Genomic DNA, 57,671 nt, shown 5'->3' with positions numbered 1-57,671 from the left:
GTGGCACCGGTGAAGGAGTAGATGGTCTGGCTGGCGTCGCCGACCACGCACAGGCTGTCCCGGCCGCCGAGCCACAGGTCCAGCAGTCGCTGCTGGAGCGGGCTGACGTCCTGGTACTCGTCGACCACGAAGTGCTGGTACTGGCGGCGTACATGGTCGGCAATGTCGTGGCGGTCCTGGAGGATGCCCACGGCGAGCAGCAGCACGTCCTCGAAGTCGATCGACGAGCGGTCGCGCTTGAGTTGCTCGTACATCGCAAAGATCTGGCTGATTTCCGCCGGATCGCGCGGGGCGTCCCGCAGGGACTTGGCGACCGCGGCCGGGTAGTCGGCGGGCACGGTCTGGGTGACCTTCGCCCATTCGATCTCGCTGGTCACATCCCGCAGCTCGTTCCGGTCCAGGCGGACGCGGCAGCGGGCGGCGGCCTCCGCGACCAGCTGGATCTTGCGCTCGAGGAGCCGGGGCAGATCGCCGCCGACGGCTTTCGGCCAGAAGTACTGCAGCTGACGCAGGGCGGCGGAGTGGAAGGTGCGGGCCTGGACGCCGCCGGCGCCGAGCTGGCGCAGCCGGCCTCGCATCTCACCGGCAGCCCGGTTGGTGAACGTGACGGCGAGCACACTGGCTGGCTGCAATATCCCCGCCCGGACGCCGTACGCGATGCGGTGGGTGATCGCGCGCGTCTTGCCCGTGCCGGCGCCCGCCAGCACGCACACCGGGCCGTGCAGGGCGGTCGCCACCTCGCGCTGCTCGGGGTCGAGCCCATCGAGCACCGCGTCGGCCGACTCGGGGACCTGCGGGAAGAGAGAGGAGTGCGTTGCTGCTGTCACCCTGCCATGCTGCCAGGTCCCAGGAGACGGGTGCGGCGGTTGTCCACAGGCGCCCGGTATCGGTCGTACGAATGCGGGTTCGGGAATCGCCGGGCGGGTCCCATACGTTCTAGGCCGAGGTGAACACGCACCCCGCGAGCTGAGGAGCAGAAGAGACGATGCAGGGCACTGTGACGATGTACAGCACCACCTGGTGCGGATACTGCCGCCGGCTGAAGAGCCAGATGGACCGCGAGGGCATCACGTACACCGAGGTCAACATCGAGCTGGACCCGGAGTCGGCGGCCTTCGTCGAGAAGGCCAACGGGGGCAACCAGACCGTGCCCACGGTTGTTGTTTTTGCCTCCGGTGAGGATACCCCCAAGGCAGTCATGACGAACCCCTCTCTTGCCCAGGTCAAGCAGGCTCTTGCCTCTGCCTGATCAGAGCCCCACAGACAGCCTGAGAGCCCCTAGGACGCGTTCCTAGGGGCTCTCGTGTGCCGTCGGCCAGCACGGGCCCTGCGTGCCCTCTGTGCGTCCACCAGGACGACGTGACACCCTGCATGACGAGAGCCCCCGCAACTACCCTGCGGGGGCTCTCACTGTGTCTCAGCCGGTACGGCTACCGACTACTCCGGCTTGGGGTCCTGGGGGTGCTTCTCGACGTACGCGGCTTCCCACGCACCCTTGAGAACTCCACGGTCCGGAACCTTCTCGCCGTGCGTCACGGACGCCGGAGCCTCGTTCGTGAGCCACGTGCGAACCCGACGACGCCACTCGGTCAGCTCGGGGTTCGGGCCGGTTGTCGACTTCTTCGCAGCGACGGTACGAGGGGCCGGAGCCTGGATTTCACGCGATGCGGTCAGGTACTTGTCGAGCGACTTCAGGAACGCGTCCCGGTTCTTCTTACCCAGGTCGATTTCCCGGTTCGAAACTTTCCAGTACCCCTCTTCCGCCTCGATGCCCTTTTCCTCGTCGGCTGCCACCGGCTCGACCCACACGGGGACCGAGAACCGAAGGGTCTGGACGTCGTCCGTCACAGCCTCCGTGACGTCGTCCACCTTCTCGACCTTGATGTACACCGACACGTTCCCGACACCCTCGACGTACGTCTGAGTCTCGGTCACGCCCGGCTGTCCGGCCTGGTCAGGAGCGACGGGGGTTGCCTTGATGCTCATCTTCGGAACCTCTCTGGTCGGGTTCGGCAGCCTCACTGACTACCGATACCCGGAGAGTAGGGGTATCGATACCCCGAGCACAAGCAGTATCAAGGAAGATATGCCTTCTCGGATACAAAACCGCAGGTCAGGATGCCGACTATGGGACGACTACCTAGCGGTATCCTGGTAGTACCGCAGGACGGAACGGCACCCGAGGGGCCCGGAACCGCCCGGTAGGAAGATCAGAAGGCAGATCTCACCGCAGGTCTGACCACACTCAACCCGCTACGGGTGGTATCCCCCTCAGTCGGTATTCTCGATAGTTCACATCTATCGCGTTGAGGTTTCTAATCACTCCGCCATAGATAGGGCTAGAACCCCTAACTCTTCCTGAGCCTTGCTCAGGGACTCTTTTTATCTGCACTCGGTACACCGGGTCTTACCCAAGGAGATACAGCCATGCCCATGGTTCCCAAGACTTTCAAGCTCCCCGACTACAAGGCACGCGCCCTGCACGACTATGCGCTTCAGGCTGGCAAGAACGACGGGGAGTTACTGCGAGAGCTAGTCGACCGGTACCTAGCTGAGAAGGGTTACGACCCTTTCAACTACGTCGCCCCGCTAACCCCGCCTACCCGCAACGCGCGATAACCCCTAAAGGACCGAGGACCCGTAGACGGGTCAGAACAGGAGAAGACCGATGCTATATCCAGAAGCGCAGACCTTATACATTCAGGCAGGCTGGACCGACAACTTCAACATCCTGCCCGTGAAGGGCAAGAGTCAGGACTTACCGCCCGGCTTCACCGGATACACAACCAATATCGCTACATCGCAGAACTACGAGTTATGGGCCCGAACCAAGCCTGAGTACAACATCACCCTTGCCCTACTCGCCGACAGTGAGTTTGTTCTCTTCGACGTCGACACCGACGCAGAGAAGGGTAAGCAGGGTTATGCCCAGTGGTTCGAGTTCTGGGATTCCCTCGGTATCGACTGCACCGAGATTGACGCACAGTGCTGGATCTCTTCATCTCGGGAGAACCCTTCGGCCCGAGGACAGCGTTTAGTACGCGTCCCCAAGGGCCTGGAATGGCCGAGCAAGCTAGACGCCGATATCGAGATCATTCGATACGGTCACAGGCACGCCGTTGTGTACCCGTCCATTCACCCTGACACCGGGGCACAGTACGAGTGGTACGCCCCCGGAGATACGGCAACCCCTTCCGCTCGTATCCCTACTCCGGCAGATATCACGTTCCAGCTTCCAGACGAAGCGGTACGGAAGATTACCGGCGGACTGAAGCGCAAGGAACGTCCAGCCCGTAAGGATATGGCCTGGACTGAGGTATCCGAATGGCTTCTCACTTGCCCGGATTCCGAGGGTTCCCTATGTGCCGACATGGCCGACCAGCTAGACCGGTCTAAGGACTTCATCCTTAACCGCCACAGTTATGGGCTAGACGTCCACCATGCCGCATTGAAGGGTACAGACGCTCTTATCCACCTCGGCCACGAGGGGCATAGCGGGGTCGTTACCGCCTTACAGGAACTGTTCGAGGTATTCCGTTCCGTCTCGTATTCCAGGGATTCAGACCCCACTCTTCACGCCGACGAGTGGAAGCGTCTTATTGAAGGGTCGGTAGCAAAGAAGCCAGGAACCCCAGATACGAAGTGCTGGTGTGGAATGAGCCTGAAGAAGAAGGAGAGCGGGGAGGAACCCGCTAGGGCTGAGAACTCCACCGATTCCCAGGAAGACGAATACCTGCGATTGGTAGAACGTCGGGCACTAGAGCTGAGCATTGACCGCGATGCACGGGCTTTAGTCGCAAGGCAGGCTATCGAGGGATTCGAGGACCAGAGCGTATCCGATGCGCTTGACGAAATCCTCGCCGGGGACGACGACCTAACGCCGACTATTGGCGAGTTAGTCGATAGTGACCGAGCCCTGTTCTACGAAGGACAGATTAACGGTATCTATGGCGACGGCGGTACGGGTAAGTCCCTATACGTGGCCTCACTCCAGGCCAAGGAACTCAACGCAGGTGGATTCGTCGTTCACTGGGAGTTCGACAACAACCCGACTAAGCGAATCGTTCGGCGTCTCGTTCAGGCCGGAGCCGACATTGACGCCATTCGATACCGCTTCAAGGTTCTGCGTTCCGTGGCTGACATGGAACGAGAGCTAACCGCCGACATTATCCGCACGGTAGCTCTCGTAACCCTGGACGCACTCACTCCCGCTATCGGTTCTCTCGGCGGGGACGTGAACTCTCCGACGGGTACGGACACGGTCTTTTCTACGTACCTGTCTCCGTTCACCATTCACGGAGCTTGCGGTATCTACATCGACCACGTAGGGCACGAGAACAAGGAACGGCAGTCGGGTTCTATCCGCAAGTTCCAGGCGACACAGGGAGCCCTTTACGAAATCAAGTCGAAGAAGAAGCCAGAGGTAGGCCGAGTAGGTCTAGCTGAGCTGATTCTTCGAAAGGATAACCAGGGTGGGGCTGGGTCTCTCGACCAGCGGGCAGCCTTCATTTCCTACGTATCCACCATGAACGGAACCCTCACGGTCGGGGCCTACCAGGCACAGCCGGGCCTTACCGAAGAACTCGGTATCGACCTGAAGGCAGCCTCCAATACTGCTGCACAGAAGGCCGAGTACAACGATAAGGCAGTTCTTTGGGCTATCAAGGATATGGGCCACTCGTCCAATGTGGCGGGTATCCATCAGCACCTTCAGTCCACGGGTATTGATGAACTCCGCCTCACCGAGAAGGCAGTAAGGACAGCGGTAACCCGGCTCGAAAGCAGGGGCCGACTGTCCGAGGACAAGCACATTGCCGATATTCAGCCAAAGGGCGGCCGACCATCGGTCTTCTACAAGGTGACGAGTCCTTCTTACGAGTAAGAAACTGATGGGCCAGCCATACGGGCTGGCCCCTTCTGAAGGAGATATACACAGTGAAGGCTAAATGCCGATTCCCGGACTGCGGCCGAGAACTCCGCTCACGGGGGTATTGCAACGGCCACTACGTCCAGTGGACAAGGGGCCAGACCCTCAAACCACTACGTCCCAAGAGGGCCAAACACACGGGGTGTGCTGAAACGGGTTGCCCCCGAGACCACTACGCCAAGGGGTATTGCCATCAGCACTATGCCCGCAGTCGCCATGTCAGCCAGGGAATTACTCCCCCACCAGTGGAGGAGAATGCCCGCGAGATCTCCGGTTTCCCTGGCTATTGGGTCACCGACACAGGCAAGGTTTGGTCAGGACGTCAGGGCGGGCGATGGATGAAGCCGGGGCTAACAGGTGGTGACCGCCAATACGCCTCCGTCACTATTCGGGATGAAACCGGGCTCGTATGCTGTCGCCGCATTTCGCGTTTAGTGCTGACTGCATTCGTAGGGCCCTGCCCAGGACCCGAGTACCTAGCCCTTCACGGACCAAACGGCGCTTCTGACAATAGCCTCGCCAATCTCTCTTGGGGCACACAGGTGCAGAATATGGCGGATCGAAAGCGAGACGGCACACATATCGAAGGTGAAGCAGCCTATAACGCCAAGCTCACCGAGGACGACGTAAGGGCTATTCGCCGAGAGTACGGAGACCCGAGCCGCTACAACCGAGGTCTAGTGCCCTTATCCCATCTAGCCGAGAAGTACGGAATCAACAAGATGACTGTGCGCCGAATAGTAAACCGGGAGGCATGGAAGCACGTCAACTGAGGTTTACGAGTTCCGGAAAGCGGCGCGAAGTATCTGTGCCAAACTATACGTATAGCAACAAGGAATAGCGGGGAAGACGCGATGAATACCAGAGAGGACACACACCCCATGGAGAATCGCAATGCCTTACAACGGCGTACTACTGAAGCAGGAACACGACCCAATCCGAACCCAGGCACGTGAAGAACTCTGGGCCCGAGTCCAGTTCGACAACTTCGACCCTGACGAACTGGCCTCGGTACCTCTAGAGGATCTGATGTTCCTTTGCGCGAGGACTGAAGCCCATCACTACAACGATGTATGGGCCCGTACTCAGAACAACGACGATAGCGACAAGGGTACAGCAAATGATGAGTAATGCGGCATCGCCCCTATTCCTCGCGCATGTGAAGCGGGCAACCGATAGCTTCGAGGACTTCCAGCTAGTATCGGCCTTATTCAAGATGCTCGACCTAACAGGCACTTTCGCGGTAATCGACGGTATTCGATGCTGGGTTGAGGGACGAACCCATGACGGACCTAACCGCATCATCGTTCCTTGTGAAGTGCCGTCCGACGTCGAGGGGTTCAAAGACTACTTACGAACCCTCGCCGATACCCCCGAGGACGCCACAGACGCGTTTCTAGGGCTGGTTGGAAACGTCGGCAACATCCTGGAAGCCATCTTCTCCGAGAAGGGCTGGAAGGCCGTACGTACGGCTTCCTGGCCGGGATTCTTTGAAGCCTACTTCCAGTACGAGCCGGTATACGCGGGCCCCGGAGGCTACCTCTACGAAATGTGGAGGGCGTAACCGTGTACAGCTTCAACCTTACCTATGACCCATGGGAGTTCGAATATGACGAACTCTCCGAGGACGACACACGAGAGACCTATTCCAGTGATGAACGTTTCGGGCCTGAACGACAGGCTGACAGGGAGTTGACCCGAGAAATGACCAAGTATGCCGCTGCCCCCCATGCCAGCGTTGATTGGAGTCGCGCCGCATGTGAGGAGATCCGCCTAAAGGAACTCGGTATCCACCCCGACCAGTGGCATTCTCCGTGGGATTCCAAGCCTTCTGCCGAGGCCGCCGGTACCTGCTTTGAGTGCCCAATCAGGCTTCAGTGCCTGAAGTACGCCTGCACTAACAAGGAAGAGGGCGGTATCTGGGGAGGCTTACCGGCTCGTATCCGTACCGGGTTCACTCGTGAACATCGGGCACACGATTACGAAGTTCTGTCGGCACTGGATAACCCATACGACACCGACAACGGCTCTTACGCCAGTTTCAACCTTCTCGACTGGACACCGGGCATCAACTACGAGGGCGACAAGGTCGAGATGCCCGAAGGTACCCCGATTCCCGGACATGCCGAGTACATGGCCACGGCCAACGGTCAGATCTGGCACATGCACCGTAAGGCGCGAATCCTGTACACCGTTGACAAACGAGGTCACCTAATAGTCCGCCTACGCAGGGAGGGCACCAACGACTATTCCAGGGTTCGCGTCGACCACATCATTTCGACTACTTACCTGGATTACCCGGCAGACTCCGGCTATGTGGTCCACCACATCAACGGCGACGCTACCGATAACAGGGTTGAGAACCTGACTTGGGAGCCTTTACCCGAAAACCCTGATAGGACACGCCGGCTCGCAGGTCCCATTAGCCACAGGGAAAACAAGAAGCTGACCGCCGAGCAGAAAGACGAGATTCGACGGGAGCACTTAGAGAAGGGCACTTCACACCTAGCTCTAGCAGAGGCATACGGTGTGGCCCGAACCACTATCGGCAACATTCTTCGCGATTCCGCAGAGGAGAACCAGTGAACACAGCAGACCTACTAGAAGCACTTGCGGCCGGAGCTATCGGGTTCGTCCTCGTAGCCGGTATCGCAACTCGAATCGCCATCAAGCGACTACGTCGATTACTGAACCCATTACCCGAGAGCCAGTCATGATTAGCTGCACCTTCGACTGCCCACGGAAGGCGTCGGGTACTTGCTATTCCGTTCACGGATGCCGTTGTGAAGTCTGCCGGGCAGCTAATGCAGCTCGGGTACGCAGGCGCACGCGTGAACGCGACCCGTCGACCCTACCGCCGGAAAAGCACGGCAAGGCGTCCACCTATAAAAACTGGAACTGTCGATGTGCCCCTTGCAAGAAGGCTTGGGCAGATGCCTCACGCGACTACTACCACCGAAGCAAGGTGAAGAAGTCCGAGGAAGCATAGAGACAAGGAAACCCCCTCCCATATCGGGAGGGGGTTTTCTATGCCCTGCTTACCTGTGAGCCTTATCGTCTCGGCGGATCTCTTCCTTGATCTCCTTGGCGAGAGCCTTAGCGATAGCGCGACGATCGGCAGAGCTACTGAGGTTCATACCCGTACCGTCCACGTGTACAGCGATGCTGTACGAACGCTTATCGATGTACGTAGAAGTCCCTGAACGGCTCTGTGTCGGCACAGACGGAGCCTGTACGGCCACAGAGGCAGCCGCACCGGCCGGAGCCCCTACAAGGGTCCTCATAGCCGTTCCGACGTCGCCGGTACGCGCACCGAGCTGGTTCACGAGACCATCGGCCGTGAAGTCAGCAACGCGCATCATGACGCGAGAAGGTGACTTGATGCCGAGAGCCTGCTTAATAGCCTTTTCCATTGCCTGAGCAATCTTCAGCATCTGGGCTTCAATAGCCTTCTGCTGATCCTCAAGACCCTTGACTAGACCCTGAGCGGCATTTACGCCTGCGCCGTACATACCCTGAGCCGCCGCAGTTCCGGCCTTGTTAGCCGCAGTGGTGAGCTGACCCTGAAGGGAATTGAGCTGGGCAAGCTGTTCCGGAGTCATGTTCAGAACGGTCTGGGCTGTCGCCATTCCACCGCCCGTGATTCCGGCCTCGGCAATCTGGCCGATCAGATCTCCGCTAACTCCCTTTGCCTTGAGCTGTTCAAGCATCTTGGCAAAGTCCTGAGACCTAGTGACATCCTTCTGAAGCTGGTTCAGAAGGGTTGTGCCACTGGTTCCATAGGAACCAATCTTGGTGATCTTTCCGAAGTCGAGTACGGCTCCGGATACCGAATCCTTCAGACTGTCGAACTTCTGCTTTACGTCGTCCAGAGCCTTCTGAGCATCCACCAGCTTGGCGCTAACTCCGTCCAGGTTCTTCTGGAGTGGAGTCATAGCCTTAATCACCGTATTGAGGCGACTCAGCATCGCAGTTTCGGCACTGCCCTTGAAGGCCGCGCGAATCTGGTTGGCCAGCTCGTAGAAGTTCTGCATCAGATCCGAAATGCTGTCGGCACCTGTAAGGGAACCGATGATTTCGGGGCGGTAGTTCGTGGCACCCGTAGCGTTCGACGCCTTAGAAGCCTCGCTGATAGTAACGATGCCCTTTAGAGCGTTGATACCGTCGGCACTCTGAATACCGCTCTTGCCGACCTTGGACATACCCGGCAGAGAGAATCCACCAGAGCCAGAGCCACCGCTAGAACCGCTACCGCCGGTTGCCTTCTTGATTACGAGGGTCATACCCGCGTAAATCTTGTTGGCATCCTTGATGGACTTATTCAGCTCCATCAGGGCCTTGACGGTAGTACCGAACCTAACGGCGATCTCGGAGAGGGTATCCCCGTACTTCACCTTGTAGGTAGTACCCACAGAACCGCCGGTAGCGAATCCTGGGATACGACCGGAGTTGAGGGCACTCAGGTAACCGGTACCGAGCTTCTTAACGGCAGCGGCACGGATTACGTACTCACCGTTAGAGAGCATCGCGGCCACTCGGTCCGAAGTAGGACCACCAGGGCCAGAGATGTAACCACCCTTGGCCTTACCGCCGACGAACCCATACCAAGAGGTGAACATTCCATCGTTGTATCCACGCGCGCTACTACCGACACGAACACCCGCACTACCACCAGCGGACTCGACGTTAGTACGGCCGATAGTTCCCGCAGTATGGCCGACACCAGCGTGAGTAATACCCACCTTGAACGGTGCGTTAGCCCCAGCCTTCCAACCCGGCGGGGTTCCGCCGTTGAATGCGTGAGTACTCCACCTGCGGTGAGGCTTCTCGCCACGGATAACCGACTCGATAGCGGACATGAATCCAGAGCAATCCCAGCTCGGATTACCATTTCCGCCCCACTGATACGGCTTACCGTGCTGAGTCTTAGCCCAACGCAAACCGGCAGAAGCAGAACCGGCCCCGCCGAAGTTGTCCTTAACGAACTTCTCGACGTTGCTGCGAATGTGCCGCATACCCTGACGCTGAACATCCTTCATCGCAGATCCGCCAGAGCCGCTATCGATAAGCGGCATGACGTAGTTGTCGAAGATGAAGTTGGTCATGCGCTTAACGTCCGCGTCGGAACCCTCGCCCATGATCTTGTTCAGAGCATCGGCGGACGGAACTCCGACTACACCACCAGTAGCGAACCTCGGCATATTGATACTGATACCGCCGCCGACATGTCCACCCTTGGCGAATCCAGTGAAACCGGCTCCATCATGCGGCATACGACCCTGGTTAACCGCGCTCATGAAGTTCACGCCGAACTTATCCACGGCCTTGGCCTGCATAACGAACTCGCCGTTAGAAAGCCTTGCCGGGATACTGTCCGAAGTCTTGGTACCCGATCCGTATACCGGACCACCGCTAGCGAATCCTGCGACGGAGATACCGCCTACCTTGGAACCTCCGCCTAGCTTGCCCATGATGGCATTCATGGCACCTACGACACCCCGGTTAATAACGGTGTGTACGAGGTAGCTAACCGGCGGCTTGAACTTCGGGCTCAATCCTCCCCAAGCAGAACCCATACCGTCACGGGCTCGCCCGATAGTCGATACAGACTGCTTCTGGAAGCTATTGGTAGCCGTATTGATGGCGGAGTAGGTAGCACGAGTGCGGGAAGTCATGCCGGACTTCCAGCCGTCCCAGACACGCTGTGTCTGAGAGCTGGTCGCGGTCGTCCTGGTCGTCTGTGTCCGGCTGAAGGTGTTGGTCAGAGAGCCAACAGCCTTGTAGGTCGCGTCAGTTCGACCACGCATACCGGATGCCCAGGCATCCCAAGCCTTACGGCTGCCTGTGCTGGCCCCTGAGAGCCCCGTAGAGAGCTTCTGGCCGAACCCTGTGGTGTCGGCCCCCATCGAGTCGTACGCACGGCTTACGCCGGACTCCAGAGCCTTGAAGTTCTCCAGGGCAGAAGCCACAGGCTTACCTGTGGCGTCCTGGACCGTGAAGGTTCCGGTCTTGGTAGCGGCGGACACTCCGGCACTGCCAGAGCCCCCACCAGAGCCCACAGAGCCACCCTTGGCGAACCTCGGGAACTGCCCGGTGTTGATGAGCCGCATAAGGCCAGTGCCGTACTTGGAGACGGCAGCAGCACGCATGACGAACTCGCCGTTCGACAGCAGCGCCGGAACTCGGTCGGCAGTCGGGCCACCAGGACCAGAGACGAACCCCGGTACCGGTCCACCAGAGGCACGACGGATGACCCCGCCGTATCGCTTGCCGGAGAAGCGATCTGCCTGCTTCTGGATAGCGTCGGCCGCAGCACTGGCACTCTGCTCAGAGAATCCAGCGATGATCGAAACAGTGACGGTCTTAGGCAGCTTCTTATCAAGAGAACTCTTGGCGTTATCGATACCGCCGCTGGTCTTATCCAGAGCTTCTAGAGATACCTTGCGCTTCTGCTTCAGGTCATCGAGGGCCTTCTGTGCCTTATCGATTTCGTCCTGGAGCTTCTTCTTATCAGCCCCTACCGCTGTCTTCTTCTTCTGCTTGAGAGAATCGACCTTCTCCTGAGCAGTCTTGATCTTGTCGGTAATCTCGACAATGCTCATCAATACTTCGACGCGCTTGTCAGTCAGCTTGTAGTTCTGGAGATCTCCAAGCTGAGTCTTAGCCCCTGCTGTCTTAGCGATGACGGAGAAACTACCGTCGGGAAGCTGAGTTACCTTGAATCCGAGATCCTGAAGGGCGGCGATAGCCGGACCGCTCAGGGTATCTACCTTGATTTCCTTCTTATCCGGGGCAGCCTTGAACGCTTCGGCAACAGTACGGAGCTGACCGCTTGCCTGATCCTTGACGAGAAGTAGAAGTTCCTTCTTGGAAGGGATCTTCAGGTAGTCGTTAGCCAACTGGGTAGCCGCAGTGCGGTTAAGCCCCATGGCAACGGCGTTATCGATGAATGTCTTCCGGCCGTCCTGGAAGATCTTGTTAGCGTTCGCCCAACTACCAGTTGCCTGATAGCTAGCTAGTCCAGCCTTCTCAGTATTGGTTGCGAGAGTACGCAGGCCATTAGCCGCTTCACGCTGAAGGTCGGTGTTCTCAGACAGAACACCGTTCTCGTAGGTGAGGTTAATACCGCGCTTCTTGGCGATAGCTGCGACGTCGTCGGCTGCACGCTCGTAATCACCCAATGCCGCACCGGCATCACGGTTGGCGTTGTTCAGCGCAAACAGAGACTTAACGAGACCGTCAGTATCAGCCTTGAGTTCTTCCAGTCGCCTACTGGTGGACATGGCGGCATTACCGAATGTCCCCATGGTTTCGGCTGCCCACTGGTTTGCAAGTCGCTGATCCTCTAGCGCCTGCTTGTAATCCTTGAGCTTTTCCTCAACCTTGCCGGTATCTTCGCCCTGCTTCTTGAGGCTCTTCAGGATTCCTTCCAGAGCCGCCTGAGCATACTTGGCGTTTCCACCCTGGACCATGTCGGCAAGGGCATCGTCGAGGGCGTTTACCTTGTCCTCGAATTCCTCGGTAGCTTCGCCACCTTCGAGGAGTCCGCCGGACCACTTCTTACCCCAGTTGTTGATGCTCTCGGCAACGCTTGGGTTGGTAACGGCGTGAAGGCTATCCCCGAGCTTCTGGAACTTCTGACCGAACTTATCGGCCAGTTCTCCGGTTACCTTGCCGGTCTTACCGAAAGTATCCAGAGCCTTAGTCAGCTTGTCGACGTCGGGGGCCTTCTCCTTGCCCATGGTCGCGAGCTTGTTGATTACGAGGACGACGGCAGAGAGAACGGCTAATACGACGGTTGCCTTCTGGAGAACCGACATAGCCGCAGCCACACCACGAATAGCGGTAGCTACACCCGTCATACGGGCAGCGGTCACGAACCTAGTCAGACTCGCTACAGCGGCAGAACCAGTAATAGCAGCCCAACCGGCACCGGCCAGAGACATAACCTTCATGGCTCCGGCTACACCGAGGATTGTTGCAATGATCTCGTCAGGGATAGCGAGAACCAGGCGGGCGAATCCGTCGGCAATCTTCAGAACCAGTGCGAACAGTGGTCCCGCATTGTTCATCAGCTTGAGGGCGGCCTCACCAAGTCGACCCAATACCTCGGCCAACTCCGGACCTGTGGAACTGACCTGGTCGGCAAACCTCTGCCATTCGGGGTTGTTACCAATCTTGCGGAAGAACCCGACGATTGCGTCTGCCGAACGATTGATATTCCCCTGTAGCTCGCCAGAGGCGAACATACGGTCAACCTTGGCGTTAAGGCTATCGACGCCCCTACCCGCCGCAGTGGTCATACGCAGGAATAGCGGACCAGCGGCAATAGTGGTCTTGGTCCACATGCTCAGGAACTGAGCAGGCATAGAAACGATAGGTTCGAAGGCAAGCTGAAGTCCGCCGAAAGCCTTCTTCAAGGTATCGGTACGAGAGAGGCTCTCAACCATGGCCATTGAACTCTTAGCCATACGGTTGAGCTGAATAGCAGTACCACCGAGACCGCCCTGAAGGTCAGGAATAGTCTGCTTAGCCATAGACCGGAAAGAATCGTCCAGGTCGGAGAACATAACCTCCTGGACGGCGCTCTGCATCTCCTTGAAAGCGCCCTTACTGGATACGACCGCTTCAACGAAGTTCCGGGCCTGTGGGGTGAGCTTGTCTAGAGCTTCCTCGAAGTCCTCCGCGCTTTCTGCGGACATGGCAATAGCGTGGGCGACGCCATTACCGGCAACGGCCACTGTGCCCAAAGTCAGGGCAAGGCTAGAAACCATAGGCACCGATACCAGGGCGGCCGGGCCTACGGCCTGAAGCATATTGATGACGGTTCCGATAGCCGGAGCTACAGCACCGAGGCTAGCGACAATGACGCCTGCCCACATACGCATACGTCGGCTCATACCGCTCGCTGCGTTGTTCACCTGGGTAATAGTGCGTAGAAGCGCCGGGTTACCGTCGACACGTACCGGGATAACGAAGTTCTGTCCGGCCTGAGCCGCAAGAATTGCGGCCCGGAGCTGCTGACGCAGGCCGGTTGTATCGAGGTCGACACCGACCTTTACCTTGACGCCCTCGGCTGCCTTAGCGAGCTTCTCACGCAGTTCTGCACGTAGGCCGACAGCATCGATCTTCAGACCGACCTTTCCCTTAGCTCCCTTGGAAGCTCGGGTAATGGCCTTCTCGATATCGGTACGTAGGCGTGTCGAATCGACCCCTAAGCGGAACTGCCCACGGCTTCCCTTAGTGGCTTCCTTGACTGCCTTAGTTACCTCGCTACGGAGTCGGCCAGAGTTCACACTCAGGCTGAACTTTCCGGCCTGCCCCCTGGTAGCAGCAGAAACCGCCCGCTGTACTTCGCTGCGGAGCCCCTTGGTATCGGCCTTAATCTTGACCTGACCCTGAAGCCCGCGAAGTTCACGGACGATTCCAGCCTTAGCGTCCCGCCTTAGCCCCTTGGTATCAGCACTGATTTCTACCCAGGCACTTGCGATACGGAATCCGGTCGCCATACCTATTCAGCCTCCAATGCTGTACCTCGCGCTACGCGGTTTCGTATTCGAATAGACTCCCTAAGCCTTGCTGCGTACTTTCTCGGTTGAGATTCTGCATAGCTGAGACGTCCGGACTAGAACCCCGAGATCGGGATAGCGCTTCGGACATCGATAGGGATTCACCGGGGGTGAACCCGCCGGTATCGTCGGAGTAGTCGGCTTCATACTCCGGATAAGAAGATGTATCCGCTTCCTGCTCGGCCAGCATGGTTGCTCGTACAGCCGAGTTCGGATACTTGGGAAGGCGGCTAGCGTACTTGAGGTACTTGGCGCACGTATCGAACCATTCGAGTTCCTTGCCATAGATAGCCAGGAAGTCACATTCGATATCGTCGCGGTAGTTAACAACCCACAAGTAAGGCGCTAGCCGTTCCGCTACTTTCCCGCCGAGCTATCTTCGCCGGTAAGCTCGGCAATGACCATATCCAGAACCTGCGAAAGAACCTCGTCGGTAAGGTCTTCCCAAGCTAGAAGGCTCTCTAGCTTGCCCTTGCCTAGAGTCTCCTCTAACAGAACGAGCGCACCCGCATACTCGCCGTACTTACGGATAGCGTCGTTGTATCGAACGAGGATGATGCCGTCTACCTTCTCAGGTACGGAGTATTCCTCGTCATCGATAGTGAACAGTGGCTTACGAGGTACTTCTACCCGCTCAGCCTTGGTCTTGCTCCTGAAAGCGACAACAGTAGGACCGTTGTTAACGGCCTCGTCGGTCTCGACCTCAACCGGCTTAGTTGCTGCTGTCTTGCGTGCTGTTGCCATTTCCTGAGTCTCCTCACTCATTCGATGTATCTCCCTTGCTACTCAAGGAAGCGGTATTGGTTACGAAGCCTGATTAGGCTTCGTCGACCACCTTGAAAGGTGCGATAGAGCTAGATACGTAGTGAACGCTCCAAGTTACAGAGAAGACGGTCTGGTCTTCCTTCTTGTAAGCGAACTCGACGTTGTCGCTAGAAAGCACCTTGCGCAGGTGAACCATGCGACGCTTGCTCTGGTTGTTGGAACCAGAACCCGGAGCCCAACCGTGAAGCAGAAGCGCACGGTAAGTAGGCTGGGTAGCAGAGTCGGTAAAGGCAGGCTCGTAGTAACCAGAGAACCCGGCACCAGAGGCACCCAGAGAACCGCCGTTTACGTCGTTGAGGGCGTAAAGCAGGTTCTGAAGGGTTGGCTCTGCAAGGTTGGTCTTAACGCTCATATCGCGCTTGACCAGACGACGACCAGGGATATCTACAACCTGGTCTACTTCCAGTTCCTTGTACTCCTGGTTGATGCTTAACTCGACACCATCGGTAGTTCCACCAATGTCAGTCCAGGCAGAGGCGGCCGGAGTGGCGTTTACGGCAGCGTTAGCAGGCTCACGAGCAGTAGTACCGTCGAAGGTACCGATGTACACGGTCGCTGGACCCTGTACGAGATTCGCAACGGTAGCAGGCATTTGCTATCGTCCCTTCTAATACGTATAGCCCAGATAGGGGCTAGTACTTGTGTGATTCCTGCATTGCAGAGGGCATACGGAGTGCAGGGCCCCGAAGTAGATAGAGCGCCGATTAGCGGCGGAACTGGCCCCAGTTGTCGGCCAGAGGGAACTTAACGTTCGTCATATCCGGGTGATTGCGGATATCCATCGTCAGATCCTCGCCGTAGTAGCGAGGTAGCGGAATAATCCGCTCGTTCGGGAACAGATACTCAAGCTCAGACTTGTTGTCGTGAACGAGTGCGTATCCCTGATAGGTAAGAATCTCGCCGGATACTCGGCCAACTAGGCAGTACTTCATGTGAGTTCCACCCATGCAATCTGGAAGTCGACCACGTACCGCGCTACGGGGTTACCGTCCTGGACGGGGCTCCGGCGGGGCTCGCTGAGCACCCATGCCTGTAGCACCTGGGCACCAGGGGCCGCCGCAGGCGACAGGGTGACCCCACGGCCGTTCTCGGCCTCACAGCCCCTCACGATGGCTTCTGCAAGGTCGTTGGCCTTGCCCCATGGGGCCTTGCCCGGCTGCATGTTGGGGGCCGGACTGTTCTTGCTGGCCGGGTTCACTGCCCAACACGTAGCCGTGATGACTGGCCGACGCAGGCTGTTCTCTGTGGTCGGGCTTCCGCCGGTCACGGCGATCTGCACGAACCCGGTTTCAGACCAAGAAGACTTGTCCTGGGGAAGGGTCGTATTCACCTTGCCCGCAGGGATACCGGGGAGACCGAGAAGCCAAGCACGGGCCACAATCTCAGAGTTCGCATACTGGATACCCATACTTAGTTCCTCCTCTCGCGGTATAGCGCTTCACGCATGAAATGGGTTGCTGCGGTACCTGGGTGATGTACTCGCTTCACAGGGTGAGCCGCCCCCGCCCAATACAGGGCGTCTTTCTCGTCCGGCTCGATTACGTGGGGTGCGGTTCCCTCTTCTACGAAGATGGCGTGTTCGACGCTGCGAGCCCCAATACGTGCGTGAAGCCCCGAGACCTCACAATCCAAATCCGCAAGCAGGGAACCTGTATCGACCGGGCACGTCTCTCGCATATTGCGGAGAACGTCATGGGCCAAGTCCGATAGGAACTCGTGGGCAGCACGGTCTACGTGCTTCTCCCATCCTGGTTCCATACGGACACGCATAACGAGGTACCCCAGCTCTGTACGAGATTGGTGTGAAGGTCTCAGGGCTCCGTTTACGGGAGACGTATTCCTGATCGACCAGTAACGTCAGTATTGAGTATATGGACTATGACTCATTCCACCCGTAGGAGATTGAGCCTGATATCGAGCCGCTTACCGGGATGCTGGGGCTTCTCGACGCTGACAACCTGCCAGCTATCTCCGGTCTTCTCGTCTAGGACGATGTCATTAGAGTTGAAGTCGCGGTTCGAGCGAACTCGACATACCGCTGTAGTCATTTGCTGCGGCAGAGTAGAGGACTCGGTACTAGCCTTCACCGTCTTGATACGGATATTGGCCGGTACTCCGGAGGCATGTACCGAGTAGTTATCGGTTTCGTCGCCCCAGTCGTCAGTACTGGTACCGCGATACACGGTGATTCGGGTTGTGGGTAGGACGTTCATTAGAGCGCCTCCCAGTTACCGCAACCCTCGTAGTCGTCTCGGTCACGTGACTGAGCTTCGATACGCCTACGGGCTTCTCCGTCGCGAGGACGTACGCGGATACTGCGTACTGCCTTCCAGGAGAGCTGACTAATGCACATCTTGGCCAGGGGTGCGAGATACAGCCCGTACGCAGTTAGCGAGATCTGCATACCGCTACCGCTACCTTCAGCCATCTCGGTCATATCCATAGAGGTGAAGAGGTCCGGGTGTTCCTGCATGAACACTGCCTGATAGGCAACAGCCTTCTTGAGAAGGCGGAGATTCTTGGTAGAGATCCGTCCGGCATCCGATGCAAGCTCGGTCGTACCGGCGAATAGCTCGATGATGGACTGAGCCATTTCTAACTCGGCCTGAGTTACGGTGGCCCCAGTCCAAGTAAGGGTTTCTGCTGGAGATGCCCAGGACATACCGGCCACCTTTCTTGGCTGTGGCTTACCCAGGGGTGGCTAGTGAGGAGTCCTTGAGAACAAGGGAGACCACCCCTGGGTAAGGAGTTCAGCTATCAGTTGATTACGCGGTCTTCTCCAGAACGGCGAAGGCGTTTACGTGGCCGACGGCGAAAGCCTTACGGGCACGGAACTTGATAGCGGCCTCGTCGGTAGTTCCGTGTACCTCAGAAGGTGCGTAACGGAACTCAGGGTTGAGACGGTCACCACGGAGAAGCTGGTTACGGTCACCACAGAAGACGAGCAGAGGGTTACCCTCCGGCTTGTCACTGGCCTTGTTGGCAGTACGTGCACCACGAGACCAAACAATCTCGATACCAAACAGAGAATCCGGCTGGCCGGAGTCTCCGCCCTGTCCCTGTACGAATACGGGGGTACCGTTGTTGTCCTTTACACCACGGAGAACCGCACGGAATGCAGGGTCAGCGATGATCAGGGCATCTGGCTCGTTGAAGTACGCGCCGACCTCGACTACACGCAGAGCCTCAGACAGCTTGTCGTAAGCAGCGGAAGCGGCACCGTTCCAGTTGATGTAGTTAGCGTCAGCGGAGTATCCGGACTCTGGGGTATCGGCAGTTCCGTTGGTACGAACAGCCTTGTAGACAGAGGTGAACGGGCGCTCGTCGGCGTCAGTGCTGCTCTTGGCAGCAGTAACACCGATGCAAGAGTTATCGAACTTCACCGCGTAGGTGGTAGCCCAGTCCTTCTGCTTAACGGCAATAGCGTCAAGAGTGGTCTCGATGTCGCTTAAATCGTCCTCGTCGAAGAAGCCGAGACCGTTGAACTTACGAGACTCCAGAACCACGGTATCGTTGTCGGTCTCGTCGGCAGTGTAAGTCTTACCAATCTTGGCAGACATACCACCAGAACGAGGTACACGCTTCTCGTTAGAAGCCATTGGGCGACCACTACCGAGCGTTTCGATAGCGGACTGCTGAATAGCGCGCTGGAGTGCGACAGTGTCCCACTCGATCGGACGCCATTCGGTTGCAGGCATAGTAGCCATGAGGTATCAGCCCTTCTGACTGAAGTAATGGGTGTGATTACAGACGGGCATGTGCCCAAACTCTTAGATTCGCCCCGCGTTATAGAGGTCGCGGAACTCGTCACGCCAACCCCTATTCGGGTTCGGTGGAGTCTCCTTGTGCCCGCCGCCTACTGCGTCGGCCGAAGGAATATTTCGGCTTCGCTTGAAGAACTCGGGAACATCCCGCTTGAGTTCTTCAACCTGCTCAGCAAGACCCGTAATCTCTCCGTCGTCGTCGATACCTACTGCATCGAGATCGAGGAACTTGTTAAGGATTCGACCGAGGTTCTTACCGTTCCAACCGGCGGTGTCTAATGTCGCCAGTACCTCGACAGCTAGGCGACGTTCACGAGACTTCGCCTGGTTAATGGCTGTGTCGAGATCAGCCCTGGAGACCTTGTCTCCATCGTCATTGGTGGACTCGCCCTTGCCGACCGCCTTACCGGTAGCCATATCGATTCCGTTGTCCCGAAGCATGTGCTTACGCTTCTCGGATTCCTTGACTACGCGGTTCTTCTCGGCCTTCAGTGCCTCGTACTCTTCACGAGTGGGCGGTACCCATTCATTCGCGTTTTCCGAGGTAGTTTCGTCCGCACCCTCATTGTAGGTGTCCTCTTCTAAACCATCCGTAGTAGATACGGTGTTGTCGGTAGCCATACTGGCACCCCTTCTCACTTACTGTGATTTATGGATGGCCCGATACCGGCCCTATCGGGCCGGTCGGGAGTTCAAACGGTTTCCGGCCCAGTACTGGAGCCGGTTTCCGGAATAGATGGGTTGACTGCGGTATCCCGGCCGGAATCGTCGTCGGCCATACCTAGCCACTTCTCGACCTCGGCCCTGGGGTATCCGGCCTCTACGAGAAGCACGTCATTCGGTACACCGAGTTCGCGCTTCAGCTTCAGTGCATCTAGGCCGGATTCATTGGCTACAGAGCCGATAGGACGCCATACGACGTCCACGCGCTCGACGTCCAACCCGAGGAATTCGAGAGCATCGGTCCAGAGCTGGCCCCAGGTGAATCCGATGGAGTCCTGACGGGCCTGGACCTTGTCGTAGAACAATTCGTTAGCTCGTACTCGGGATTCGCCGCTAGTGGCATTACCCGTGCTCTCGAAGAAGTGGAACGGGGTACCGGTTGCCTGAGCCATAGCCTTCAGGTACCGGTCGAATGGCTTCAGGAAGACATCGGCATTAGCGGCCTCGAACTGACCTACTGCCTTGGTGTTCTCGAATGCCCAGACGGTTCCTGGATCGGCTTCTAACTGGCTCGCAGTATCCAGAGACTCAGGGTCGGAATCGGCATCGTCCGGAGAGAACGGGTCGATTTCTCCCTGCTGATAGTTGGGCCCGAAGGTACCCGGCTCGGCCAGCGAATAGCGCTGCGGGAAACTCTGGTAATCGATAGTCGCTACGTGACTGGCTACCAGCTTGTTAATGGTGAGCTGAGGACCATAGGCATTGATGTGCTCGGGCTCGCCGTAAGGCCGGTCAGTGCGGAAGTGATAGAACGGGACGAAACCCAGAGGGTTCGGTAATACGGAATCCTGTCCGTCCGCGCTGTACGGCTCCCACTTGTCATTGCCCTTAGCCGACTTGGGAACACGCCCCACGTGGAACCAGCGTTCTACACGGTCCGGGTAGTAGAGGAACGCGTAAGTGATTGCGTCGGAGCCGTCGCCCTCGGTCCATGACTTGATGGCATAGGACTTCCTACGCTGGTTGACCTGGTTGTAGAAGACGCGAACGGTTAGCGGGTCCTCGTTAATCAGGTCCAGGCCGGAGACTTCTCCGTCCTCGTCGGTAGCAGGCCAGACCATTACGTAGGCATCGCCGTACTTGCAGACATTCCGATGGAGAATCGGAGCCTCTAGCCCTAGCTCGTTCTCGTCCCAGACATCCTCAATCACAGAATCGGCGAAGTCGTCGCCGGTCGTGAGAGCGTTGATATAGAGCTGGTTGGCTACCGCGTCGACAGGTACCCGGCTGAAGTTGAAACCGTCCAGGTCGTTTAGCCCGGCCTTCGCTAAAAGCCGCTTGGCCTTCGGGCTCGCGTGGAACTCATCAACGGTGTTCTTGTAGAAGGCTTCTGCTCGCGCGTATGCGGGCCTAGCCGCTGTCAGGGCTGCGTAAGCCCGTAAAAGATCTGGGGTACCCGGCATAACCGTTCTCCTCTGGAATACTTCCGATAACTGGGGTGGGTTGGCTTACTGCCATGCCGAGTCCTTTACTGGTTGCTCGGTACTGAGGTCCGTGAAGTCGGATACCGCTAGCGCGGGTTCCTCTTTCGAGCGCCGGACTTACGCTTACGGGCTGGACGCATGAACGTCAGAACGGCATTCACGACGGCATCGACCATGTCGTCATTCGGTCCGCCGGGAAAAGCGCACATCTGCTCTTCCAGGGCCGGAATCTTCCCCACGTGGAATACGTGGCCCGGAGGCAACTGGTAGAAGTTCAGAACCCGTTCTGCGCGGGTCTCCTTCTTCTCCGAGTTGTGCACCGTCTTGATTGGTACGGGCAGGTTGTGAAGTACCTCGGTCCAGAGGTCTCCGCCCTGGTTCGACTCGACCAGGACCCCGGAAATCTCGGGGTGCATCTGGAGTAGGTCCAGCACCTTCTGACGGAGTTCAGCACCCTTCAGCTTTACGGCTACTGAGTTCTTCACGACACAAAAGCCCAGGTCCGAGCCGGCGACCGGCCGGGAATAGCCGACTACTGCCATTCCGGTGTAGTCCGAACGGCGGTTAGTGGTGACCGCTCCATCGATAGACAGAATCGTCTTTGTGCACGGCGGAGAGCCGTACCGGAACAGCTCGGGAGTCCAGTACTCGGAATCGACCGCCATAGGGTCGTTCAGGTAGTTCTTTTTGAAGCTCCGGGTATGGCGACGCGTCAGCATCCATTCCAGGTCGAACTTTGGGTTCGACTGCCAGAAGCTACGTTCCGTACCGTCCTCGTTCGCCAAGATCGGCAACGCGTGATGTACCTGGATTCGCTCTAGGCCGACCCACTGAAGCTCTGTCGGCACGTCGGCCTGGTCGGCGGGGATGCCCTGGGCTTCTGCCTGCCGGATCAGGTTGTTGTGCTTGATGAGCTGGTGAGTGATGGACCCCGGCATAGTGACCGTGCCGGAGAGGCACACACGGGCCTCTGTGTTCAGCTCGAACACGTCGTCAAGCAGGGTCGTAAGCCGCTGCTTCATCTGGTAGTCGCTGTAGCTCGACTCTCCGGGCTCGATGTCGTCCAGGAGCAACGTGTCTGGGCGGTCGTCTCCAGCCTTCAGACCGAGTACCTGGGTGTCCATGCCCTGAGCGGTGAAGGTGAAGCCGCTACGGGCCACGTAGAGCCCTTCACGGCTCTGCTGGGCGGCCAGCTCGGGGAAGTCCTGGCGGAGAGCCTTGTTCGCGGGGTTCTGTAGAGCCCGCTTGAAGTTGTCCAGGTGGGTCTGTGCCTGCTCTGCCTTGCTGGCAAAGGCAGCAATGAACTTGGTGTAGCCGTACGCGGCCCACCACATAGGCAGGATCAAAAACCACCACGTGCTTTTGCCGGTACCTCGGGGAGCCAGGAATGCGTGACGGTTCTCCGCAGTACGGGTAACCGGGTACGTCCATTCCTTCGCGATGTCGGCCCAATCAAGATGGCATTCCGCGAACGAGGTACGGCCGGATGTGTCCTTGATGGAGTTGGGGAGGTAGATAAGAGCAAACAGAAGCGGGTCGAACTCGCAGAGAGCCTTACGGCCTTCACTGCTGTCGAGTAGTCGCGCGTCGATTCCGTCAATGAGCTTGGCTACAACCGGGTCTAACTCATACTCCGGATCGTTTCCGAATACGTCGGTCACTTCTCCACTCCTCCTCCCCTACTGGGGCAACTGTGCCGCTTACTGCGGCGGATTACTCGACAGGTGGTAAGTCCTGGCACGCGTGATAGCGCTCGTGTACGGGCTGCATGTCGTCGCTGACAGGCATTCCGCATAGCTGGCATTCCCGGAACTCGTATCCGAGCTGAACCATGCCGCCGGATTCGTCAACGGCGATGCCCTGGAGATAGAAAGGGTTGCCCCACATCGTTAGTCACGTCCCCGCTCGATATGAGCGTCAGGGTCTTTGATGTGTTCGGCCACCATTCGCCTCAGGTCGGTTACCTGATCCTTCATCGAGCCCCCGCTATTGGGTGAAAGCTCGTGCATAACGTGAGCCTTGAACTCCGGGAACTCGGTCAGGTTGTCGTGCATCTGCTCTACACGCTGTCCGAATCGGTACAGCCAACGGATACCCATACCGATCACACCGAGACTGGTAATAGATCCGGCCGTGTATCCCAGAATCTCTAACGCTTCAAACATTCGGGTCCTCCCCTATTCGGGGCTGGGCCCCTTCTGTTCTGCATTCGTGGTGGTGCTGAGGTCTACTGCCCGCCCTTGATAATCCGGCTGATAGTCGCGCGAGATAGCTCGTACTTCTCGCCCAATGCTTTCTGGCTTATGTCTCCGGTCGCGTATTCCTGCCGGATACTCGCCTGTACGTCCTCGGGTATGGATACCTGCACTTGCTTGGGTTCAGGGTTCCTGCCGTAGGGATCGCAAGGGTGGGTAGCCAGCCCTTTAAGCGTCCTGAACGGGATACGGCAACTCTGGCAGGGATACGGATTCATCATGGCTGACAGATCTCCGGCCGGTACATTCGTGCCGGAGTATCCGGGGTGTCGCCTACTCGGCATTGCCTAACTCCCTTACCTGTAACCAGAGTTCGAGCCGCTCGACTGAATCAGGGTCGGCAAGCCTTTGCAGATCTAGCCAGCCTGGTTCATCGTCGCCGGTATCCGGCTCTGTCCAGATATCCATCACGCGATACCGCCTGCCCTGATCCTCTGGCACTTCCGACACTGCCGCTTGTTGCTATTGGGTACGCGGTATGTGTTGGCCTCTGTGTATTCGTGGTCACGTAGGCAATGAGTACGGCTAGCCCCGTAGTGTGTGCCATGCCTTACCGAGTCGGCTGCATTCTCGGCCCTGGTTCCCCAAGCCAAGTTCTCCGCCCGGTTATCCGTAGGGTCACCGTTCAGGTGCCGTACCTCGTGCTTAGAAGTAGGCGGATCACCCAGGAATGCGAGAGCGACTAGCCGGTGTACCGCTGCCTGCACCTTCCGAGTACCGAGGGATAGCGTTACCTGTAGGTGACCGCGCTTGTTTCCAGGTGTAGCGGATAGCCACTTGCCCCGGCGTCCCTGGATACGTCCGTCAGCACTGATCACGTATCCGGGGTACTCACTCAGTACCGCGCACTTGATAGCCATATCCCTAACAATCCCTCTCGGGTAACTCGTACTCGAACAGTTCTGGATATATCAACGCCGCTTGTGCGGCTGATAGTCCCGAGTAGTCGATAAGGTCCGGGTGATTGTCTAGGAAGTAATCCGCAGCGTCCGGCAGTACCGGAGCGACTACCTGTACCGGCTCAGACAGGGCGGCCTTTACGCGGTCGACCTGCGCCTTTGCCTCCAAGAGGGCGGCATACTCACCCCACGTGATCGTCACTGTGTGCGTACGGTCGTCACTCTCTGTTCGTGGTCCACTCTGCTTGTTGATCATGGTCGGCACCCGCTCTCCTCACTTAGCGACATGGCCTCTGACCTGCGGTTATGTGGCTCTGAATAGATCTCTTCAGGGGGTCCCGAGGGGCCAGAGTCCAAACCGTTCGCACGGTTCTGTTTCTTGCCTCCGGGCCCCTCGTGCATGGTTATGCAGAGCCGTTCTCGCCTGCCTTGAACCGCTCCCTTTCCAGGGCGGTACGTGCCTTCTGCTGGGCAATCAGATCTGCAATAGCGAGATCGGTACTATCCACCTGATGAACCGTTAGTTCTGTCTGGCTTGGAGCATAGGCACCGAGTAGCTTGGCTCGAATCTCCAACTGACGAGAGATACGGTCCTCAATCTTCAGGTAGTACTCCCTATCCAATAGGGGGTTACCGTCCGGCCCGCGCACAATGTCACCCCTAGGTGACGTGATGTACTGCGGGGTTTCCATGTAGCCGTATAGCCTCACTAGCTGGTCGTCTACCTCGGCCAGCATCTGACGTCGGTATGAATCGACCGCCGGAATCAAGTACTCATCCAGACACTTCTGAATGTCGTTGGATACGGTCGTATAGGAAACGCCGAGTTCCTTAGCGATAGAGCGGAGAGACCGCCCCTGCTTGCGTAACTCGAAAGCCTTTAGTCGACGCTGAAGCAATACGGTGTCGTTACCGTGTGCGCGAGGATTAACCCGCTTGCCCTTCTTTCCAGGCATTCTCTATTCCCCTCCTATCGATACTCGGGGTAGATCTGACGTGACGTTAGGTATAGATAGCGGGGGAATACACGCAACAACTTCTATACGCGAGACTATTGTCAATCCGCAAATGATCATGGACGGGTTTTGAACCCGTTCAATCCCTCGCGCCTTACTCGACCTGCGCCTATTCCCGTATCGGGGTGTCAACCCCGGAAGTAGTCAGCTCCGGCTACCGCTGCACCCGCCCGGTGCCATTCGTTATGGGTTACTGCTCGGAGCTGTAGTGCTCTGCCTGGATTCGAACCAGGTACGCGGAGCCGGTAGGTCGAAGCACGGTAACCCCCGGCTCACACCGGGATTGGTGGAGACAACGCGTATACCTACCAGAGCTTTGAATACCTCCGGCTACCCGGCACAGTCCCTCTGTCGAGGACGCCGTATCAGATAGAGAAGAGGTTTTTTCCCGAGGGGTGTATACCTACACCCCCCATCGGGGGAAATAACTAGTTTCTGCCGGGGGAAATAACCCCTCTGACCTGCGCTTATAGTTTTTTCCCGGCCGCTTGACGGCCCGGAGGTTTCTTCCCAGGGAAATAACCCCTCTGACCTGCGACGATGGGTTTCTTCCGGGGTTATTTCCCAGGGAAGAAACCCAGGGGTTATTTACCGGGGGTTATTTCCCGCAGTACGGCCCCTGTCAGACCCTTGCCGACCGCCACCAGGACGACGACCAGGGCCAGCAACCGGAGTCCGGAGCCAGCCACCGAGGACGATCACCATTCCTCGGACTGCACCCCATCTGACCTGCGCCTTAGCCCCGAGCCGGCGATTCCCTACAGGCAAGATCAACAAGCCTGATCCGGAACCTGTCTCCGGCCGTTGTCGGCAGCCTTGCCGACAAGCCTTCAGAGGGCTCTCAGAGCCCCGGCAGGCGACGGTACGGAACCAGTGGGAGTGAGCCCCTGATTCACCGCTGTTGAGGGCGTACAGCGGCCGGAGAGACGTACCGGAGCCTGCCGGGTAGCGAACGGGACCGAGGTCACTCAAAGCCCCGTCCGGGTATTTCCGGAGAACCACACACTCAAGATTCTATTGCCTCGGTTCCAAACCGACCGTAGCCGTTGACCTGCGGTACGGGGTATCGATACTTGTTACGTGTCTCCGCAGTAGATTCCCTGAGTATCCCGCTTGACTATCCCGTATCGAGTAGCAAGTATCGATACCCAAGAGGTCCGAACCAGCAAGTATCGGAGTAGGCCATGAGGTACGAGGTAGGCCAGTTGGTTTGGTACCGCGACGGCGGTATTACGGATACCGGCATTATCGTTTTCATCGACGAGAAGGCAGCCGACGGGTACAGCATCACAGTTCTGTTCGGGCAGGACATGAGCGAGGACGAATACCAGCCTTGCCAGCTCGGTACGTTCGTCGCGCCGGATCACGCCTAGGTACCGGCAGGCTGCCGGTAGGCGGACGCTCAAGATCACGGAGGCTCACCCGTTCGGGGTGGGCCTCGTGACGTTTGTGCAGGTCAGAGCCCTGAAGTATCGATACCGAGTATCGGCCGAGTATTGAATACTTGCGTACCCGAGTATCCGGCAGTACTGTCACCCCAACGTTCCGATACCGAGTGATACGAACCTCGGTACAGAGAAGGGGTTGGGGATCATGACACAGCTTCCGGCAGACCAGTTCCACGCAGGGGCCCGACGTACCGCGCACACCGTGCTGAGTGAGCGGTTCGAGAACGGCGGTATCCGGATCGTCTCTACGTACTGCGGAGGTACCGGTTACCGGTACGCGCGTCCGATCTTCCAGAGCACCGACCCCGGACACCGCAGGTTCGTGAATCTGTACTGCTCTGACTGTGACTCGGCATACCGCCGGGCCAACAACGGCGACGTAGCTACCTCCGCCGACGACGTTCTCTGATCTCCGCTTGTGTGCCCGGTATCCCGCCGGTACCGGGCACGCACTGAGGCTGATCAGCCGGACGTCACTCGGAAAGGAAAGATCATGTCGGTTTCCCTGGTTCGTATCTGCAAGATCCGTAACTGTTCCCGTCCGGCCAATCGAGTAGTCGTGAGCCGTTGCGACTTCCGGAACCAGTGGCAGAACCGAGGTACTTCCCTCTGCCGGACGCACGCACGGCAGGAAGCGCAGTACCCCGGATACGTGACCGAGGTATCCGGCCGTACCGATTGGCAGAATGAGCACATCACGCACGTTCGGCCGGAGCCGGTTACCGAAAAGCCCCGTTGCACTAAGTGCGGTAGGGCTCTCCGGTCCGCTCAGAGCATCCGGCGGGGTATGGGCAAGGAATGCGCCCGTAAGGTGCGTATCGCGCTCACAGAGGCGGAGTACTCCGCATCTCAGGTAGCCAGCGCAGAGGAACTGATCTCTGACGGGGCTATCGTCCAGATCTCGGCAAAGGTGTTCCGGTCGGTATCGAGCGACGGAACGGCTTTCTACCTGACCGCCGTATCCGGCCAGTGCAACTGTCCGGCGGGATTGCGCGGTATCCGTTGCTACCACTCGCTTGCGGCTCGAATCCTGGCCGGTATTCCGGCCCCGGTATCCGGTCCGGCTATCGCTATCGCTCCGGTCCGTATTGCTCCGGCATATCTGGCAACTGTTTGCCAGTACGGGGACACCGACCCGGTTACCCACACGGTTAAGAACGTCCGGGGTATCCAGGGTCTGTGTGCCTCTCACGCGGCCGGATACGGATACCCGGAGTACCTGACTTCCCTCTCAGTCGCGTAAGCGGCCCTATACCGGCCCCCGCTAGAAGTGATGACCCCGTAGGGGAACAGCGGAGAGACTACGGCCCGTTCAAGTCGGGCCGGGGGCACTATGCCGGACGTTCATCCGGCAGAATCCAAGCAAGGAACACCGGAGGGGTAAACGATCATGTGGCAGGTAACCGCTAAGGGCAACGAGGGACGCACGTACGTCTATGAGGTCGACGCACCCGACTACGCGCCGGAGGGTGAGGTATTCGCGTCGGCCTGCCGACAGCACGGGCAGGAACGGCGAACCCGGAACATCACTGAAACGCTCGACATTCGGACGGGTGCCTACTCGGTCCGGATGCTGTACCCCCAGGGCCAGCGTGACCAGCTCGACAAGATCATTGCGAAGGTGACCGAGGCCGGTCTGACCCTGACCGCTGAAGATCTTGACTGGGTGGACGGAGAGCCCCGGATTCAGGGCATGGACCCTGCCGAATGGCTGTCCGGCATGACTGCCGACTGAGAGCCCCTGTACGGCTCTGAGAGCCCCGATCCTCCCCAGGGTCGGGGCTCTCGTCATGTCCGGCCCCCAGAGGCTCTGTACGGCCCCCTGGGGACGCAAGAGGGCCGCAACCTACTACCCAGGTTGCGGCCCTCGGTCTGGGCCCCCGCAGGGGCTCTCAGGCTCATTGCGTGACCCTGACGCGACTGTGGTCACCCTACGGACCCGTATCGGGGGTCAGACGGCCCTGTTTGGACTCAGCCGGTAGTTCTCTCCGGCTGCCTGGTGGTACTGCGTGAGTTGTACCGGTGACAGGTGCACCCGCACCGACGTACTAAGAGAATGCCGCCCCCGTGGATAAGGGGTACGTCTTCTGTTTGGCGACATTTCTTGTGGAGTTCTCGGTAGTCCCGGTGTTGTCCTACCGCGCACTCCGCCGATAGCGGCCCCGGTTCTGTGGGTCGGGGAATCATCGCTATTGCCTTCCCTTCCTCTTGCAGATTGTGCAGGGGAAGGAACACGGCGGAACCTCGGAACCCTGCGGGATGAATACCACTCCGGATGCGGTATCCAGTGCCCCGCCGTGTTCGGTCCACCAGCCTTCAGGGGAAGCCTCGTAGGTCGTTCCCTTGAAGGGGTTTGCGGACTCAGGTTCCGCCGTGGGCTCAGGCATGGCTAACCCCGTTGCAGCCAACCGGGGTTTCCTGCTTTAGGTAGATCTCGGCGAATACGGTTTTGCCGACTACCTGAGTGATTACCCCCCACTCGTCGGCGAGAATGCCGACGAGGATTAGACCCCGCCCATTGAGATCTTCAGCGGTCGGGTTCTGTTCCTTGGGGAGTCCGTCCCCTGCGTCCCGAACTTCAATTCGGACGCGGTCGGGGGTTTGCGTGAGGGTCACGCCGATTTCACGACCCTGCACGCGTCCGTGCGTGATCGCGTTCGTGACCAGCTCGGAGGCGAGCAAGGTGAGATCAGAGACCAGGGCCTCTGTCAAGCCCCACTCTCTGGCGACCCGCTGGACACGATCACGTGCGGGCTTCACGTAGGCACTGCGAGTGGGGTACCGCGTTCGATCCGTTCGGAAATCCTCCATGATCACCTCTCTGATCCCGCTTGCCGCTACTGCCACTTGACGATCTGTCAAGCCCCTCTCTGCGTTCCGGAACAATCCCTACGATGGGCCCTCGGCACCCCACGGTGCAAGTCCCCACTTTGGGGGTTACTCAACGTGGTTGCCCAGGGGTGAGGCCAGCAGCGAGACTGAACCGAGACGACGACCAGGAGGCGCACGACAGTGCCCGTGAACAGGAACCCAACCGTTCGGCAACGGCGACTCGGCCGGATGCTGAGGGAGGCTCGCGGGGCTGCTGGCAAGACGATTGCCCAAGCAGCCGCAGAGCTTGACTGTGCCGAATCAAAGATCAGCCGTATCGAGGCTGCACAATCCGGCATCCGCTCTCTTGACTTGCGCGCACTTCTCGACTTCTACGGCGTGACCGACCAGACCCGACGCGCACGGTTTCAGGACCTTGCCCGCAACGGACGCGAGCGGGGTTGGTGGTCGCAATACGAGGGTTCGTTGAACTCCGAGTACAGCGATTTGATCGCCCTGGAATGGGACGCGTCAGACTTGTATGTCGTCGAAACTGCCCTGATTCCGGGGCTACTTCAGACTCCGGCCTATACCGAAGCTGTGGTTCGGACGCAGAACCCCGCCAAGTCGGACGAGGACGTAGCCGCACAGGTAAAGGTTCGGGGTCAGCGTCGGCAAACGTTCGCCCGTTCAACTCCCCTGCGCCTATGGGCCGTTATAACGGAAGCAGCCCTAAAGGCAGACCTGGGCAAGGATGTGATGCGGGATCAGCTCGAATCGCTCGTATCCCTTGCCAGGGAGACCAACATTCAGATTCAGGTACTCCCGTCCAGTGCGGCTATCAACGTCGCTCTATACGGGCCGTTCGGAATCCTGGCCTTCCCGGAACCAGTGGAGACGGACATTGTGTACCGGGATGACCTGATGTCTATCGTGTACTACGAGGACCCGAAGCAGGTCGAGTTCTATACGGCACTGTTCCGACGGCTGAACTCTGAAGCTCTGCCGGTCGAACAGTCGCTATCCATCATCAAAGAGCACATCAAGGGAACGGACTAACCATGTCGCCTATCCACAACGCTTCCGCCGCCGGTTACGACTGGTTCAAGTCCAGCTATTCGAGCGGCGATAACAACTGTGTCGAGTCGGCCAAGGTTCCTGGCATCGTGCCGGTACGAGACAGCAAGAACCCCGAGGGTCCGGCCCTGAGCTTCCAGCCGGAGGCATGGGGCGCGTTCCTGAACCTGGTGAAGGGTTCGGACGTCACGCCCCTGTAAGCGGCTCTGAGGGCCGTTCAGGGCCCGATACGACGGAAGCCCCGTACCAACCCGGTACGGGGCTTCCTGCGTCCGTGTGGCTAGTCCCTGGGGGCGGTACCTACCAGCTCGGTCCGGTAGTCGTTCGAGAGCTTCACGTTCTTGGCTCGCTGGACGCTGTACAGCATCCCTTCTTTCAACGCGCTGGTGTCCAGGGTCATGCCGTCCCCGCCGCGCACTGCCTTGACTCCCCAGGTGACCAGCTTCTCTCGCCGTTCCGGGGTGTCGACGGCATCCCACCACTTGCCGTAGGTCTTACCGGTGTCGACCCATTCGACGCGACTACCGCCCGAAGGGGTTTCCGCAACCTTCTGGCGTTCCTGTGCCGTTTCGGCAGTGAGCCGGGCGAATTCGGTTGCATCGAGTCGGCCCGCCTTCAGTTCGTCCATGTATTGCTGAAGCTGGCTTTCGAGTACTGCCATCTTGACGAGTGCTGTGTCATCCGTCGATACCCGCTTTTCGAGAATCGGCAGACTGTGGAGTTCAGCGAGGAAGACCGACCGGAGTTCTTGCAGGATCTCACTTGCCGGGAACGACTGTCCGGGGCAAGCGGGGATGTTCTGCGAGTTGTTCCCGACGCACTTGAACCGAGCAACCTTGTTGCCGTTTTCCTTGGTGTAGTACAACGGCTTTCCGCAGATGCAGTACAGCACCCCGAGAAGCGGGGAAGTGCTACCCGTCCCCTTGGTGTATTTCACGGTCCGGATGACTGCCTGAAGTTCCTCGAACTTCTCGGGGCTCAGTACCGGGACGGAACGCAGGATAGGAGTACCGTCCGCGTTTCGCTCTACGGAGCCGTCTGCCCGAACGTACTCCCCAATAAGGCTCCGGCTAGTCAGGATGTTCTGAACCGAGGTAGCCGCCCACTGCTTACCGCGCGGCTTTGCCTTCTTGCCGGAGAGCCGCGTATTTGTGCTGCTGGCCTTAGCAGCGCGGATACGGGCAATGTCTTGTGCGGTCGGTACCTTGTTGTCGTTCAGCCACCGAGCGACAGCCGCGAAGTTCTTCACTTCTAGGAACTTCTCAATCATGCGGAGAAGCCACGGGCCGTACTTGGGGCAGAGTTCGAGGGTGTATCCATCCCCGTTCTCGACCGGAACAGAGATACGACCGAACGGAACCAGTCCGCCGGGCCAACGACCCTTGGCTTTCGACGTGTCACGGGAAGCCCGAGCACGTTCCTTCATAACCTCTAGTTCCGCCTCTGCCAGAACGGCCAGAATCTTGGCGATAGTCCGACCCCAGGACGTACCCAGGTCGAACCCTTCCTCTACCGATACGAGGGTCTTCCCGTGCTTCTCGCACCAATCGAGAAGGTTCGACAAGTCACGGACCGACCGAACGATACGGTCCAGCTTGTAGACATACAGAACGTCGAATTCGTTGATTCGGTCGTTCAGCCACTTACCGAGTTCCGGCCGGGCCCACGGGGAGTAAGAGGCCGATACGTCGATATCGACTGCCCACTCATCCAACAGGTTCACTTCATCTGCGATGCAGCGGTTAGTGATCCTCCGACGCTGCGTGTCTTCACCGGTCTGGTTGAGTCCGCCGACAGAGAGCCTGATCACTCCGAGTGCGCGACGCGTCGCTGTAGCCGTTGCCGACATGGGGAACCCCCTGCGAACAGGTGGGCAACCCGAGGTTCCTACGCCTCCGTCATCTGGCCACTCTGTCGAGAGCTAGAACACGCAGGTCAGGGACGATGTTCCGTCCCTGAACCCGCAGGTCAGACCGGAGGCAAAACCCAGGACCGTGCCGACCGTCCTCTTCCCGGACGGTTCCACGCTGACCAACCCCTCGCTGGCCCAGGTCAAGCAGAAGATCGGCGCCTAGCACCGTCTCACGCCGGGCCTCCGGCGGCACAGGGGCCTCTGTCGACGGCAGGGCCTACCGCTTCGGCGGAGCGCCGGCGGCAGCGGGGCATCCGGCGGGCAGCGAGTGGGTCTCTCGCCGGCCGTGGCGGAGGTTCAGATGACATCACCGGGCTTCGGCAGCGGCTTGCCGTACCAGAGCTCGATCAGGCGGGCCGCGATCGAGATGCCGAAGGGAGGCAGCACCTCCCCGGACTCGAACGCGGCCCGCAGGTCCTCCCGGGAGAACCAGCGGGCCTCGTGGATCTCCTCGCCGTCGACGGTGATCTCCGACGACGTCGCCTGTGCCGTGAAGCCGAGCATCAGGCTGGAGGGGAACGGCCAGGGCTGGCTGGCGACGTACTGCACGTCACCGACGGTGACGCCCACCTCTTCGCGCACCTCGCGCCGCACCGACTGCTCGATCGACTCACCCGGCTCCACGAAGCCCGCGAGCGTCGAGAAGCGGCCCTCGGGCCAGTGCACCTGGCGGCCGAGCAGCGCGCGGTCCTCCTCGTCCGTGACCAGCATGATCACCGCCGGGTCGGTCCGCGGGTAGTGCTCCGCGCCGCACGCCTGGCAGCGGCGGATGTGCCCGGCCGCCGCGATGACCGTGCGTTCGCCGCAGCGCGAGCAGAAGCGGTGCAGGCGCTGCCAGTTCTCCAGGGCGACCGCGTGGACCAGCAGTCCCGCGTCCCGCGGCCCCAGCAGCAGACCCGCCTCCCGCAGTCCCGCGGGCCGTGCCGACTGGTCCATGCGGCCGGGCAGCGAGTCCTTCTGAAGGGCGAAGTAGCGCACACCGTCCTCGTCCGTGCCGAGGAAGTAGCGATGGGTCTCGGTGAGGGGCGCCTCGAAGGCTGGGGTCATCACCAGCTCGGTGCGGCCGTCGGGGGTGTCGTCGATGAGTGCCTGACCGCCGGAGACGACGAAGACCCGGGTGGTGGGGTGGCTCCACGCCGCCGCGAGCCATGCCTCGTCGAGGCGGTTGTGCGCCTCACGGTCGATGCCGCTCGGAGCGGTCAGGCCGATGGGCGCGGTCAGGCCGATGGGGCGGTCTGCGGTGGCGTAGCTGTCGGTGCTCACGGTGTTCTTCCCACTCCCCCGGGGTGATCGGTGTCGGTTCAGCGAAGTGCTTCGGCCAGGTCGCCCCACAGGTGGGCGGACGCTGCCACGCCCTTGAAGAGCAGGTCGAGCTCGACCTTCTCATCTGGTGCGTGCCAGCCGTCGGACGGTACGGAGATGCCGAGGAACAGGACGGGGGCGTCGAGCACGTCCTGGAGATCGGCGGCGGGGCCGGAGCCTCCCTCGCGGGTGAAGCGGATCTCCTCACCGTCGAAGGCGCGGCTCATGGCCCGTACGAGCGCCTGCAGGGCCGGGTGGTCCAGCGGCGTCAGACACGGGCGGGTGGCGGCCCCGAAGACGATCTCGTGGCGGATGCCCGCCGGGACCCGGTCGGCGACCCAGTCGGCGACGGCCCGCTCGATCTTGTCCGGTTCCTGCCCGGCGACCAGCCGGAACGACAGCTTCACCATGGCCGACGACGGCACGATCGTCTTGCCGCCGGCGCCTTGGTAGCCGCCGCCGATGCCGTTGACCTCGGCGGTCGGGCGGGCCCAGATGCGTTCCAGCGTGGTGTACCCGGCCTCACCGAGCGTGCCGTGGGATCTGGCGGTGCGCAGCCAGGTCTCCTCGTCGAAGGGCAGCTCGGCGAACAGCTCGCGCTCGGCGTCGCTCAGCGGCGCGATGCCGTCGTAGAACCCTGGAACGGTGACCCGTTCGTCCTCGTCGTGCAGCGCGGCGACGATACGCGCGGCGACCGTGGCCGGGTTGGGAACGGCGCCGCCGAACGAACCGGAGTGGATGTCCTGGTCGGGGCCGTACAGGGTGATCTCGCAGTCGGCGAGGCCGCGCATGCCGGTGCAGACCGTCGGGGTCGTCTCGGACCACATGCCGGTGTCGGAGACGATCACGGCGTCGGCCGCGAGGCGGTCCGCGTGCTGCTGAACGAGGGCGCGGAAGTGCGGCGACCCCGATTCCTCCTCGCCCTCGACGAGCAGCTTGAGGTTGACGGCGGGGGCGGTGCGGCCGGTGGCGGCGAGGTGTGCGCGTACGCCGAGGGTGTGGAAGAACACCTGGCCCTTGTCATCGGCAGCGCCCCGCGCGTACAGGCGGCCGTCCTCGATCACCGGCTCGAACGGCTCCGTGTGCCAGCCGTCCTCGCGGGCGGCGGGCTGCACGTCGTGATGGCCGTAGACCAGCACGGTGGGTGCGTCCGGATCGCTCGACGGCCACTCGGCGAACACCGCGGGGGCGCCCGGCGTCGGCCAGATCTCGGTGACGGGGAAGCCGGTCTCCGCGAGCTTGGCCGCGAGCCACTCGGCACTGCGCCGTACGTCGTCGTCGTGCTCGGGCTGCGCCGACACGGACGGGATGCGCAGCCACTCGGCGAGGTCGTCGACGAAGGCGGTGCGATGCTGCTCGATGTACGTACGGACGGCATTGTCCGGGATGGCGCTCATGCTCCTGAGCCTAACGGGCGGCCGACCGCGACTCGTCGACCGTCCCACCCAGCAGGATGCGCTCCAGCCCCTCGCGGCCGGGGAGAGCGTCCGGCCTGACGACCTCTCCGCTGCGGACGAAGACGAACGCGGCGGAGACGGCCTCCAGCGGGACGCCCTGCTGCTCTGCCCACGCGAGGCGGTAGACGGCGAGCTGGAGGGGGTCGGCGGTGCCGTCGCGGGCGGTCTTCCAGTCGACGATCTCGTAGGTGTGCTCGCCGGTCCGGTACACAGCGTCGATACGGCCCCGGACGACGCGGCCGGCGAGCGTGATCTGGAACGACGCCTCGACGCGGTAGGGGGTGCGGCGGGCGTACGCGGTGCGGTCGAACGCGTCCTTGAGGGCGGCGAGATCCTGCTCGTCGGTGATGTCGTGCGCGTCGGCACCGGGGGAACCGGGGGAACCGGGGGTGCCCGCGGCTCCGGGCAGGTCGTCCGGTGCTCCGGGGAGATCGTCCGGGTCCAGCATGGGCAGCGGCAGCTCCTCGAACCGCGACTCCACCCAGGCGTGGAACCGGGTGCCGCGACGGGCTGCGGGCTGCGGCGGCCGCGGCATGGGCCGGGCGAGGTCGTGGGCGAAGCCGTCGGGGTCCGCCGCGAGCCGCAGGAGCTGGGAGGCCGACAGGGACCGCGGCAGCAGGACGTCGCGGGTCGCGGCACGGGTGCGGCGTAGCTCGCCGGTGAGGGCGTCGAGGTCGCGGTCCCATGAGGCGATGGTGCGGGCGTCCTCGGGGGTCGGTCCGGTCGCCGGGCCCGGCGGCAGGCCGGTCCGCCATGGCTCGACGTCGGCGGGCGGGCCCACCTGACGGGGGACGAGCGGCGTGACGTCCGCGTCGTCGAAGGGCGGCGGCTTCTCTTCGGAAACGAGCGGCGGGACGTCCTCGTGGTCGAAGGGAGGTGGCTCCTCCTCGTCCCACTCGTCCGATCCGTCCGATCCGTCCGACGGGGGCTCCTCCGGCCAGTCCCAGTCGTCAGGGACCTCTGCGACGTCCCGACCGCCGGGCACACCCGCCGCTTCCGGACCGCCCGGCACGGCAGCCGGATCCGCGGCTTCCGGACCACCCGGCACATCCGGGTCGGCCGGGGCACCGGAATCGGCCGCCGTGCCCGGACCACCCGGGACACCGGAGCCGGCCACCGTGCCCGGGGACCGGGTCGTCGTCAGGGACGACAGGTGGGTCAGGACCCTCTCCGCCGCCTCGCGGCGGCGGGACAGGGACGCCGGGTCCAGGGGCAGTGGCCAGGCGAGATCGGCGTCGCCCGCCGTCCGCAGCGCGGGGTTCTCCGCGTCCTCCGCCGGCTCCTCCGCCCACACCTCGATCTCGCCGTGGCCCTGCGCGCAGTGGTCGTACAGCGCCTGGAGGAACGCCGAAGGACCCCGGCGGCGCTTCTGGCTGGGGCCCCACCAGTGCGCCGAGCCGAGGAGAAGGGAACGGGGCCGCGTGAAGGTCACGTATCCCAGGCGCAGCTCCTCCGTGTGCTGGTGCTCCTTCATCGACTCCTTGAACACCTTCAGGCCCCGCGCGTCCCACGACTCCACGTCCGGGAGCGTCTCCGCGTCACCCCGCAGCGCATGCGGGAGCACTTTGGCCTGCGAGGTCCACGCCTCGCGCGCCTGGTCGTTCGGGAAGTGCTTGGCGACGAGGCCCGGCACGGCGACGACATCCCATTCGAGGCCCTTGGACTTGTGCGCGGTCAGCACCTTGACGGTGTTCTCACCACCGGGGAGGGCGTTGTCCAGGCCTTTTTCGTACTGCGCGGCGGTCCGCAGGAAGCCGAGGAACGCCAGCAGCGTCGCCTGCCCGTCCAGCGCTGCGAATCCGGCCGCGACGTCCATGAAGTTGGCAAGGGTCTCGCGGCGGCGGGCCGCGAGGGCGTGCGGTGAGGCGGACAGCTCGACGTCGAGGCCGGTGGCGGACAGCACCCGGTGCAGGACGTCCATCAGTGGGTCGGCCAGTGACCGCCGCAGATCGCGCAGCTCCGCAGCGAGGCGGGCGAAGCGCACCCTCGCGTCGGCGGAGAACGGCAGACCGTCGTCCTCGGCGCCGCCCGGCTCCAGGAAGGTGTCCAGCGCGTCGGCGAGCGAGACGACCTCGGCCGGGTCGGTGCCCTCGACGGCCGCGGCGAGCCGCTGGTCGGGGTCGTCATCGGCTCCGCCCCGGTGCACCAGCAGCCGCGCCCGGCGGCCGAGCAGCGCCAGGTCACGCGGCCCGATCCGCCACCGCGGCCCGGTCAGGAGGCGTACGAGCGAGGCGTTCGCGCCCGGGTCCTGGAGGACCTCGCAGACGGCGACCAGATCGGCGACCTCCGGCAGGTGCAGCAGACCGGACAGGCCGACGACCTCGACGGGGACGTCACGGGTGACGAGCGCCGCCTGGATCTCCGGGAAGTCGCCTGCGGTACGGCACAGGACCGCGATCTCGCCGGGCTCCTTGCCGGTGCGCACCAGATGGGCGATCGAGTCGGCGAGCCATGCGATCTCCTCGGCGTGTGTGGGCAGCAGGGCGCAGCGGACGACGCCGTCCCGCTCGGCGCCGGGCGCCGGCCGCAGCGCCTCCACGCCCGCGTGCATCGCGCGCAGCGGGGCCGCGAGGCCGTTGGCCAGGTGCAGCAGCCGGCCGCCGCTGCGGCGGTTCTCGCTGAGCGAGAAACGGGCGGCGGGGCTGCCGTCGGCAAAGGGGAAGTGCAGCGGGAAGTCGTCCAGATTCGCCACGGACGCCCCACGCCAGCCGTAGATCGCCTGGCAGGGGTCGCCGACCGCGGTGACGGCATGCCCCGTGCCCTGCCCGAACAGACCGGACAGCAGCAGCCGCTGCGCCACCGAGGTGTCCTGGTACTCGTCGAGCAGGACGACACGGAACTCGTCCCGCAGGATCGTGCCGACCTCCGGTCGGGTGAGCGCCAGCTCGGCGGAGAGCGCGATCTGGTCGCCGAAGTCGAGCAGATCGCGCTCCCGCTTGGCCGCTCGGTAGCGGACGGTGAGGTCGAGCAGCTCCCGGCGGGCCGCGGCTGCCTCGGGGACCTTGCGGAGGTCGGCGTTGGTCAGCCGCGCGGTCTCCAGGGTGCGCAGCAGCTCGGAGTCGTACGCCGCCAGCCGCTCGGGGCGCACCAGATGCTCGGCTAGCTCGGCGTCGAGCGTGAGGACGTCGCTGACGAGCGAGGGAAAGGACCGGGTGAGCGCCGGATACGGCCCCGGGGCCTCGCGCAGCACCCGCGCGGCGAGCTGGTAGCGCGTGGCGTCCGCGAGGAGACGCGCCGACGGTTCCAGCCCTATGCGCAGGCCGTGGTCGGTCAGCAGCTGTCCGGCGAAGGCGTGGTACGTCGAGATGCGGGGCTCGCCCGGGGGGTGGTCCGGGTCGATGACGTCCGGGTCCGTCACGCCCGCCCGTACGAGCGCGGTCCTGACACGCTCCGCGAGCTCGCCCGCCGCCTTGTTGGTGAACGTGAGACCGAGGACCTGCTCGGGCGCGACCTGGCCGGTACCCACCAGCCACACCACCCGCGCCGCCATGACCGTCGTCTTCCCCGAGCCTGCTCCGGCCACGATGACCTGCGGGGCCGGCGGCGCGGTGATGCAGGCCGTCTGCTCCGGGGTGAAGGGGATGCCGAGGAGCTCCTTGAGCTGCTCGGGGTCGGTGATGCGTGCGGTCACCTCAAAGAGGCTAACGGGGACCACCGACAGCGGTGGTCCCCATGCGCCGATGTGCGATGCGGGCGGCGGGCGGCAGGGGGGTCAGGACGTGCCGGCACCGTCTTCCTCGTCGGCACCCGCACCGGCACCGGACCCGGTGTCACTGCCGGAGCCGGTGTCGGCACCGGACCCGGTGTCACTGCCGGAGCCGGTGTCGGCACCGGACCCGGTGTCACTGCCGGCGCCGATGTCGTTGCCGTCGGCCGAGGTGCCGTCCGCGCCCGTCGTGGCGTCTCCGTCCGCGCCGGTCGAACCGTCGCTTTCTGTACCGGGCCCGGACTCCGCCGTACCGGAACCGGAATCGGCACCCGGGCCCGCGCCCGGCCCCGATGCGGCGCTCGCCGCGCCCGGTCCCGCCGGCTCGGTGTCCACGCCCGCGCCGGACTGCGCGTCCCCGCCCAGCTTCTCCAGGTCGAGGACCTCGTCCGCGGGCGGTGCCTTGACCACCACCGGCCTGTCGTAGTCCGAGAGCTCGAGCGTGCCCGGTTTGTCGCCGCCCGCCTTCACGACCTTCAGCAGGTACGGCTTGCGCTCCTTCGCCACGTAGACGGTCGTCGTCTCCCGGCCCTTCTTCTTCACCAGGGTCGCCGCGCGTACGCCGTCGATCTCCGTGTCCTTGCCGCGGGTCATGCCCGTGCGGTTCGCCTTGTTCTCGTCCAGCTCGGCGAGCATCTCGTCCAGGTCGCACACGCCCCGCATGTCCTCGACGGCACGAGCCGGCATCTTGATCCAGCGGTCCTTCATCAGCTCGATCACCGTGTCGTTGTTGCCGCCGTCCGGTGAGGCCGTGGCCCGGCGGTTGATCGAGGCCCGCCAGAACGTCTCGTCGCCCTTCATGTACAGGACCTCGCCGCGCCTGCGGAGATCGGCGCGGCCCCCTTCGACGCCCAGACGGCCGGTGCAGTTCTCCTTGTCGTCCATCGCGAGGTCGACCGAGACCGGTTCGCCGTCGCTCTCGATCTCCCCCTCCATGCGCAGCGACGAAGCCGCCTTCGTCGCCGCGACCGCCTTCTCGGCGATCTGATCGGCACTCAGCCCCTTGAACGGATCACCCGTCGCACCGCTCGTCGCCGCGGCGGGCACCCGCCCCTCGCCCGCCAGGCCCTTGGACTTGGCCTTGGTGTCGCCGTCCTGGGAACAGCCCGCCAGAACGGCGATCGCACTCACGCACGCGATCGCCGTGGCCAGGGACTTCCTCGTGGCCGCCATGTGTCACTCCTCGAAGATCCGTCCGCCGCAGCCGGACCGGCTGCCGTGGACCTTCATTGGATGCAGGCCGAGAGGTCAAACCCGGGCAAAACACCGATCATTCCACTATTTGGCGGCCCTCCGGCTGAGCGCTGCACGACGCGCGGAACGCACAGTGGGTGCAGTGCTGGCCGGTCGACGGCGTGAACCGTTCGTCGAGCACCCGCCCGGCGGCGCCGGCCAGCAGGTCGCCCACCCACTCCCCGCTGAGCGCTTCCTGTGCCTGCACCTTGGGCAAGGCGTCGCCACCCTCCTTCTTGGCGGCGGGCTGACGCAGCTGTACGAGTTCGGCGCCGCCGGGCTCCGGACGGCGGCCCTCGAAGACCTCGTCGACGGCACCCTCGCGGATGGCGAGCTGGTAGACGGCGAGCTGGGGGTGGCGGGCGACCTCGTCCCGGGTCGGCGACTGCTTGCCGGTCTTGAAGTCGACGACGTAGGCGCGGCCCTGGGCGTCCTGTTCGACGCGGTCCATGGAGCCGCGGATACGCACCTCGTACTCCCCCGCCTCCAGCGTCACGTCGAAGTCGTGCTCGGTCGCCGCGGGGGCTCGGCCGCCGCGGTCCATGACATGCCAGCGCAGGAAGCGTTCGAGCGCCACGCGCGCGTGCTCCTTCTCCTGCTGGGACTTCCACGGGGCGTCGAAGACGAGGGCGTCCCAGACGGAGTCGAGCCGTTCCATGAGGACGGCCAGGTCGGCGGGGCTGCGGCCGGACGCGACCTCGTCGGCGAGAACGTGCACGACGTTGCCGAAGCCCTGTGCGGCGGTGGCCGGGGCGTCCGCCTTCACCTCGCGTCCCAGGAACCACTGGAGCGCGCAGGTGTTGGCGAGCTGGTCCAGCGCGCTGCCCGAGAGGGTGACGGGCTGATTCCGGTCCCGCAGCGGTATCGCGCTGTGCGTGGGGTCGAACATGCCCCACCAGCGGTACGGGTGCGCCGACGGCACGAGGGGCTGGCCCTCGTCGTCGGCGAGCGCGGCGAGCCGGGCGAGTCGGCGAGCGGCGGCGTCGCGCAACTCCGGGGACGCTTCCGGGTCCACGGTGGTGGCCCGCAGCTCCGCGACGAGCGGGGCGACGGCGAGGGGGCGGCGGGGCCGGCCGGTGACGTCCCGGGGCTCGACGCCCAGCTCCGTCAGGAAGCGGGAGGGCTGGTCGCCGTCGTCCGCGGGCGCCTTGACGGCGGTGACGACGAGACGGTCGCGGGCGCGGGTGGCGGCCACGTAGAAGAGGCGGCGCTCCTCGGCCAGGAGCGCACCGGGGGTGAGGGGTTCGGCGAGGCCGTCGCGTCCGATGCGGTCGGCCTCCAGGAGCGACCCGCGCCGGCGCCGGTCCGGCCACAGGCCCTCCTGCACGCCGGCCACGACGACGAGCCTCCACTCCAGGCCCTTGGAGCGGTGTGCGGTCATCAGGCGCACGGCATCGGGGCGGACCTGCCTGCGGGACAGGGTGTCGGCGGCGATGTCCTGGGCGTCGAGCTCCTCGATGAAGTTGAGCGCGCCGCGGCCGCCGGTGCGTTCCTCCGCGCGCGCGGCGGTCTCGAAGAGGGCGCAGACGGCGTCGAGATCGCGGTCGGCGTTGCGCCCGGCCGCGCCGCCGCGGAAGGCCGCGCGCTCCAGGCGCTGCGGCCAGGAGGTGCCGTCCCACAGCAGCCACAGCGCCTCTTCGGCGGTGCCGCCGCCTTCGAGCAACTCGCGGGCCTTGCGCAGCAGGCCGCCGAGCCGCTGGGCACCGCGGGCGTAGGCGGGGTCGTGGGTGACCAGGCGCTCGGGCTCCGCGAGCGCGCGGGCGATGAGCTGGTCGGAGGGGGCGGGCAGCCGGTTCCCCCCGGCACGCTCCTCGTCCCGCAGCGCCCGGCCGAGGCGCCGGAGGTCGGCGGAGTCCATGCCGCCGAGGGGCGACGTGAGGAGGGTGAGGGCGGTCTCGGTGTCGAGCCAGGACTGCGGATGGGGGGCGTGGGGCGGGTCAGCGGTGGCGCTGGTCGCGTCGGCATCGGGACCGGGGGCGGCGGTCGCGTCGAGCGCATCGGCGTCGGGGCCGAGGGCACCAGAAGCGGCGGGCGCAGCGGGGTCGGTGCCGAGGCCGACGCGCGCGTCCGCTTCGGGGCCGCCGTCGCCGGTCGGTGCGACCGAGTCGGCTGTGGCATCGGTCGCGTCCGCTTGGGGACCGCCGTCGCCGAGCGCCGCGAGCGCATCGGGGCCGAGGCCGCCGGGCGGTGCGACCGCGTCCGCTGCGGCATCGGTCGCGTCGGCATCGGGGCCGCCGTCGCCGAGCGCCGCGAGCGCATCGGGGCCGAGGCCGCCGGGCGGTGCGACCGCGTCCGCTGCGGCATCGGTCGCGTCCGCTTCGGGACCGCCGTCGCCGAGCGCCGCGAGCTCAACGGCATCGGCGGTCGCGTCGGCATCGGGGCCGAGGCCGCCGATCGCCGCAAGCGCGTCGAGGGTCGCGGCCTCTGTGACCGCAGGGGCATCGGGAGGATCGGGAACACCGGCCCCCGTACCCGCAGCCGAACCCGCCTCCCCCGCCCCCGCCGTGCCCCCGCCCGGCGCGCCGTCCGGGACGCCCGCGGCCGTGCCGCGGCCCGTCGCCGCCGTCGCTGCCGCTCGAAGGGCCGTCAGGAGGGGGGCGACCGCAGGCTCGTGGCGCAGGGGGATGTCGTCGCCGTCGACCTCCAGGGGGACGCCCGCCGACGTCAGGGCTCGGCGCAGGGAAGGGATCGTGCGGCCGCCCGCGCGGACCAGGACCGCCATCTCGTGCCAGGGCACGCCGTCCTCGAGGTGGGCGCGGCGCAGGATGTCCGCGATGTTGTCCAGTTCCGTGGAGGCCGTCGGGTAGGTGTACACCTCCACCCCGCCGCCCTCCCGGACCGCCGCCGGCTCCCGGTGCGCGCGGACCCTGTCCGCGGGGAGCCGGGTCAGCGGCATCCGGCGCGTCAGCAGGCGCGTCGCCTCCAGCAGCGCGGCGCCGCTGCGCCGGGACGTCGTGAGCACGGCGACGTCCGACGACCTGCCGTCCGCGCGCCGGAAGACGTCGGGGAAGTCGAGGATGCCGTTCACGTCGGCACCGCGGAAGGCGTAGATGGACTGGTCCGGGTCGCCGAAGGCCACCAGGGTGCGGCCGCCGCCCGCCAGGGCCCGCAGCAGCCGCACCTGTGCGGGGTCCGTGTCCTGGTACTCGTCCACGAACACCGCGTCGTAGGCCAGGTCTCCCGGCACCGGCGTGCTCTCCGCCAGCAGCACCGCGCGGTGCACCAGCTCCGCGTAGTCGAGCACGCCCTGCATGTCCAGGACGTCCAGGTACTCGGCCAGGAAGGAGGCCGCGGCGCCCCAGTCGGGACGGCCCGTGCGGGCCGCGAAGCGCGCCAGGGCGTCCGGGCCGAGTCCGAGCTCCCGGCTGCGCGCCAGCACCGCCCGGACCTCGTCGGCGAAGCCCCGCGTGGTGAGGCAGGCCCGCAGCTCGTCGGGCCAGCGCGCGCCGGCCATCCCATGGCGTTCCAGGTCGATCTGGCCGGCCAGCAGTTCGCGTACGGCGAGGTCCTGTTCGGGTCCGGACAGCAGCCGCAGCGGCTCGGAGAACAGGTCGGCGTCCTGGCGGGCGCGCACGAGGGCGTAGCAGAAGGAGTGGAACGTGGTGGCCTGAGGCCCGTGCGCCCCGCCCAGCCGCAGCGCCATGCGGTCGCGCAGCTCGACCGCCGCCTTGCGGCTGAAGGTCAGGACCAGGATGCGCGCCGGGTCCGCGCCACGGGCGATCCGCGCCGCGACCGCCTCCACAAGCGTGGTCGTCTTTCCCGTGCCCGGCCCGGCCAGCACCAGCAGCGGGCCGTGGGTGTGGTCAACCACGGCGCGCTGTGCCGCGTCCAGGTGAGGGGGTTCCACGGGGACCGGCGGGGTGCGCACCAGTCGGTACGCGCCCGGGACCTTGCCTCTGCGCCCCTGCGGGCGTGGGGGGACCCCCTGGCGTACCTGGTGCGGGTACGCCGTACGCCCGGTTGCGGAGGAGGAGCTCACGTGGATCGCCGGTCCTGGTGGGTGTGCTGATGATGGGGACGCGGTGCGTGCCGCGCTCAGGGGACGCTACGCCAGGCCGCGCCGCGCGGGCAGCGGCCCCGTCACGTACCCCGTACGGTCGCCGGACTGCCCGCTGCGCCGCCGTTTGGCGGAAGCTGTTCTATGTGAGCCCCGTTGTGACCCTCTTCGCTGTGAGGCACATCTCGCGGAACGGCCCCGTCCGTGGGACCGGCGCCCGCCATGCCGTCCCACCGCGCCCGCTTCATGTCGAGACGCGGCAGATGCCCCTCTGCGGCTCGCGAGGCGTCCCGCAGCGGCGTACCTTCTCCGCGGTAGTGGTCCAGGGCGCGCAGCTCGTGGCCGGGCAGCAGGACGCCGTCGGCGCGCACGACGCGCCACCACGGCACGGGGCCGCCGTACAGCGCCATCACGCGGCCGACCTGGCGGGGTCCGCCTTCCCCGAGCCATTCCGCGACGTCCCCGTACGTCATCACCCGGCCCGGCGGGATCAGCTCGGCGACCTCCAGAACCCGCTCGGCGTACTCGGGCAGCTCGCCCATCCGGTCGTCCATCCGCCCCATCCTGCCGCACGCCACCGACAACGCCCCGGCGAGGAGGCGAACCAGTCCACTTGCCGCAAAGAGGCACATCTCGCGCGCCCGACGCCCCCGCGATACACCCTGATGCCTCCCTCTGTCGTCCGGTCGTGCCACCATCGTGCGGGCGGTGACTGGTGATACGAGATCAAGAAGAGACCGAGACGGCGAAGGAGCAGGGCGTGCAGCCTTCGGAGGCGGCAGACGGCCCTGAGCGCGAGCCGAACCCGGATTCGCGCATTCCGTCGACCGGTCCGGACGCCGGGAAGGACTCGCCCGGCACTCCCGAAACAGAGGGCACCGCCGACAAGGACGCCCAGCACGGCATCGACGGCCCCGGCACCCCGCGCGGCACCGACGAACCGGACGTCCCGCACGGCACGGACCCCAGCGCCGAAACCGACGGCCCCGGCACCCCGCACGGCAAGGACCCGAGCGCCGGCGACCGGCCGGTCCCGCCCCCCAGTGGCTCGCCCCGCGCCGACCACGTCCGGGCGGACCGGGTCTCGGGCGACGAACCGCTGCTCGCCGCCCGGGTCCACCGCCCCTCGGACCTGATGCGGCTGCTCATCGGCATCCTGGCCATCGCCGTCGTCCTGGCCGTCGCCGCCTTCGCCCAGGGCACCACCACCGGCCTCGAGTCGGACATCAACAAGGGCACCGGCCAGGCCCCTGACCTGTTGGTCAAGCTCGGGGGCCTGGTGTCCAGCATCGCCGTGCTGCTCGTCCCGGTCGCCTTCGCCATCGAACGCCTGGTCAAACGGGACGGGCTGCGCATCGCGGACGGCGTCCTCGCCGCCGTCCTGGCCCACGGTGTGACACTCGCGACCGACCTGTGGGTCTCCCGCAGCGCCCCCGGCAGCCTCCAGGACGCCCTGACCCAGCCGCAGACGAACGGCCTGACCGACCCCGTGCACGGCTATCTCGCGCCTGTCATCGCGTACATGACGGCCGTGGGAATGGCCCGCAGACCCCGCTGGCGCGTGGTGCTCTGGGTCGTGCTGCTGCTGGACGCGTTCGCGATGCTGGTCGCCGGCTACACCACACCGTTCTCGATCATCCTCACCGTCCTCCTCGGCTGGACCGTCGCGTACGGCACCCTCTACGCGGTCGGTTCCCCGAACGTCCGCCCCACCGGCCAGACCCTGCTCGCCGGACTGCGCCACGTCGGCTTCCGGCCGGTGTCCGCGATGCGGGCCGAGGACACTCCGGAGAACGCCGACCAGGACCGCGGCCGCCGCTACCTGGTGTCGCTGGAGGACGGCCCCCCGCTGGACGTCACCGTCGTCGACCGCGAACAGCAGGCGCACGGCTTCTTCTACCGGGTGTGGCGGCGCCTGACCCTGCGCTCGATCACCACCCGGCGCTCGATCCAGTCGCTGCGACAGGCCCTGGAGCAGGAGGCGCTGCTGGCGTACGCGGCGATCGCCGCCGGGGCCAACGCGCCCAAGCTCATCGCCACCTCCGAGCTCGGCCCGGACGCCGTGATACTCGTTTACGAGCACCAGGGCGGGCAGGTGCTCGACGCGCTGGCGGACAAGGAGATCACCGACGATGTGGTCCTCGGCGCCTGGCGGCAGGTGAAGTCGCTCCAGTCGCGGCGCATCGCGCACCGCAGGCTCGCCGGTGACGCGATCCTGGTGGACCGGTCGGGCCGGGTGGTCCTGACGGATCTGCGCGGCGGCGAGATCGCGGCCAGTGACCTGGTCCTGCGGATGGACATCGCCCAGTTGCTGACCACGCTCGGTCTGCGGGTGGGCGCGGAGCGGGCGGTCGCCGCCGCTGTCGAGGTGCTCGGCCCGGACAAGGTCGCCGACTGTCTGCCGCTGCTCCAGCCGATCGCACTGAGCCGGTCGACCCGCGCGACGCTGCGCCAGCAGGCCCGCGAGCGGGCGCAGCGCGAGCGCGAGGCGGTGCTCGAGGCGTCGGCGACGGCCAGGAAGACCCGTACGCAGGAGGTCGCGGCCGACGACCGCAAGGCGGCCCGCAAGGTCGAGCGTGCGGAGAAGCAGGCAGACAAGCGGGCTCTGGACGAGGCGAGGGAGGAGGCCCGCGAGGAGGACCTGCTCTCCCAGATCCGCCGCCAGGTGCTGCTCATCCGGCCGCAGGCGCCCGTGGAACCGGTCCGGCTGGAACGGATCAGGCCCCGTACGCTCGTCAGTTTCATCGCCGGTGCTGTCGCCGCGTACTTCCTGCTGTCGCAGATCGCCGGGATCGATTTCGGCACGGTCTTCGACAAGGCGCACTGGGGCTGGGTCGCTGCGGCCCTGGCGTTCTCCGCGGTGAGCTATGTGGCGGCGGCGATGAGTCTGCTGGGCTTCGTGCCGGAGCGGGTCGGGTTCGGGCGGACCGTGCTCGCGCAGGTCGCCGGCTCGTTCGTCAAGATCGTGGCCCCGCCCGCGGTCGGCGGCGTGGCGCTGAACACGCGCTTCCTGCAGCGCTCGGGAGTGCGGCCCGGTCTCGCGGTGGCCAGTGTGGGCGCCTCACAGCTCTTCGGGCTCGGTGCCCACATTCTGCTGCTGCTGTCCTTCGGCTATCTGACGGGGACGGAGCGGACGACGTCGTTCGCCCCGTCCAGGACGGTGATCGCGGGCCTGCTCACGGTCGCCGTGCTGCTACTGGTGGTCACGGCGATCCCGTTCCTGCGCAAGTTCGTCGCCACCCGGCTGCGGTCGCTGTTCGCCGGGGTGGTGCCGCGCATGCTCGATGTGCTGCAGCGGCCGGTGAAGCTGCTCACCGGCATCGGCGGGATGCTCCTGCTGACCGGCGTGTTCGTGATGTGTCTGGATGCGTCGATCCGCGCGTTCGACGGCGGCAACCAGCCGATCAGCTACGCGAGCATCGCCGTGGTGTTCCTGGCGGGCAACGCGCTCGGATCGGCCGCGCCGACACCGGGCGGTGTAGGTGCCGTCGAAGGCGCGCTGTTGGGCGGGCTGCTGCTGGTGGGCGTGCCCAGTGAGGTCGCGGCGCCCGCCGTGCTGCTGTACCGGACGATGACGCTCTGGCTGCCGGTGCTTCCGGGGTGGTTCGCGTTCAACCACCTCACGCGCAAGGGCGCCCTCTGAGCGCTTCTCCCACCGGGCGGCCCAGGAATCACCCGTACGGAGCAGTGAAGCCACCCGTACGGTGCCTTGATCGGTGAGCCACCCGCATGGGCGGTTCGCCCGTGCGGAGCAAGCTGGGGCGGCGCACGATGGCCGTATGCCGACCACATGCGCCACGGCCCGTGCGGCCGCCGTCGCCACCGCCGCCGCCGTCCTGCTGGCAGCAGCCGGCTGTGGAAGCGGCGGGGACGACGAGGACCGCCCCAAGGATCTCGCAGCCCAGGAGCTGGACTGGCAGCCCTGCCCCGCGCCCTCGGAGGCCGAGGGCGGCGGCCCGAAGCCGTCGCCGCTGCCCGGCGGCACCACCTGGGAGTGCTCGTTCCTGGACGCGCCGCTCGACTGGGACGAGCCCGACGGCGAGACGATCGAACTGGCGCTGATCCGCGCCCGCGCCCGGGACACGGCGAACCGGATCGGTTCTCTCGTCTTCAATTTCGGCGGCCCCGGCGGCTCGGGGGTGGCCACCCTGCCCGCCGCCGCCATGGACTACGGAGCCCTGCAAGCCCGCTACGACCTGGTCAGCTTCGACCCGCGCGGGGTCGGCCGCAGCGTGCCCGTGGAGTGCCTGGACGACCGGCAGATGGACGAGTACGTGGCCGAGGACGCGACGCCCGACGACGCTGCCGAGGAGGAGGAGTTCGCCGGGAACGTCAGGCGGTTCTCGGAGTCCTGCGAGGAGAACTCCGGCCACGAGCTGCCCCATGTCGGCACCATCGATGCCGCGCGCGACATGGACCTGATCCGCCAGGTCCTCGGCGACGACAAGCTGCACTACTTCGGGATCTCTTACGGCACCGAACTCGGCGGCGTGTACGCCCACCTCTTCCCCAAGCGGGTGGGGCGTGCGGTGTTCGACGCGGTGGTCGATCCGAACGAGAACTCCGAGCAGGGCTCGCTCGGCCAGGCCGAAGGCTTCCAGCTGGCACTGACGAACTTCCTGAAGGACTGCGTCGAGCGCGGTGACGACTGCCGGCTCCCCGGCTCCACGGTCCAGGAGATACAGAACTGGATCATCGGCTTCCTCGGCGGCCTGGACAGCAAGCCGATACCCGGCATCGGGGAACGCAAGCTGACGCAGAGTCAGGCTCTGAACGGCATCGCGCAGACGCTGTACTCCCGCGAGTACTGGGAGCTGCTGGAGCAGGGGCTCGACGAGGCGGAGGGCGGCAACGGCGCGCTGCTGATGGCGTTCTCCGACGCCATGACGGGCCGCTCCGAGAACGGCCGCTACAGCAACATACAAGCGGCGGGCACGGCGATCCGATGTGTGGACTCCAAGGCGCGGTACACGCTGGAGCAGACCAAGGCGAAGCTGCCCGCGTTCCGCAAGGCGTCACCCGTGTTCGGCGAGTTCCTGGCCTGGGGCCTGATGGGCTGCACCGACTGGCCGGTGCAGGGCACCTGGTCGCACCCGGACGTCTCCGCTCCGGGCGCCGCGCCGATCGTGGTCATCGGCAACACGGGCGACCCGGCCACGCCCTACGAAGGGGCGAAGGCGATGGCCGAGGCCCTCGGCAAGGGCGTGGGCATCCAGGTCACCTACCGCGGCCAGGGGCACGGCGCGTACGGCAACAGCGCGTGCGTGGACCGCGCCGTGGACGACTATCTGCTGAACGGCAGGGTTCCGAAGGACGGCACGGTCTGCCGGTAGAGCAGCAAAGACGCCTGCCTAGGATGTCGAAACTGTCTTCGAACGCCTTGGGGGGCCGGAATGAGGAAACGAGTCAGGGCGGGAGCCCTGGCCGCCGCGATGGCGGTGCTGGCCGGTACGGCCGCGGGATGCGACAGCGTGGGCAGCGACACGACACAGGACGGGAAGAACAGCGCCGCACCGTCCGCCCCCGCCTCCTCGGCGGACACCGGCCCGGGGACGGTGGCACTGCCTGCCGAGCTCACCGGGCAGCGGCTGGACTGGGGCGCGTGCGAGGCACCGGTCAAGGCGTACGGAAGCTACGCCGAGCGGCCCGGCCGGCAGTGGCGGTGCGCCACGCTCAAGGCGCCGCTCGACTACGGCGACCCCACCGGGGAGACCATCGGCATCGCCCTCATCCGCTCCGTGGCGAAGGAGCCGGACCGGCGCATCGGCTCGCTGCTGTTCAACTTCGGTGGTCCGGGCGGCTCCGGGGTCGCCGCGCTGCCGGGTGCCGCCAAGGGCTACGCGACCCTGCACCAGCGCTACGACCTGGTCGGTTTCGACCCGCGCGGCGTCGCCGAGAGCTCGGCGGTGGTGTGCCGGGACGACAAGGAGACCGCGAAGTCGCTGGCATTGGACTTCACCCCGGACACCCCACGGGAGGAGAAGGCGTACATCGAGGACTCGGCGGCGTTCGGTGCGGGCTGCGCCGAGAAGTCCGGCCGGGTCCTGCCGCACGTCGGCACGGTCAGCGCCGCACGCGACATGGACCTGATCCGCCAGGTCCTCGGCGACGACAAGCTGCACTACCTCGGATTCTCGTACGGCACCGAACTCGGGGGCGTGTACGCCCACGTGTTCCCCCGGAACACCGGGCGGCTCGTCCTGGACGCGGTCGTCGACCCCTCGGCCGACTACGTGGCCCACTCGCGCAACCAGGCCCGCGGCTTCCAGCGCGCGCTGGACAACTACTTCACGAGCCGGGGCATCGCCGCCGCGGACGGCACCGCGCGCGTGACGAAGCTCCTTCGCGAGCTGGACCGCGAGCCGCTGCCCGCGGACGGCGGCCGCAAGCTCACCCAGAGCCTCGCGGTGACCGGCATCATCATGCCGCTGTACTCGGAGGACAACTGGAAGTACCTGACGTCCGCGCTGGAGGCGGCCGAGAACGGTGACGGCACCCAGCTGCTGCTGATGGCCGACTCGTACAACAACCTTGACGAGAAGGGCCGTTACGGCACGCAGGACCACTCGCAGCGCGCCATATCGTGCGCCGACGCGAAGGGCCGCGTGACGGCGGACGAGGTCCGCTCCCGTCATCTCGCCGACTTCACCGGGGTCTCCCCCGTCTTCGGCCCCTATCTGGCGTGGGACCTGGCGGGCTGGTGCGCCGACTGGCCGGTGCCCGGTGCGTCCGATACCCCCGAGGTGTCGGCGAAGGGCGCCGCGCCGATCCTGGTCGTCGGCACGACGGGCGACCCGGCGACGCCGTACGAGGGTGCGCGCCGGATGGCGGACGAGCTCGGGGCGGGCGTCGGCGTGCTCGTCACCAACAAGGGCGAGGGGCACGGGGCGTACGGCAGCGGATCCTGTGTGACACGCATCGTGGACGGCTACCTGCTCGACGGCAAGGTGCCGGCGGACGGCACGACCTGCACCTCGTGAGGCCGTACGCCTCGCGAGGGGGCGCCCTGAAGCCGCGCGCCACCTCGCAGCAGCAGGGGCCCCGGACCGCTCACGCGGTCCGGGGCCCCTGCACCGAGCTGCCGGTGATCAGTAGACCGGCTTCTCCGGCTCGATCTGGTTGACCCAGCCGATCACGCCGCCGCCGACGTGCACCGCGTCGGCGAAGCCCGCAGACTTGAGCACTGCGAGGACTTCCGCACTGCGGACACCCGTCTTGCAATGCAGGACGATCTTCTTGTCCTGCGGCAGGTCCTGGAGGGCGCTGCCCATCAGGAACTCGTTCTTGGGGACCAGACGCGCGCCCGGGATCGAGACGATCTCGTACTCGTTGACCTCGCGGACATCGATGATGTCGATGTTCTCGCCCTCGTCGATCCACTCCTTGAGCTGCTTCGGAGTGATCGTCGAGCCGGCCGCCGCCTCCTGGGCCTCCTCGGACACGACGCCGCAGAAGGCCTCGTAGTCGATGAGCTCGGTGACGGTCGGGTTCTCACCGCAGACCGCGCAGTTCGGGTCCTTGCGGACCTTGACCTGGCGGTACTGCATCTCCAGGGCGTCGTAGATCATCAGCCGGCCGACCAGCGGCTCACCGATGCCGGCGAGCAGCTTGATCGCCTCGTTGACCTGGATGGAGCCGATCGAGGCGCACAGCACGCCCAGCACGCCGCCCTCGGCGCAGGAGGGGACCATGCCCGGCGGCGGGGGCTCCGGGTAGAGGCAGCGGTAGCAGGGGCCGTGCTCGGACCAGAAGACCGACGCCTGGCCGTCGAAGCGGTAGATCGAGCCCCAGACGTAGGGCTTGTTCAGCAGCACGCACGCGTCGTTGACCAGGTACCGGGTCGCGAAGTTGTCCGTGCCGTCGACGATCAGGTCGTACTGGCTGAAGATGTCCATCACGTTCTCGGCCTCGAGCCGCTCTTCGTGGAGGACGACGTTCACGTACGGGTTGATGCCCTTGACGCTGTCGCGGGCCGACTCGGCCTTGGAACGGCCGATGTCCGCCTGGCTGTGGATGATCTGACGCTGCAGGTTCGACTCGTCGACCTCGTCGAACTCCACGATGCCGAGCGTGCCGACACCGGCCGCGGCGAGGTACATCAGGGCCGGCGAACCGAGGCCGCCCGCGCCCACGGCGAGCACCTTGGCGTTCTTCAGCCGCTTCTGCCCGTCCATCCCGACATCCGGGATGATCAGGTGGCGGGAGTACCTGCGGACCTCGTCTACGGTGAGCTCGGCAGCCGGCTCGACCAGGGGTGGCAGCGACACGGGGGCTCCGTTGGTCGGTAAGTCAGTACGGTTGTTCTCCCCGTAACACTGCCACGGCCCTCCTCATTCCGAGACACCCGGTCCGATCTGCGAGACGATTTCGTCCCAGTAGCCGGGCAGTGCCTCGTATGGGCCACTTTGCCCTTTTCCTTCCTCCGGGCCGCCGCGGTCCGTGAAGAAGATCGTCCCGGCGCCCTGCCAGCGCGCGATCCGGGTGGCCTCCTCCAGATGCGTGCGCGGCACCCCGTGGACGAAATGCGCGAACCGCTCCGGCGGATGGTCCGCCGTCCATTCGGCCACCTGCGACCAGCGGTAATCCGTCCACGGTCCGGAGAAGGTGACCAGCTGGTCCGCCGCCTCGGCGTAGCCCGGGTGCGGGTGGGCGCCGTGCCCGAGGACCAGGTGGCCGCCGTCCGTCATGGCATCCAGCGTGGCCGTGGTGCGCCGCACCTGCGCCAGGTCCGCGCGCTCGACCGGGCAGCGGTCGAGCAGGAAGCCGTCGACCCGGTACCAGTCGCAGAAGTGCTGAGCATCACAGACGACGTCCCCGAACGAGCGGGCGCCATGGGCGAGGTCGAGGTGTCCCAGCACGCGCACCCCCGCGTTCCTCAGCCGGCCCGCCGCCTCCAGGCAGTGCGGGTCGGGGAGGATGCCGGGACCGTCGGCGACATTGAGGACCACCCAGTGCAGCGGCGTCCCGGGGCGGGTCAGTTCGGCCCATTCGAGGGGCGCGAGCAGCGGGTGGGCGTAGCCGGGGATGCCGAAGCCCAGCCCGTCCGCGCCGGTCGCCGAGAGCTGGGCACCGGAGCTCGTCAGATGCGGCATGCCGCCTCCATCCAGATGTCGGCGAGGGATTCCTCGAGGTTGATACGGGGCCGCCAGCCGAGCCGGTCCCGTGCGGTGCGCACATCGGCCTGCTGCCAGCCACCGCAGCCGTCCGGGTACGGGGAGGGGGTGGCGGCCAGGTGCTCGGCGACCGACTCGCCGCGCGGCGCGCCGATGCCGGGGCGGCCCGAAGGCACATCCAGTTCGTGCAGGGCGCCCGCGTAACCGGCGACGCGCGCGAGGGTCGCCGCCGCGTCCCGGAGCTTCACGGCGCGCCCGGTGCCGATGTTGACGACGCCCTGCGCGGCGGACAGGGAGGCGGCGTGCACGGCGCGCGCCACGTCCCGTACGTCGACGAAGTCGCGCTGCACGCCGAGGCCGCTGAGCTTCAGCTCGCCGTCTCCCTGCTGCATGGTCCGCCGCATCGCCTCGGCGAGGCGGCCGAGCGGGGAGCCGGCCGGGGTGCCGGGGCCCACGGGCGAGAAGACCCGCAGGACGACGGCGTCGAGTCCCGAGCCGAGCACCAGCTCGGTGGCGGCGAGTTTGCTCACCCCGTACGGGCCGCCGGGCCGCGGCACGGCGTCCTCGGCCGTCGACGAGCCGTGCTGGGACGGTCCGTACTCCGAGGCGCAGCCGATCTGGACGAGCCGTGCGCCGCATCCGCTGCGCCGCAGTGCCTCGCAGACGGTGGCGACGGCGACGGTGTTGTGCCGGGTCAGTTCCCGGGCGCCGCCGCGGGTGGCGCCCGCGCAGTTGATGACGACACCTGGGTGGACCGCGCCGAGGAAGCGCGTGAGCGCGCCCGGGCTGCCGCCGGAGAGGTCGAAGCGCACGTCGGCGTCGTCGCCGCGGCCGAGCGCGGTGAGGTGCACGGCCGGATCGGCGAGGAGCCGGTCGGCGACGAAGCGGCCGAGGAATCCGTTGGCACCGAGCAGAAGGACCCTCATTGCGCGGCTCCTCGGTGCCGACGGGCCGTGACTGGGTGGTGCGGGGTCATGCGCAGTCTCCTTCGGGGGTGTTGCTGTCGATCCCATGGATGCCGGCTGCTCCGCGGTGTCGGCTCCGCGGACCGCGTCGGCCGGCTCCATGGCGGGTGGTGTTCGGTGGGTGTGGCCCTTCGGTGGGTGTGGCCCTTCAGTGGCTGTGGGCCGAGGCCCGGGCGAGCATCGCGAACGCGTGGACGGCGAGTCCCAGCGCGGCGGCCCCGCAGGCCAGTACCGGTACGGCCGCGACGCCCCCCGCCCCGACGAGCGCCTCCACAGGACGCGCGAGGAGGTCGAGGCCGGGCAGCACGCCCGACAGCAGCAGGGCGGGGGCCGCCACCTCGACGGCGCATGCCGCGGCCAGGGCGGCCGATGCGGGCTCCGGGAAGCCGTGGACGACGAGCAGCCGGGCCAGGAAGAGCAGCGTGCCCAGCACCACGGCGGGCGCGAGCGTCCCCGCGTCGGGCAGGACGAGCCCGGTCAGGGTGGCGATTCCGCCCAGCGCGCCGACGTACAGAAGAAGGACGGCGAGCAGCAGGGGGCGGGTCCCGGTGGCGAAGTCGTCCAGTCCACGGCTGGTGCCGAGCCTGCGGCGCGCCCGTACGGAGAAGAGGTGCGCGCACCAGGCCGCCGGTGCGACGGCGAGGGCGAGGGCGACGAGAGGGGCGGCACTCATGGGCCGGACGCCGTCCGGGCCGCCGCCGACGATCGCGCCGAGCAGCCCTTGGCCGCATGCCGCGTGGGCGAGCAGGAACAGTGTCCACAGGCGTGCGGCGGGGAGCGTACGGCCCCGGGCGCGCAGCGGGCCACTGCGCAGCGCGAACAGGAGCGCGATGCCCGTGGCGAGCGCGCCGAGTGCGCCGACCGCGAGCCGGGCGGCGCCCTCGGTGGCGGCCATGCCCGCGACCGTGAGGGCGCACACGGCGCCCGGCAGCAGCGGTCCCAGGGGCGGCCCGGCCCGCCCGGCGCGTGGATCGGCGGCGCGCGCCGGGCGGTCGTCGGCGGTGGTGCGCTCCGCCCGCGCGAACATCTCCTCGGCGAGCGAGAAGACGTCCCGGTGCCGGAAGCGAGCGGCGGTGCGGTCGGTCACCCCATGGGCCTCGAGCCCCGCGGCGATCTCCAGAGGGTCGACGGCGTGCTCGCAGAGCTCACGATGCCGGTGGATGAGCCTCTTGACGGGATCGGCCCCGGCCCGCCGACCGGCGGCCCGTACGGGGCCGCCGTCCCTGCGGAAACGGTCCCGCCCGGGCGCGCCGTCTGCCGGTGCGGCCGCGGCACGTTCGGCGCTGGGCGGAATGACGTCGTCGCCGATACCCGGCGCGGTATCCCCGGGGCTCGGGGGCCCGGCGCCGTCAGGGCCGCCGACCACGGAGCCGCGGGCGCTCTGCGGAACGACGTCGTCGACACCGTCCGGCCCGAAGCCGACGACAGGTACGACCGTTCCTCCTTCGGCACCGCCCGACGCGGAGCTGCCCGTGTCCGGGGAGCCGGATTCGCCATGGGACCGGCCAACCGTGGGCGGGGTGTGCGCCGCAGCGGCCGTGCCGTCGCACGGCGCTCCCCCCGGGAATGTGTCCGTCAGCGGTGGTCCGTCTCCGGGCCGGTCGGTGCCCGCCGCCTCGTCGCGGTGCGCCGGTGCCGGAGGGATGACGGACTCGGATCGCCCGGCACCGGCGAAGGGCTCCCGCGATCGCCCGGCCCCGCCATCGGCACCAGCAAGCGGCTCACCCGAGGCACCGGCGCGCTCCCCGGAGGCGTCCGCGACCGCCTCCCCCGACATGGCGCCCCCCGTGCAGGACCGGTCCTGCACCTCCGCGTCGCCGGGTCCGGCCGGGTCACCTCCCGGCGCCGACTCTGCGCGGATGTCGTCGAGGGCCGTCAGCGCCGCCAGGGCCCAGACCGCGCGGACGTGGTCCCTGTCGGTCTCCAGGTCGAGGTCGAGGCCGCCGTCCAGCGCCGCCGGTTCCTCGGGGGCCGCGTTCCCCGTGATGCGTGCCGCGTTCATCGGCCTGCCTCCTTCCTTCTCTCCGGTGTCGTGCCGGCGCCGACGAGCCCGGTTCCCGCGACCCAACTCGGCGTCTGCGCGCCCGTTCCCGTCCAGCCGCCCGGCACATGCGATTCGGCCGGGTGCGCGAAGGGCAGGGGCTCGCCGTCGGCGTCGACGGCCTCCCGCTGCACCGGCGAGTGCGAGATCAGCTCCAGGTAAATGCCGCGAAATGCCGTCAGGTTCTGTTCGACGGTGAAGAGTTCCAGCGCGCGGGCACGCGCGGCCGCGCCCAGGCGCGCACGGCGCTCCGGGTCGCGCAGCAGCGCGAGGCACGCGTCCGCGAGCGCCCGCGGGTTGCGCGGTGGCACCACCAGCCCGGTGCCGCCGATGACTTCGACGACCGCCCCGACGTCCGTGGACACCGTCGCCCGGCCGCAGAACATCGCCTCGACGAGGCTGACCGGGAAGCCCTCGACCACGCTGGAGAGGACGGCGACCGCTCCGGCGGCGTACGCGTCGCCCACTTCGGGCGCCTCGGGGCCGCCGATCTCCTCGAAGGAGACCGGGTTGTCCCCGACGGCGTGCGCGTCCGCGGCCTCGTCGGGAAAGAGCTGCGCGGCCAGGGCGCGGCAGTGGGCCAGGTACGTCGTGCCCTCGTCGCTCCGCACGGGCGCGCCGAAGATCCGCAGGCGAGCGGCCGGCTCCTCCTTGCGGATCGCGGCGAAGGCGTGGAGCAGGGCGATGAGGTCCCTGGCGGGTTCGATCCTGCCCACCCAGACGAGGGTGTGCCCGTCCCCCGCGTCGTCGCTCTCCCCGACGGCCGTGAAACGGTCCGCCTCCATACCGGGGTGGACGGTGCGCAGCTTGGCGCGGTCGGCGCCGCACTTCTCCTGCCAGCGCCGGGTGTGGGCGTTCCCGGGGGTGATGACGGCCGCCTGGCGGTAGGTCTCGGCGGCGAGCTGCCCGTGGAAGCCGGCGAGCATGGCCCGCACGGGGTCGCTCAATCCATCCTCGCGCGCGGCGAGATACTGCGCGCGCACCTGCGCCCCGTACTCCGTGACCAGCAGCGGGACCCCGCAGAAGCGTTTGGCCAACAGGCCGGGCAGCGCCGCCGTTCCACCGGACGCGGCGTGGCAGAGGTCGGCCGACGCGAGGCCGTCGTCCTCGTACCAGTCGAGCGAGAGGGGGCGCAGCGCGCGCTCCAGCCGTTCGGCGACGGCGAGCAGGTCGGCGACGGTCACGCCCTGCAGGACGCGGTGTGCGC

At 64.8% G+C, this 57,671-nt stretch carries 42 protein-coding genes and 1 pseudogene (2 of these 43 only partly in view); 14 read left to right on the top strand and 29 right to left on the bottom strand.

The window, feature by feature from the left end:
- Window positions 1-827 carry the start of an ATP-dependent DNA helicase UvrD2 gene (locus J7E88_RS07930; RefSeq protein ID WP_215178691.1) on the bottom strand. The gene continues 1,348 nt to the left of window position 1, outside the view, so the window shows 827 of its 2,175 coding nt (coding positions 1-827); it begins with the start codon at window positions 825-827; its stop codon lies off the left edge, out of view.
- A 158-nt stretch (window positions 828-985) separates the two neighbouring features.
- Here J7E88_RS07930 and J7E88_RS07925 point away from each other — a divergent pair, with 158 nt between their 5' ends.
- On the top strand, window positions 986-1,249 hold the full coding sequence (locus J7E88_RS07925; protein ID WP_215178689.1) for a glutaredoxin domain-containing protein: 264 nt from the start codon (window positions 986-988) through the stop codon (window positions 1,247-1,249).
- A gap of 188 nt (window positions 1,250-1,437) precedes the next feature.
- Here J7E88_RS07925 and J7E88_RS07920 read toward each other — a convergent pair whose 3' ends face one another.
- Window positions 1,438-2,022 carry an Lsr2 family protein gene (locus tag J7E88_RS07920; RefSeq protein ID WP_215178688.1) on the bottom strand — a complete coding sequence of 195 codons (585 nt, stop codon included), beginning with the start codon at window positions 2,020-2,022 and terminating at the stop codon, window positions 1,438-1,440.
- 646 nt (window positions 2,023-2,668) lie between these two features.
- Here J7E88_RS07920 and J7E88_RS07915 point away from each other — a divergent pair.
- The 3 genes from J7E88_RS07915 (at window position 2,669) to J7E88_RS07905 (ending at window position 7,513) form a co-directional block, all read left to right on the top strand.
- Window positions 2,669-4,882 carry a bifunctional DNA primase/polymerase gene (locus tag J7E88_RS07915; protein ID WP_215178687.1) on the top strand — a complete coding sequence of 738 codons (2,214 nt, stop codon included), beginning with the start codon at window positions 2,669-2,671 and terminating at the stop codon, window positions 4,880-4,882.
- A 1,204-nt stretch (window positions 4,883-6,086) separates the two neighbouring features.
- Window positions 6,087-6,491: a hypothetical protein gene (locus J7E88_RS07910; protein WP_215178686.1), complete on the top strand. Its 405-nt coding sequence runs from the start codon at window positions 6,087-6,089 to the stop codon at window positions 6,489-6,491.
- A gap of 2 nt (window positions 6,492-6,493) precedes the next feature.
- Window positions 6,494-7,513: a WhiB family transcriptional regulator gene (locus J7E88_RS07905; RefSeq protein ID WP_215178685.1), complete on the top strand. Its 1,020-nt coding sequence runs from the start codon at window positions 6,494-6,496 to the stop codon at window positions 7,511-7,513.
- Window positions 7,514-7,965: 452 nt separating this feature from the next.
- Here J7E88_RS07905 and J7E88_RS07900 read toward each other — a convergent pair whose 3' ends face one another.
- The 14 genes from J7E88_RS07900 to J7E88_RS07835 form a co-directional block, all read right to left on the bottom strand.
- Window positions 7,966-14,436 carry a LysM domain-containing protein gene (locus J7E88_RS07900; protein ID WP_215179019.1) on the bottom strand — a complete coding sequence of 2,157 codons (6,471 nt, stop codon included), beginning with the start codon at window positions 14,434-14,436 and terminating at the stop codon, window positions 7,966-7,968.
- Window positions 14,437-14,853: 417 nt separating this feature from the next.
- Window positions 14,854-15,261, bottom strand: a complete 408-nt coding sequence (locus tag J7E88_RS07895) for a hypothetical protein (RefSeq protein WP_215178684.1) — start codon at window positions 15,259-15,261, stop codon at window positions 14,854-14,856.
- 52 nt (window positions 15,262-15,313) lie between these two features.
- Window positions 15,314-15,871, bottom strand: coding sequence for a hypothetical protein (locus J7E88_RS07890; protein ID WP_308307407.1), 558 nt, complete (start codon window positions 15,869-15,871; stop codon window positions 15,314-15,316).
- Between the two features lie 154 nt (window positions 15,872-16,025).
- On the bottom strand, window positions 16,026-16,253 hold the full coding sequence (locus tag J7E88_RS07885; RefSeq protein ID WP_215178681.1) for a hypothetical protein: 228 nt from the start codon (window positions 16,251-16,253) through the stop codon (window positions 16,026-16,028).
- Window positions 16,250-16,729: a hypothetical protein gene (locus J7E88_RS07880; RefSeq protein ID WP_215178680.1), complete on the bottom strand. Its 480-nt coding sequence runs from the start codon at window positions 16,727-16,729 to the stop codon at window positions 16,250-16,252. The genes J7E88_RS07885 and J7E88_RS07880 overlap by 4 nt, the downstream gene beginning before the upstream one ends.
- Window positions 16,730-17,533: 804 nt before the next feature.
- Window positions 17,534-17,983: a hypothetical protein gene (locus J7E88_RS07875; RefSeq protein WP_215178679.1), complete on the bottom strand. Its 450-nt coding sequence runs from the start codon at window positions 17,981-17,983 to the stop codon at window positions 17,534-17,536.
- A gap of 103 nt (window positions 17,984-18,086) precedes the next feature.
- Window positions 18,087-19,019, bottom strand: a complete 933-nt coding sequence (locus J7E88_RS07870) for a phage major capsid protein (protein WP_215178678.1) — start codon at window positions 19,017-19,019, stop codon at window positions 18,087-18,089.
- 72 nt (window positions 19,020-19,091) lie between these two features.
- On the bottom strand, window positions 19,092-19,706 hold the full coding sequence (locus J7E88_RS07865) for a hypothetical protein (RefSeq protein WP_215178677.1): 615 nt from the start codon (window positions 19,704-19,706) through the stop codon (window positions 19,092-19,094).
- Window positions 19,707-19,777: 71 nt separating this feature from the next.
- Complete coding sequence (locus J7E88_RS07860) at window positions 19,778-21,211, bottom strand: phage portal protein (protein WP_215178675.1); 1,434 nt, start codon at window positions 21,209-21,211, stop codon at window positions 19,778-19,780.
- Window positions 21,212-21,318: 107 nt separating this feature from the next.
- Window positions 21,319-22,893, bottom strand: coding sequence for a hypothetical protein (locus J7E88_RS07855; RefSeq protein WP_215178674.1), 1,575 nt, complete (start codon window positions 22,891-22,893; stop codon window positions 21,319-21,321).
- A gap of 228 nt (window positions 22,894-23,121) precedes the next feature.
- A complete protein-coding gene (locus tag J7E88_RS07850) occupies window positions 23,122-23,397 on the bottom strand; it encodes a hypothetical protein (protein WP_215178672.1) in 276 nt (91 codons plus the stop codon).
- Between the two features lie 497 nt (window positions 23,398-23,894).
- Window positions 23,895-24,347 carry an HNH endonuclease signature motif containing protein gene (locus J7E88_RS37350; protein ID WP_215178670.1) on the bottom strand — a complete coding sequence of 151 codons (453 nt, stop codon included), beginning with the start codon at window positions 24,345-24,347 and terminating at the stop codon, window positions 23,895-23,897.
- 4 nt (window positions 24,348-24,351) lie between these two features.
- Window positions 24,352-24,642, bottom strand: a complete 291-nt coding sequence (locus J7E88_RS07840; RefSeq protein ID WP_215178668.1) for a hypothetical protein — start codon at window positions 24,640-24,642, stop codon at window positions 24,352-24,354.
- A 148-nt stretch (window positions 24,643-24,790) separates the two neighbouring features.
- The gene (locus J7E88_RS07835) at window positions 24,791-25,342 is read right to left on the bottom strand and encodes a helix-turn-helix domain-containing protein (RefSeq protein ID WP_215178666.1); all 552 of its coding nucleotides are present in this window, start codon (window positions 25,340-25,342) and stop codon (window positions 24,791-24,793) included.
- Between the two features lie 1,244 nt (window positions 25,343-26,586).
- On the opposite strand from J7E88_RS07835, the gene J7E88_RS07830 reads away from it, so the two are divergent.
- The 4 genes from J7E88_RS07830 to J7E88_RS07820 all read left to right on the top strand — a co-directional run bounded on the left by J7E88_RS07830 (window position 26,587) and on the right by J7E88_RS07820 (window position 28,585).
- Window positions 26,587-26,775 (top strand): hypothetical protein, encoded by a 189-nt coding sequence (locus J7E88_RS07830; RefSeq protein ID WP_215178664.1) that lies wholly within the window; start codon window positions 26,587-26,589, stop codon window positions 26,773-26,775.
- Window positions 26,776-26,995: 220 nt separating this feature from the next.
- Entirely contained in the window at window positions 26,996-27,259 is a 264-nt protein-coding gene (locus J7E88_RS07825; protein ID WP_215178662.1) for a hypothetical protein, read from the top strand.
- An 84-nt stretch (window positions 27,260-27,343) separates the two neighbouring features.
- Window positions 27,344-28,093, top strand: coding sequence for a DUF6011 domain-containing protein (locus tag J7E88_RS37345; protein WP_374196249.1), 750 nt, complete (start codon window positions 27,344-27,346; stop codon window positions 28,091-28,093).
- A gap of 147 nt (window positions 28,094-28,240) precedes the next feature.
- Window positions 28,241-28,585 carry a hypothetical protein gene (locus J7E88_RS07820; RefSeq protein WP_215178660.1) on the top strand — a complete coding sequence of 115 codons (345 nt, stop codon included), beginning with the start codon at window positions 28,241-28,243 and terminating at the stop codon, window positions 28,583-28,585.
- A gap of 644 nt (window positions 28,586-29,229) precedes the next feature.
- Here the strand turns inward: J7E88_RS07820 and J7E88_RS07815 are convergent.
- Window positions 29,230-29,661: an ATP-binding protein gene (locus tag J7E88_RS07815; protein WP_215178991.1), complete on the bottom strand. Its 432-nt coding sequence runs from the start codon at window positions 29,659-29,661 to the stop codon at window positions 29,230-29,232.
- 207 nt (window positions 29,662-29,868) lie between these two features.
- On the opposite strand from J7E88_RS07815, the gene J7E88_RS07810 reads away from it, so the two are divergent.
- Window positions 29,869-30,720, top strand: a complete 852-nt coding sequence (locus J7E88_RS07810; RefSeq protein ID WP_308307405.1) for a helix-turn-helix transcriptional regulator — start codon at window positions 29,869-29,871, stop codon at window positions 30,718-30,720.
- A gap of 2 nt (window positions 30,721-30,722) precedes the next feature.
- A complete protein-coding gene (locus tag J7E88_RS07805; RefSeq protein WP_215178655.1) occupies window positions 30,723-30,938 on the top strand; it encodes a DUF397 domain-containing protein in 216 nt (71 codons plus the stop codon).
- 80 nt (window positions 30,939-31,018) lie between these two features.
- Here J7E88_RS07805 and J7E88_RS07800 read toward each other — a convergent pair whose 3' ends face one another.
- The gene (locus J7E88_RS07800; protein ID WP_215178654.1) at window positions 31,019-32,587 is read right to left on the bottom strand and encodes a recombinase family protein; all 1,569 of its coding nucleotides are present in this window, start codon (window positions 32,585-32,587) and stop codon (window positions 31,019-31,021) included.
- Window positions 32,588-32,726: 139 nt separating this feature from the next.
- On the opposite strand from J7E88_RS07800, the pseudogene J7E88_RS07795 reads away from it, so the two are divergent.
- Window positions 32,727-32,813 (top strand): annotated as a pseudogene (locus J7E88_RS07795) (NrdH-redoxin); the annotation flags it as partial.
- Between the two features lie 134 nt (window positions 32,814-32,947).
- Here J7E88_RS07795 and nudC read toward each other — a convergent pair.
- The 6 genes from nudC to J7E88_RS07765 form a co-directional block, all read right to left on the bottom strand.
- The gene (gene nudC / locus J7E88_RS07790; RefSeq protein WP_215178653.1) at window positions 32,948-33,913 is read right to left on the bottom strand and encodes an NAD(+) diphosphatase; all 966 of its coding nucleotides are present in this window, start codon (window positions 33,911-33,913) and stop codon (window positions 32,948-32,950) included.
- Between the two features lie 38 nt (window positions 33,914-33,951).
- A complete protein-coding gene (locus tag J7E88_RS07785; protein WP_215178652.1) occupies window positions 33,952-35,349 on the bottom strand; it encodes a dipeptidase in 1,398 nt (465 codons plus the stop codon).
- A 10-nt stretch (window positions 35,350-35,359) separates the two neighbouring features.
- Window positions 35,360-39,040 (bottom strand): ATP-dependent DNA helicase, encoded by a 3,681-nt coding sequence (locus tag J7E88_RS07780; protein WP_215178651.1) that lies wholly within the window; start codon window positions 39,038-39,040, stop codon window positions 35,360-35,362.
- A gap of 81 nt (window positions 39,041-39,121) precedes the next feature.
- Window positions 39,122-40,288, bottom strand: a complete 1,167-nt coding sequence (locus tag J7E88_RS07775; protein WP_215178650.1) for a hypothetical protein — start codon at window positions 40,286-40,288, stop codon at window positions 39,122-39,124.
- Between the two features lie 97 nt (window positions 40,289-40,385).
- Window positions 40,386-44,216, bottom strand: coding sequence for a UvrD-helicase domain-containing protein (locus J7E88_RS07770; protein ID WP_374196253.1), 3,831 nt, complete (start codon window positions 44,214-44,216; stop codon window positions 40,386-40,388).
- A gap of 212 nt (window positions 44,217-44,428) precedes the next feature.
- A complete protein-coding gene (locus tag J7E88_RS07765; RefSeq protein WP_374196248.1) occupies window positions 44,429-44,899 on the bottom strand; it encodes an MGMT family protein in 471 nt (156 codons plus the stop codon).
- Window positions 44,900-45,105: 206 nt separating this feature from the next.
- On the opposite strand from J7E88_RS07765, the gene J7E88_RS07760 reads away from it, so the two are divergent.
- From J7E88_RS07760 to J7E88_RS07750, 3 genes are all read left to right on the top strand, one after another.
- Window positions 45,106-47,988 (top strand): lysylphosphatidylglycerol synthetase family protein, encoded by a 2,883-nt coding sequence (locus J7E88_RS07760; protein ID WP_215178644.1) that lies wholly within the window; start codon window positions 45,106-45,108, stop codon window positions 47,986-47,988.
- A gap of 136 nt (window positions 47,989-48,124) precedes the next feature.
- Entirely contained in the window at window positions 48,125-49,678 is a 1,554-nt protein-coding gene (locus J7E88_RS07755) for an alpha/beta hydrolase (RefSeq protein WP_215178642.1), read from the top strand.
- Between the two features lie 60 nt (window positions 49,679-49,738).
- Window positions 49,739-51,325, top strand: coding sequence for an alpha/beta hydrolase (locus J7E88_RS07750; protein ID WP_215178640.1), 1,587 nt, complete (start codon window positions 49,739-49,741; stop codon window positions 51,323-51,325).
- A 108-nt stretch (window positions 51,326-51,433) separates the two neighbouring features.
- Here J7E88_RS07750 and moeZ read toward each other — a convergent pair whose 3' ends face one another.
- From moeZ to J7E88_RS07725, 5 genes are all read right to left on the bottom strand, one after another.
- Window positions 51,434-52,612: an adenylyltransferase/sulfurtransferase MoeZ gene (moeZ, locus tag J7E88_RS07745; protein WP_215178638.1), complete on the bottom strand. Its 1,179-nt coding sequence runs from the start codon at window positions 52,610-52,612 to the stop codon at window positions 51,434-51,436.
- 63 nt (window positions 52,613-52,675) lie between these two features.
- The gene (locus J7E88_RS07740) at window positions 52,676-53,437 is read right to left on the bottom strand and encodes a spherulation-specific family 4 protein (RefSeq protein WP_215178636.1); all 762 of its coding nucleotides are present in this window, start codon (window positions 53,435-53,437) and stop codon (window positions 52,676-52,678) included.
- Window positions 53,425-54,384, bottom strand: a complete 960-nt coding sequence (locus J7E88_RS07735) for an NAD(P)-dependent oxidoreductase (RefSeq protein WP_215178634.1) — start codon at window positions 54,382-54,384, stop codon at window positions 53,425-53,427. The genes J7E88_RS07740 and J7E88_RS07735 overlap by 13 nt, the downstream gene beginning before the upstream one ends.
- 187 nt (window positions 54,385-54,571) lie before the next feature.
- Window positions 54,572-56,425 (bottom strand): hypothetical protein, encoded by a 1,854-nt coding sequence (locus tag J7E88_RS07730; protein ID WP_251022268.1) that lies wholly within the window; start codon window positions 56,423-56,425, stop codon window positions 54,572-54,574.
- Window positions 56,422-57,671 carry the 3' portion of a DUF3492 domain-containing protein gene (locus tag J7E88_RS07725; RefSeq protein WP_215178632.1) on the bottom strand. Its footprint extends 415 nt past the window's final position, so the window shows 1,250 of its 1,665 coding nt (coding positions 416-1,665); the start codon falls outside the window, past its right edge — the gene reads right to left on this strand; its stop codon occupies window positions 56,422-56,424. Before J7E88_RS07725 ends, J7E88_RS07730 begins: the two co-directional genes overlap by 4 nt.

The sequence above is a fragment of the Streptomyces sp. ISL-10 genome, from assembly GCF_018614575.1.
Classification (GTDB): Bacteria; Actinomycetota; Actinomycetes; order Streptomycetales; family Streptomycetaceae; genus Streptomyces.
This window is presented reverse-complemented; position numbering and strand designations above follow the sequence as displayed.

Bases quoted from the DNA above. Each gene is read 5' to 3' on its own strand.
- J7E88_RS07915 (WP_215178687.1), top strand. From the start codon at position 2,669: ATGCTATATCCAGAAGCGCAGACCTTATACATTCAGGCAGGCTGGACC.
- J7E88_RS07785 (WP_215178652.1), bottom strand. From the start codon at position 35,349: ATGAGCGCCATCCCGGACAATGCCGTCCGTACGTACATCGAGCAGCAT.
- J7E88_RS07825 (WP_215178662.1), top strand. From the start codon at position 26,996: ATGACACAGCTTCCGGCAGACCAGTTCCACGCAGGGGCCCGACGTACC.
- J7E88_RS07900 (WP_215179019.1), bottom strand. From the start codon at position 14,436: ATGGCGACCGGATTCCGTATCGCAAGTGCCTGGGTAGAAATCAGTGCT.
- J7E88_RS07840 (WP_215178668.1), bottom strand. From the start codon at position 24,642: ATGATCAACAAGCAGAGTGGACCACGAACAGAGAGTGACGACCGTACG.
- J7E88_RS07735 (WP_215178634.1), bottom strand. From the start codon at position 54,384: ATGAGGGTCCTTCTGCTCGGTGCCAACGGATTCCTCGGCCGCTTCGTC.
- J7E88_RS07830 (WP_215178664.1), top strand. From the start codon at position 26,587: ATGAGGTACGAGGTAGGCCAGTTGGTTTGGTACCGCGACGGCGGTATT.
- J7E88_RS07895 (WP_215178684.1), bottom strand. From the start codon at position 15,261: ATGAGTGAGGAGACTCAGGAAATGGCAACAGCACGCAAGACAGCAGCA.
- J7E88_RS37350 (WP_215178670.1), bottom strand. From the start codon at position 24,347: ATGGCTATCAAGTGCGCGGTACTGAGTGAGTACCCCGGATACGTGATC.
- J7E88_RS07850 (WP_215178672.1), bottom strand. From the start codon at position 23,397: ATGTTTGAAGCGTTAGAGATTCTGGGATACACGGCCGGATCTATTACC.
- J7E88_RS07730 (WP_251022268.1), bottom strand. From the start codon at position 56,425: ATGAACGCGGCACGCATCACGGGGAACGCGGCCCCCGAGGAACCGGCG.
- J7E88_RS07805 (WP_215178655.1), top strand. From the start codon at position 30,723: ATGTCGCCTATCCACAACGCTTCCGCCGCCGGTTACGACTGGTTCAAG.
- J7E88_RS07870 (WP_215178678.1), bottom strand. From the start codon at position 19,019: ATGCCTGCAACCGAATGGCGTCCGATCGAGTGGGACACTGTCGCACTC.
- J7E88_RS37345 (WP_374196249.1), top strand. From the start codon at position 27,344: ATGTCGGTTTCCCTGGTTCGTATCTGCAAGATCCGTAACTGTTCCCGT.
- J7E88_RS07925 (WP_215178689.1), top strand. From the start codon at position 986: ATGCAGGGCACTGTGACGATGTACAGCACCACCTGGTGCGGATACTGC.
- J7E88_RS07800 (WP_215178654.1), bottom strand. From the start codon at position 32,587: ATGTCGGCAACGGCTACAGCGACGCGTCGCGCACTCGGAGTGATCAGG.
- J7E88_RS07820 (WP_215178660.1), top strand. From the start codon at position 28,241: ATGTGGCAGGTAACCGCTAAGGGCAACGAGGGACGCACGTACGTCTAT.
- J7E88_RS07865 (WP_215178677.1), bottom strand. From the start codon at position 19,706: ATGGCTACCGACAACACCGTATCTACTACGGATGGTTTAGAAGAGGAC.
- J7E88_RS07835 (WP_215178666.1), bottom strand. From the start codon at position 25,342: ATGCCTGGAAAGAAGGGCAAGCGGGTTAATCCTCGCGCACACGGTAAC.
- J7E88_RS07815 (WP_215178991.1), bottom strand. From the start codon at position 29,661: ATGGAGGATTTCCGAACGGATCGAACGCGGTACCCCACTCGCAGTGCC.
- J7E88_RS07860 (WP_215178675.1), bottom strand. From the start codon at position 21,211: ATGCCGGGTACCCCAGATCTTTTACGGGCTTACGCAGCCCTGACAGCG.
- J7E88_RS07885 (WP_215178681.1), bottom strand. From the start codon at position 16,253: ATGAAGTACTGCCTAGTTGGCCGAGTATCCGGCGAGATTCTTACCTAT.
- J7E88_RS07750 (WP_215178640.1), top strand. From the start codon at position 49,739: ATGAGGAAACGAGTCAGGGCGGGAGCCCTGGCCGCCGCGATGGCGGTG.
- J7E88_RS07775 (WP_215178650.1), bottom strand. From the start codon at position 40,288: ATGGCGGCCACGAGGAAGTCCCTGGCCACGGCGATCGCGTGCGTGAGT.
- J7E88_RS07755 (WP_215178642.1), top strand. From the start codon at position 48,125: ATGCCGACCACATGCGCCACGGCCCGTGCGGCCGCCGTCGCCACCGCC.
- J7E88_RS07875 (WP_215178679.1), bottom strand. From the start codon at position 17,983: ATGTCCTGGGCATCTCCAGCAGAAACCCTTACTTGGACTGGGGCCACC.
- J7E88_RS07880 (WP_215178680.1), bottom strand. From the start codon at position 16,729: ATGGGTATCCAGTATGCGAACTCTGAGATTGTGGCCCGTGCTTGGCTT.
- J7E88_RS07765 (WP_374196248.1), bottom strand. From the start codon at position 44,899: ATGGACGACCGGATGGGCGAGCTGCCCGAGTACGCCGAGCGGGTTCTG.
- J7E88_RS07740 (WP_215178636.1), bottom strand. From the start codon at position 53,437: ATGCCGCATCTGACGAGCTCCGGTGCCCAGCTCTCGGCGACCGGCGCG.